A 57,671-nucleotide genomic window follows, 5' to 3' on the forward strand; every position below is an offset into this window, starting at 1 on the left:
CGCCGAACGACACCATTCTCGGACTCGTCGGGTTCGCCTGGGCCGGCTTCGGCGCCTCGTTCGGGCCGCTCATCCTCCTCAGCCTGCTGTGGCGCCGGCTGACGACGTGGGGCGCGCTGGCGGGGATGGTCGTGGGCGCGGTGATCGTCTTCACCTGGGGCAAGCTCGAGACCGGCGTGTACGAGCTGCTCCCCGGGTTCGTCGGATCGCTCATCGTCGCCGTGGTCGTGAGCCTGGCGACCTACCGGGCGAACGCGGACATCGAGCGCGAATTCACCGACACGGCCGCACTCACCCTGGCACGGCGAGACGCATGAGCATCGCCATCCGCCGGTGGTGGCACGCGCCGCTCGACGTCGAAGGGCTCGCGATCTCCGCCGTGTCGGCGGCGGCGGATGCCGCGGCCGCCGTCGTCCGCGCCCGAGGGTCCTCGACGGCCATCGACACGTCGTCCGAGCTCATCCGGTCGGCATTCGAGACCGTGGAGCACGCGCGGATCGACGGGCGCGGCTTCTCCCCCTGGGCGGAGCTGTCGGGCTTCATCCGATGTGCCGATGGCTCGGTGCGCCTGCACGGCAACTACCCTCACCATGCCGAGGCCATCCGTCGCGCCGTCGGCATCACGAGTCGGCGAGAGCTCGACGAGGTCGCCGCGCAGATGCCCGCGCAGGAGTTCGAGGACGCGGTGCTCGCCGCCGGCGGCGTCGCGGCGCGCGTGCGCACCGCCGAGGAGTGGCAGGAGCACGACCAGGGTCGGCTCATGCGCGACGCGCCGTGGACCGAGGTCGTGCCCACGGGCGAACGGGCTCTGCCCGGTTCCGATGACGCGCCGCTCGCCGGTGTGCGCGTGCTCGACCTGACCCGCGTGCTCGCGGGCCCCACCTGCACGCAGCTCCTCGCCTGCCTCGGCGCGGATGTCCTGCGCATCGACCCGCCCGGCCGGCCGGAGATCCTCGAGCAGCACCTGCTGACCGGGATGGGCAAGCGGTCGACCGAGCTCGACCTCGCGGACCACCGGAGCGAGATCGCCGCTCTCCTATCCGACGCCGACGTCGTCGTGCTCGGCTATCGGCCGGGCTCACTCGATCGCTTCGGGCTCGCCGCGACGACCCTCGCCGCCGAGCATCCCCGGCTCGTCATCGCGTCTCTCTCCGCGTGGGGCCATGAGGGCCCGTGGGGTCACCGTCCGGGGTTCGACTCGATCGTCCAGGCGGCGACCGGGATCGCCGTGCGCTGCGCCGGCCCCGATGGTCGGCCGGGCGCCCTCCCCGTGCAGGCCCTCGACTTCGCGACCGGCTACGTCCTCGCCGCGCGCATCCTCGAACTCCTCGCCGCCGGGCGCGGGGGGACCGTCAGCGCGAGCCTGGTCGGCGCCGCCCAGACGCTCCTCGCGCTGCCGTCGCCGCCCGAGGTCGACGACGAGGTGTCGATGGGCACCACCATGGTGACGGTCAGCTCGCCGCACGGCACGCTGTTCCTGCCGCCGCCCCCGCTCCTGCTCGCGCGCCGTTCTCTCGAGCGCGACGTCGGCGGGTACGGCGCCGCCGCACCCGCCTGGCACTGAGCTCTCCGCCCGTCGACTCAGCGCGTCACGCTGCGGAAGGCCCGCAGGCGCAGGCTGTTGCCCACGACGAACACGCTGGAGAACGCCATGGCCGCTCCCGCGAGCATGGGGTTGAGCATCCCGAGTGCGGCGACGGGGATCGCCGCCACGTTGTAGGCGAAGGCCCAGAACAGGTTCGTCTTGATCGTTCCGAGGGTGCGGCGAGAGAGGCGGATGGCGTCGACGACCCCCCGGAGGTCGCTCCCGACGAGCGTGATGTCGGCCGCCTCGATGGCGACGTCGGCGCCGGTGCCCATGGCGAGGCCGAGATCGGCCTGCGCGAGTGCGGGAGCGTCGTTCACGCCGTCGCCGACCATCGCGACGACCTTCCCCTCCGCCTGCAGCCGCGCGACGACGTCCACCTTGTCCTGCGGAAGCACCTCGGCGATGACCTCGTCGATGCCCACCTCCGCCGCCACCCGCCGTCCGACGGCGGCGTTGTCGCCGGTGAGCAGCAGCGGGGTGAGCCCCATCCGCTTGAGCGCGGCGACGCCCTCGGCGCTCGTGGGCTTGACGGTGTCGGCGACGACGAGCAGTCCCCGCGCGGCGCCATCCCACCCGACGACGACGACCGTTCGCCCCTCGTCCTCCGCGCGCGCCTTGGCCGCGGCGACGTCGCGGTGCAGGTGCATCGCCCAGTCCGCGAGAAGCGACTCCCGGCCGACCACCGCGGCATGGCCGTCCGCCATGCCCTGCACGCCGCGCCCTGCCACGTTCGCGAAGTCCTCGGCGACGGGCAGCTGGCCCACCTCGGCCGCCGCCCCCCGCGCGATGGCCTGCGCGACGGGGTGCTCGGAGGCCTGCTCGAGCGCGCCCGCGACGCGGAGGAGCTCGGCGCGATCGACACCGGGCTCGGGGATGACCTCGACGAGGCTCATGCGGCCGCTCGTTACCGTGCCGGTCTTGTCCAGCACGACGGTGTCCACGCGCCGCGTCGACTCGAGCACCTCGGGGCCCTTGATGAGGATGCCGAGCTGCGCGCCGCGGCCGGTGCCCACGAGGAGCGCCGTCGGCGTCGCGAGACCGAGGGCGCACGGGCAGGCGATGACGAGCACGGCGACCGCGGCGGTGAACGCCGCGCTCGCGGGGAAACCCGCACCGAGCCAGGCGCCGAGTGTGACGACCGCGATGGCGATGACGATCGGGACGAAGATGCCGGAGATCCGGTCCGCGAGGCGCTGCACCTCCGCCTTGCCGGACTGCGCGTCCTCGACGAGCTTCGCCATCTGCGCGAGCTGCGTGTCGGCGCCGATGCGGCTCGCGCGCACGACGAGCCGGCCGCCGGCATTCACGGTGGCGCCGGTCACGGCGTCGCCTTCGCGCACCTCGACGGGCACGGACTCGCCGGTGAGCATGGACGCGTCCACCGCGGAGGTGCCGGAGACGACCACGCCATCGATGGCGATCTTCTCCCCCGGGCGCACCACGAACTCGTCGCCGACCCGCAGGTCGCCGGTGGGGATGCGCGTCTCGACCCCCTCACGCAGCACCGCGACGTCCTTCGCGCCGAGCTCCAGGAGCGCGCGCAGCGCATCGCCGGCCTGGCGCTTCGAGCGCTTCTCGAAATAGCGGCCGGCGAGGATGAACGTGGTGACGCCCGCCCCCACCTCCAGGTAGATGCTGCCCGCGCCATCCGTCGGCGCGATCGTGAGCGCGAAGGCGTGCGTCATGCCCGGCTCGCCCGCGGTGCCGAGGAACAGCGCGTAGAGCGACCACAGCAGGGCGACGGACGTGCCCATCGAGATGAGCGTGTCCATTGTGGCGCTGCCGTGGCGCAGGTTGATCCAGGCCGCGCGGTGGAACGGCCACGCCGCCCAGATGATCACGGGGGCGGCGAGCGCGAGCGAGGCCCACTGCCAGGAGTCGAACTGCAGCGCGGGGATCATCGACATCGCGATCACCGGGACCGTGAGCACGATCGCGCCGATCAGCCGCTGTCGCAGCGAGGTCAGCTCGGGGTCGCCGTCGCCGCGAGCGGGCTCCTCGGCGGGCCGCGGCAGGATGGCCGTGTAGCCGGTCTTCTCGACCTCGGCGATGAGCAGGGCGGGGTCGTACCCCTCGGGAACCGTGACGCGCGCCTTCTCCGTGGCGTAGTTCACGCTCGCCGTGACGCCGTCGAGCTTGTTGAGCTTCCGCTCGATGCGGTTCGCGCACGAGGCGCAGGTCATCCCGCCGATCTCGAGCTCGACGGCGGGTGCGGATGGCGCGCTCATTCGTGCTCCCCTCGGGCCGTCGCGTCGAGCGCGAACGCGGCGGCGTGGACCTCGCCGTCGACCTGGAAGTCGAGGTACAGCAGGTAGCGGCCCGCGGTGGGCGCGGTGGCGGCGAAGCGGATGGCCGGACCGCCGGTCTCGCCGGCCGCCGGCTCCGCGCCCTCGGGGTGCACGTGGAGATACGCGAGGTCGCCCTCGCGCAGCGCCACGAGATGGCCGAAGGCGCCGAGGTAGGGCTCGAGCGTCGTGACGGGCGCGCCGTTCCGGCTCACCTCGAGGGTGAGGTCCGCGGCGGCGCCGGCGACCAGCTCTCCCTCGAGACGCACGATGCAGCCATCCGTCTCGGCCGTCGTGCGCACCTCGGTGACGGCCGGAGTGACATCGCCGGCGACCTGGACCGTGCGCGAGAGCGTGATGCCCTCGGCACCGCGCGCAGCGAAGTCGGCGTACACGCGGTACGTGCCGGCCGCCTCCCACGTCCACGGCAGGGACCACGTGCCGCTGGCGGTGTCCAACTCCGGGTGCACGTGCCGGAACTGCGCGCCGTCCGCGCGGACGACGATGAGGTGCAGCTCCTTTCCGTGCTCCGTCGCGTAGTCGGTGAGCGGATGGCCGCTCTCGTCGAGGATGCGGAAGCGCAGCTCCCCCGCCTCGCCGATCGCGCCCGGCGCCTCGACCGGTGCCAGGGCGTAGCCGCCGACGCTCAGCGCCAGCCCTGCCGGCGTGCTGTGCGCCTCGCCGTGCGCCCCGCTCGACACGTCGACGTGCGTCTCGCCGTGCTCGCTCATCTCAGCTCCCTCGTTCCATGCCGATACCGCCTTCTCGGGGACGGCGACTGCGCCGAGCCCGAAGGCCGCGGCGAACGCGGCCACGAGGCCTGCCCCGTAGAGGCTCAGGCGCGTCGCCGTGTTCATCAGACGCGGACCGCGCTGTAGCCAGCCTCGGTGACCGCGGCCAGCACCTTCGCGTCGTCGAGCTCGTCGGAGGCGGTGACGACGAGCCGCCCCGTCTCCGCACTCACCTGGATGTCCTCGACACCCGCGATCTCGCCGACCTCCTCGCGCACCGACATCTCGCAGTGCCCGCAGGTCATTCCGGTCACCCGGTACTCGTTCGTGCTCATGGCGTCTCCTCTCGTCGCGCCCGCATCGGGCGTCGCTGGCAGGGGCAACGCTATACCCCCCGGGGGTATTCCCTCAAGCGGTCACGAGGGCAGAGAGGCGACGGAACTCCGGCGGATGAGACGAGCGGAGAGGTGGACGAGGGACGCCGACACCGGTCGTCCCCGCATCAGCGCGAGCAGCTCCTGTGCACTCCGCTCGCCGAGCTCCTCGACCGGCTGGCTGAGGACGGTGAGCGGGGGGTCGAGGTACTGCACCCACGGCGCGTCGTCGAAACCCACCAGCGACAGGTCCCGAGGGCTCTGCAGCGACTGCTCGCGAAGCACCTGCAGGACGCCGAGCGCGGCGTCGGTCTCGGTGACGACCACCGCCGTCGGCGGCCGCTCGGCCGACAGCGCCTCGCGCGTGAAGCGCGCGACGCCGTCCACGGTCTGGTCGCCGGTCATCACCAGCCGAGGATCAGCCGGAAGACCCGCGTCGGCGAGAGCACGGAGGTAGCCGATGAGGCGCTCGCGCGTCGTGGAGAGGTCGGCCTGCGCGGCCGTCTGCAGACCGGCGACGGTGTCCGCCGGCACCTCGGAGCGGGGGCCCCACGCCAGCGCGATCCGCCGGTGCCCGGCGGACAGCAGCTCCTGGGTGGCTGCGAAAGCCGCCTCGCGGTTGTCGAGCACCACGGCGGGCCCGGGCAGGCGCGACAGCGTGCGGTCGAGCTGCACGACGGGGACGCCTCGCGAGATCGCGGCCTCGAGGTGATCGGCATCGGCATCGGCGCCGCCGGTGGGCGAGACGACGATGCCGTCGACCTGCTTCGCCAGCATCAGGCGGACGGCGGCCTGCTCGCGCTCGACGTCCTCATCGGTGTTCACCACGATGGTGTCGAACCCCTCCGCCGCGCACACCTCTGTGATGCCGCGCAGCACGCCCGCGAAGAACGGATTGGCGATGTCCGCGAGCACGACCCCGATGGTCCGCGTCTCGCCCGTGCTCATGCTGCGCGCGAGCTCGTTGGTCTCGTACCCGAGCTCACGGGCCGCCGCCAGCACGCGATCCCGCGTGCTCTCGCTGACCGAGCCGTACCCGCCCAGAGCGCGCGCGGCTGAGGAACGGCCGACGCCGGCGAGCCGCGCGACCTCGGTGATCGTCGGTCGAGGTCCCGGAGTCGTCACGGTGTCCAGCCTAATGACGCCGTCACGCGCGATACACGACCCGCCCATCCCGCACCGTGGCCGACACCGCGGCCTCGGCGAGGTCGTCCGTCGTCGCCTCGAGGAGGTTCCGATCGAAGACCGCGACATCCGCAGGAGCGCCCGGCTCGAACGTGCCCGCGCCGACAGGCGTCTGCATCGCCGCGCCGGCCCGCGAGGTCCAGGAGCGGATGACCTCCTCGCGCGACATGCCGTTCTCCTCATGCCAGCGGCCGTCCCCCGGCCTCGGCAGCAGACGCTCGCTCGCGGAGAGGAGCGACTGCGGCAGGTCGGGATCGAACAGCGGATGGTCCGTGCCGGCCGTCAGATGGACGCCGTGCCGGACCATCTCCGCGAACGGCCCGAGACGGCCGCCGCGAGCGCCCAGCAGCTCGGTGAGAAGCTGCCGGGTGAACCCCTCCTGACGCACGACGTGCGGATACGTCTCGACGACGAGCCCGAGGGCCGCGATGCGAGGGATGTCGACGTCGTGGATCAGGCTGACATCGGACAGTCCGGAGCCCTTCGGCAGCTCCCCGCGCTCCCGCGCGTACTCCTCGAAGATGTCGAGGCAGCGCCGCACCGCGCCGTCGCCGTCCGCATTGAGGGCGAGCCGGTACCCCGCATCGAGGATGCGCCGGGCCTCGGCGCGCACCAGCGGCCAGTCGACGGCGTCCGGCTGTGCCGCATCTGCGTCGAGGAGCGACGCGCCGCCCTCGTCGAATGCGCCATCTGTCATCAGCTTGAAGCCATGAAAGCGCAGCCCGTCGCGCCGAGACGAGATGCGCTCGGCGAAGCCGAGATCAGCGGGAGCCGCCACCGGCTGCAGAGCGAAGGCCATCCGCAGCCCGAGTTCGTCACGCGCCGAGAGACTCTGCAGGACCGGAAGCATCCCGAGGTGGTCGTCGAAGGCGATGTCCTTGACCGAGGTGACTCCATGCGCCGAGAACGCGGTCGCTCGCGAGACGAAGGCCGCGCGCACGACGTCGGCGTCTCGTGCGAGCACGCGGTAGAGGCGGGCCAAAGACTCGTTGGAAGCGGCATCGGCATCGCCCACCGCTGCTCGAGCACCGTCGGAGAGCGCCAGCCACGCCCGCCGCGCGCCGAGCAGCACGACGGCCGCTTCGGGGATGCGGGCGGCGAGATCCCGGATGAGACCGTCGCCGCGCTCCGCGGGTCCGGAGAGTCCCCGCACGAGAACGAGCGCCGAGGGCGCTTCGTCGAGCCTCCTCAGGACCCGGGCGACCACGTCGCGGTCCTCGAGGCCGCCGCCATCCAGGCCGCCGTGCTCGAGCAGTGCGGCGGTGAAGAACGTGTGGTTGTCGTGCAGACCGGGCACCACGAGCCCGTTCCCGGCGTCGATCACCTCGGCGCCGGGCCCGGCGAGGGCGCGCCAGGCGACCTCGCCGACGGCTCGATGCGCGATTCTGCCGTCGCGCAGGAGCAGCGCGCCGGGGACCGCGCCGTCGCCGGTCCAGATCGCGCGCCCCACGACGACGAGGTCGGGATGACCGACCACCGCGCCGGTCTCGCCAGCGCCGGACATCATCCGATGAACCCGAGGACCGCGAAGCCGATCAGCGCGACGACGGCGGCTGCCACCTGGTACGGCAGGTTCGTGATCCAGTGGCGGTAGAGCGGCACCCGCGTGGAGGTGGCGGTGAGCAGCCCGACATCCGACGAGATCGCGGCCGCCACGCCGAACGTCCCCGCTGACAGCAGCGCCGCGACGGTCATCGGGACGCTCGCGCCCACCTCGCCGGCGAGAGTCACGAGCACCGGCACGAGCAGGATGTACAGCGACCAGTTGAGGGTCACCAGCATCTCCGTGATCCCGAACACGAGGAAGATCGCGAACGGCAGCCACTGCGGTGCGATGACACCGCCCACGCTGTCGACGATGAACTCGGTGAACCCGAGCTCGGACACCGCGTTGACGAGCACGAATGCCAGCGCCATGAGAAGCACGAGCGAGAAGATGTCCTTCATCCCCTCGATGACAGCGTCGACGTACTCGCTCAACGTCGTCGCGCGCTGCGCCACCAGGAGCAGACCCGTCGCAAGCAGCGCGAGCGCGAACCCGAGCTGGATGTCGGCGAGCACGATGGCGCTCGCGATGACCACGACGATCGGAACGAGGAAGTTCACGAAGTGGGGCTGCGTGCGCGTCTCCGCCGGTTCGTCGAGCTCGTCCACGTCGACGGCGCCGAATTCACGTCGCATGGCGCCGACGGCCGGAACGATGCGGATCGCGAGGAGCACACCGATGATCACCGCGGCGAAGGAGTAGAAGAGGTAGGGCAGCACGTCGAGGTACACCGAGACCTCGCTGCGGTCGGCGCCGTAACCCGCGCCGATGAGCAGCCCGGCGATCAGCACCGACGTGCTGCCGAACGGATTCAGGGTCGTCCCCGGCTCGCCCGTCGAGCGGACGACGGAGGCGGTGAATGCCCGCGGGAGTCCGAAGCGGCGATTCACCGGCGTCATGCTCACGCCCACACCCGACGCCGAGAGGTAGCTGTCGTTGCTGAGCAGCAGCGACGAGACGGCCGTGATGGCGCCCGCCGCCCGCGGCCCCCGTGCCAGGCGCGAGACCGCTCGGGCGAACGATGCCGAGAGGCCCATCCGCTCGAACACCCCGAGCAGGCCCCCGATCATCGTCAGCAGCACGAGGAGCCAGATGTTGTCGGCATCGGTCATCTGCTCGTTGAGCGACCCGATCCACGCGGCGGGCAGGCCGAGGCGATGGATCATGAAGACCGCGAGGATGCCCGTCCACAGGAACCCCTCGATCACGCGGTGCGTCGTGAGGATGAAGCCGAACAGCGTGACCGCGGGGAGCAGGCTCCACAGGCCGTACTCGGCGTCTCCGGACGGCGCGAGCAGGGAGAGAAGGAAGACCACGCCGAGACCGACGTAGCCGGCGATCGCGCGCGTCCGGGGCGACACGCGAGCCTCGGACGGCTCGAGTGCGGGCTCCGTCGAGGGAGCGAGTTCCTGCGTCATTGCATGTACTCCTTGGGGTATCCGAATGCGCCCTCGATGGCGCACTGCTGAGCGGCGGCCTGAGCCGCGTGATGAAGCGCCGTCTCGATGACGGACGCGGGAAGCCGGTGCCCGCGCGACCACCCGGCCGCGTGCGCACTCAGCATGAACGAGGCGATGAACGCGTCACCGCAGCCCATGGTGTCCACGGTCTCCACGCGCACCGCCTGCGCACGCGTGAAGGCGTCGCCGTCGAAGACCGCCGAACCCTCGAGCCCGCGTGTCACAAGGACCATGGCGGCGCCCTTCCGGAAGGTGTCGCGCGCGAGTTCCTCGGCCGCCGTCCACGGCAGGTCCGCGGCCGAGAGGACCGCGAGATCGACCCAGGGCGCGACTGCGGCCCGGTACCCCTCCTCTCGGTACTCGGGCTCGTCGGCGAAGTCGAAGACGACGAGTCGAGCCGCCGCATGCAGCGCGGGAAGCTGCGGCTCGAGTGCGGCGTAGGCGCTCACGTGCACGAGGTCGAATCCCCCGGCATACGCCAGCACCTCCGCGGTCAGATCGATCGGCTGCTCCACCGTGACGCCGCCCGACCAGTCGCCGAAGACGCGGTCGCCGTCGACGACACGGACGTCGCACCATCCCGTCTCGCCGGCTCGCACGACGCTGTGATCCGTCGCGACGCCGAGCTCTCCGAGCGCCTCGCGGATGTGAGCGCCCGGGTCGTCGTCGCCGAAGACTCCGAGGTATGCCGCCTCGACGCCTGCCCGGCGGGCGAAGACCGCCACGTTCACGCTGTTGCCGCCCGGATAGTAGACGCCGCGATCGAGGAAGCGGTCGATCACATTGTCGCCGACACCGAGGACGCGCGCCGGCGTGACCGCACCCGTCATCAGTACTCCACGACGCGGTAGTAGCGACGCGTCGACAGCGGGTGCTCGCGGACGGTCTCGAGGTGCTTGGTGAAGCGCGCGGAGATCGCGTCCACGACGATCGGGGCAGTCAGCGCACGGAACTCGTCGTCGACGCCTGCCAGCGGGTACGCCGCGGTGTCGATCACCGTGGTGTTCTCGTTGTACCGCTCGGTGAACCGCTCGACGCGCTCCATGAGCGGGCGGCCGGCGTCCTCGCCCTTGAACAGCAGCAGGCTCGTGTCCTTCTCGATGAGCTCGAGCGATCCGTGGAAGAACTCCGCGCCGTGGACGCGCGTCGTGTGCAGCCACTGCATCTCCTCGAGGATGCACATCGAGTAGTTGTAGGTGAATCCCCACAGGTTCCCGGCGCCCACGAGGAAGTGATAGGTCGTGTCACGATGCTTCTGCGCGAACGCCGCAGCGGGGCCATCCGCCTGCTCCTGCACCGCGATCAGAGCGTCGGTCAGGTCCGTCAGCTGGTCTGCGAGCCGCTCGTATCCCTCGAACTCTCCGCGTTCGTGGAGGAGCGCGGTGATGAGGAGCAGCAGCTGGATGTCGATCGACTCCCCCGCCGTCTCGTCGTCCGCCGGGTTCACGAGAACGTGATCCGCAGCGCGGCCGATGGGGCTCTCGCCATCGCCGGTCAGCGCGATCGTCGTCACGCCGCGCTCGGCGCAGTACTCGAGCGCCTTCAGGGTCTCCGCGGTGGTCCCGGAGAGCGAGGAGAACACGGCGAGCGAGCGTGCGCCGAGACGCGGGTCGCCGCTCAGGACGAGCTCCGCGGCGATCGCGGAGCGAACAGGCAGCGTCGAGCGTGTGGTGACGAGGAGCTCGTACGGCCACATCGCCGCATACGAGCCGCCCGACCCGATGAGGAAGAGGTTCTCGTACCCTGCGGTCGAGACCGTGTGGACGATGTCGTCGATGCGCGTGCGCAGAGCGCCCGCTCCGGAGACCACGGAGCGGTAGAAGTCGGGATCGAAGCCGAGCATGAAGAGCGTCCTCTCGGAGCACCCTCGTGCTCCATCGCGTTTTGGTACCGGTCCCATTGGGACCGGTACCAAGCGTGGCACAGCGAACCTCGCCGTGCAACTCGACGTCGTATCCGCACGTCTGAGGTCGGTGTCACGGGGGCGGCCGGACCGCAACGGGTGGCGCACGTCGGTGAGCACACGATGAGATGACCGTCATGGAAGCGATCGTCTACTCCACCATCGGTGACTCGTCCGTCCTGCAGCTCGTCGAGCGCGACATCCCCTCGCCCGGGCCGGGTGAGGTGCGCGTGCGCGTCGCCGTCTCCGGCGTGAACCCGACCGACTGGAAGTCGCGCGCGGGCACGCGCCGGATGGCGTTCGACGAGGTGGTGCCGAATCAGGACGGCGCGGGCGTCATCGATGCGGTCGGGGATGGCGTGAGAGACCTGTCCGCCGGGGATCGCGTCTGGCTCTTCCTCGCCCAGCACGGGAGCCCATCGGGCACCGCACAGGAGTACACCGTCGTTCCGGCGTCTCGCGCGATCCCCCTCCCCGAGGGCATCGACTTCGCGGCCGCTGCGAGCCTCGGCGTGCCCGCGATGACCGCGCATCGGGCACTCACCGTCCACGAGTTCGGACCGTCGCGACTCGCGCCTGGTGCGCTGGACGGCCGCACGGTGCTCGTGGCCGGTGGCGCGGGCGCCGTGGGCCATGCCGCGATCCAGCTCGCCGTATGGGCGGGCGCCGCGGTGATCGCGACCGTGAGCAGCGATGAAAAGGCGGCCCTCGCGGAGGCTGCGGGCGCCCATCACGTCGTGCGCTACACGGACGACGACGCCGCCGAGCAGATCCGGCGGATCGCACCGAAAGGCGTCGAGCAGATCGTCGAGGTCGCGCCCGGCGCGAACGCGCGGCTGGACCTGCAGGTGATCGCCAACCACGCCAGCATCGCCTACTACGCGAACGAGGGCGGCGACGAGATCATCATCCCGGTGCAGCCCTCCTTCGCGAAGAACCTGCGGGTGCAGGGCGTGCTCGTCTACACCGTGGGGGAAGCGGCCTGGCGTGCGGCGGCGGAGGATGTCACCGCTGCGCTGCGCGACGGCGCGCTGCCGGTCGGAGAGGAAGCGGGGCTGCCGCTCACGTGGTTCCCGCTCGCGGAGACCGCTGCCGCGCACGATGCGGTCGAGGGCGGCGCGGTCGGGAAGGTGCTCATCGAGGTGACCCCGGCCATCCGCTGACGCGGAGCGCGCACTTCTCCCCTATCCGGCACCCTCGGGGCGGTCTAGCATCGGCCGCACATCTGGGGGTGTGTCGTTCGAAGGGGAATGATGAAGACGCGTGCTGCCGCGGTGCTCGCGGCCATCTTGCTGGGGCTCTCTACTCTCGCCGCCACTCCCGCCGCGGCCGCGTCGACGACCGGTGCGACCTACGTGGCCGTCGGCGATTCCATCGCGGCCGGGAACGGGCTGCTGCCGTACCTCGATGAGGGCTGCTTGCGATCCACGCGCTCGTATCCTGAGCTGCTGGCGAAGGACCTGGGTGTTGCGGTGGTGTCCGCGGCGTGCTCGGGCGCAACCACGGGAGACGTCATGGGGCAGGTGGAGAAGCTGGCGCGGTCCGGCGATCTCGGGCCCGCGACGGAGCTGGTGACCCTCACCGTGGGCATCAACGACACGGCCTGGCGCGACGCGCTCATCGTCTGCAGCAACGCGCCCCTCCCCGACGCGCCGCCCTGCGACGCGGCACTCGCCCTCGTCGAGCAGATGATCGCGGCGGGCCTCTCGGAGCGCATCGCGGCGGTGATCGCACTCATCCACGCGTCCGCGCCGAATGCGCAGATCGTCGTCACCGGCTATCCGCTCCCCTTCGGCGACACCGATCGCACGTGCCGGCTGGGGGTTCTCGGGCCGCAGCTGCCCGGCGCGCATGCGCCGCTCTCGTTCGACGCGATCGCGACGGCGGCGATCAACGACACGGCCGGAACGCTGAACGACGCGATCGCCACGGCCGTCGGATCGTCGGATGTCGCCGATGCGCAGTACGTGGACGTGAACGCCGAGGGCTTCGACGGGCACGGGCTCTGCGACAGCGGGAGCCGCTGGATGACCGGATTCCTTCCGGTGACGGCCCGCACGGCGGAGGGCAGCTTCCATCCGAATGCGGCGGGGCAGACCGGGTACGCGGAGATCATCGCCGCCGCGCTCGGCGGGTAGCGCTGTCCGGACGGCGTCAGCCCGCGGCGGACGCGAACTCGCCGGCCGCGATGGCGTCGGCGTACTTGCGGATGTCCGGCCCGGGCTCGTAGTCGATAAAGCGGTCCTTGAGCATCGAATTGAGCTGCGCGAACGCATCGTCGGACGAGATCCCGCCCGACGCGGCGACCGAGCGCACGGCCTCGCGCAGCACCGCATCGGAGTCGTCGAGGATCTTCGCTCGGGCTTCTTCGTTCCAGGTGACGTCGGAGATGTCCATGGCGACGAACGTAGGCGGGCCCGAGCGACCGCGGGGAGGGCTTGCCTCGGCGCGGCAGGGCGTGCATCATGCGGTGAGATAGCCTGCGGCTGTGACACGAGGCGGCATGGGGACGGCGAACGGCATCACCCTGCAGCAGATGCGGTACTTCGTCGAGGTCGCCGCGGAGGGATCCATCTCGGCCGCCGCAGACCTGCTCTACGTCTCGCAGCCGACCATGTCGGCAGCGATGAAAGACCTCGAGCGCCGCGTCGGTCGCGCCCTGTTCAACCGGTCGGTGCGCGGCGTGACGCTCACGGAGGACGGCGCGGAGTTCCTCGGCTACGCCCGCCAGGTCGTCGAGCAGGCGGAGCTCCTCGAGCAGCGCTACCTCGGACGCCCGCCGTCACGCCGCCTTCTCGCCGTGTCCACCCAGCACTACTCCTTCGTCGTCGACGCGTTCGTCCGGATGGTCAAGGCCTCGAGCGCGGCGGAGTACGCCTTCACACTCCGCGAGACGCGCACCGCAGACATCCTCGACGACGTCCGCACGCTGCGCAGCGAGCTCGGCGTCCTGTATCGGAACGACTTCAACCGGACCGTCATCGACAGGCTGCTCCGGGACTCCGGGCTCGTGTTCACCCCGATGTTCGTCGCAACTCCGCACATCTTCGTGGCGCGGACGAACCCGCTCGCCCAGCGCGCGCAGGTGACCCTCGACGACCTCGAGGACCTGCCTCGGCTCACCTTCGATCAGGGGACGAACAACTCGTTCTACTTCGCCGAGGAGATCCTCTCCACCCGATCGGCGCAGCAGGACATCCGCGTCAGCGATCGCGCGACCATCTTCAACCTCATGATCGGCCTCGGCGGCTACACCATCTCCACGGGAATCGTCTCCGACGATCTGGACCCCTCGATCGTCGCCGTGCCTCTCGAGGTGGACGAGCGCATCGAGATCGGCTGGATCGGGCACGCCTCGATCCCCCTCACGACGCAGGCGGAGCGCTTCGTCGCCGAGATGCGCGCTGTCGTCGCGGCGTTCGGAGTGGAGCTCCTCGCATAGGCGTCCCCTATGGCCTGCCGGTAGAAGTGCTGATGGGGCTATAGCGACGGGCCCTGCCTACACTGGCGACCGCGGCGCGGGATCCTGCCCGCCGCTCCCCTGTTGAGAATCGAGGCACCGCTTCATGTTGGCGACCGACTTCACGTACAGCATCCGCACCACCCGCTTCGATGAGGACTACACGCCGTCGGCCGGTTCCCGCATCACGACGAACTTCGCGAACCTCGCGCGGGGCGAGCGACGTCTGCAGAATCTCCGCACCGCGCTGACGATGATCCAGAACCGCTTCGACGAGCTCGCGGACGGCCAGAGCGCGAGCCGGCATCGCTACGCCGTGAAGCTCGACATCGTCTCGGCGGACCTGCACCTCGATGCGGACGAGAGCGCGGCCGGGGTCCCGCTGCTCGAGATGCTCGATGTGCAGATCCTCGACACGACGACGGGCGAGCGCATCGCGGGGATCACCGGGAACAACCTCTCGTCGTACGTCCGGGACTACGATTTCAGCGTGGTGCTGCCGGCGCACGCCGCGAGCGGGATTCCGGGTGCTCCGAGCGACTTCGGCGACCTGCACGCGAAGCTCTTCCGGCACTTCGTCGAATCGCCCGCGTACCGCGAGCGGTTCCCGCAGCCGCCGGTGATCTGCATCAGCGTGTCCACCAGCAAGACGTATCGCCGACTCGGCGAGCGGCATCCCGTGCTGGGGGTGGAGTACGAGCAGAGCGACTACTCGATGACCGACCGCTACTTCGCGAAAATGGGGTTGCAGGTCCGGTACTTCATGCCGCGCGGCTCCGTCGCTCCCCTCGCCTTCTACTTCGAGGGCGATCTGCTCCGCGACTACTCCGACCTGGCGCTCGCCGGAACGGTCAGCACCATGGAGACCTTCCAGAGGATCTACCGACCGGAGATCTACAACGCTCATTCCGCGGCCGGCGAGGTGTACCGGCCGAGCCTGGAGAACCAGGAGCATTCGGCGACCGGGGTCACCTACGACCGCGAGGAGCGCAGCCGGCTCGCGGTCACACAGGGCAGGTTCGTCGAGGAGCACTTCATGACGCCCTACCGCGCCCTGCTCGATCAGTGGGCGGCCGGCCGTGCCCTCTGATCGGATGCCACGCGGAGGATCATCGATGAACAACGCCCTGCCCACCTCGATCGTCGGCAGTCTGCCCAAGCCCGCCTGGCTCGCGGAGCCGGAGAAGCTGTGGTCGCCATGGAAGCTCGAGGGTGCCGAACTGGTGGAGGGCACACGGGACGCGCTGAACCTGGCCGCCGACGATCAGCTCCACGCGGGCATCGACATCATCAGCGACGGCGAGCAGACCCGTCAGCACTTCGTCACCACGTTCATCGAGCACCTCGGCGGGGTCGACTTCGACCAGCGTGAGACCGTGCGGATCCGCGATCGCTACGACGCGAGCGTGCCGACCGTGGTCGGCGCGGTGACGCGCGAGCGATCGGTCTTCGTGGACGACGCGGAGGCCCTCCGGGCTCGGACCGATCGGCCCATCAAATGGGCGCTTCCCGGCCCCATGACGATGATCGACACCCTGTACGACCGGCACTACGGAAGCCGGGAGAAGCTCGCCTGGGAGTTCGCGACCATCCTCAACCAGGAGGCGCGGGAGCTGCAGGCGGCGGGAGTCGACATCATCCAGTTCGACGAGCCCGCGTTCAACGTGTTCTTCGACGAGGTGAAGGACTGGGGCGTGGCGACGCTGGAGCGCGCGGCGGAGGGGCTCCGCAGCGAGACCGTCGTGCACATCTGCTACGGCTACGGCATCACGGCGAACACCGAGTGGAAGGCGACTCTGGGGTCGGAGTGGCGCCAGTACGAGGAGTCCTTCCCGCTGCTGCAGCGTTCAGGGATCGACATGGTGTCGCTGGAGTGCCAGCACTCGCGGGTGCCGCTCGAGCTGATCGAGCTCCTGCGCGGCAAGAAGGTCATGGTCGGGGCCATCGACGTCGCCAGCAGCGCGATCGAGACGCCCGAGGAGGTGGCGGAGACCCTCCGCAGCGTCCTTCCCTTCGTGGACGCGGACAAGCTGTACCCGAGCACGAACTGCGGGATGGCGCCCCTCGCTCGCGACGTCGCGCGCGGCAAGATGATCGCCCTCGCCGGAGGGGCTGAGATCGTGCGCGCAGAACTGGCGGGAGCGGCTCCGTCGCTCGCTGCATCTCCTCACGGGCTCTAGCGGAGGTGGCGACCACGCGGAGCGGCGGGATCACGCGGAGCGCGCGTGCGCATCGACGGTCCACGGACGTCGACCGCGGTGAGCACGCGCGCGATCTCGCGCGGCATCAGAAGGCGTAGCGGATCCGGCAGTACGGCAGCTTCTGCTCGATGAGCGCCGTGAGCGTGGCGACCGCCTGCGACTTGAGGCCGTACCGGTAGCGCACGTTGATCGCGCCGTTCTCCGAGCGCTTCGGCTCCTGCTGGTCCGGTGTCCACAGCAGCTCCTCGGCCTTCGGGTGCCAGCCGAGGTTCACGTCGTGGAGCGCCTCGTTGTGCGTGAGGAAGATGACCTCCGCCGCCAGCTGCGTCTTCGCAACGGGCGAGAGCGCGGCGTCGAGCTCGTCGAGCAGTTCTGCCCAGTCCTCGAGCCACGTCGGCGTGAGGATGACGGGCGAGAAGTTGACGTGCACCTCGTAGCCGGCCTCGACGAAGTCGTTGATCGCGGCGATGCGCTCGGACACGGGGGAAGTCCGGATGTCGGTGACCTTCGCCGTCTCGGCGGGCATCAGCGAGAAGCGGATGCGGGTGCGCCCGGCGGGATCCCAGTCGAGAAGGTCGCGGTTGACGAACTTGGTCGCGAACGACGCTTTGGCGGTCGGCGACATCCGGAAGAGGTCGCAGAGCTCTCGCACGTTCTCGCTGATCAGGGCGTCGACGGAGCAGTCGCTGTTCTCGCCGATGTCATACACCCACGCGTCGGGGTCGCACTGGTTCGGCGTCGTCTTCTCGCCCTGCTTGGCGATATGCCTGGCGATGTGGCGCGTGATCTGATCGATGTTCGCGAACACCGTCACGGGGTTGCTGTAGCCCTTCCGCCGCGGCACGTAGCAGTACGCGCACGCCATGGCACAGCCGTTGGCCGTGGACGGCGCGATGAAATCGGCTGAGCGGCCGTTGGGTCGCGTCACCAGGCTCTTCTTGACGCCGAGCACGAGCGCCTCGGTCTTGATGCGCACCCAGCGCCGCACGTTGGCTTCGTCGCCGTGCACCTCGGGGATCTGCCAGTGCGATGCGACGGGCACGATGTCGGCGTCCGGCCAGCGGGCGACGATCTCCTGCCCGCGGGGAAGCGCCAGAGCGGCGTCTTCGGCGTAGATGCGGGAGACCTGCAGCAGGGAGGAAGTCGCGAGAGCCATACACCTGATGCAACGACCGGGGCGGGCATCCGATTCCCGAACGGCGGCGCGAAGTTCGTCGACGCGCTCCTTTCTCACCTCCTCGATCACACGATGAACAGATCGACGTTGCCCGCGTCGTTCGAGCGGGCGGCCGTCACATCGATGATCGCGTCTGCCGAGCCGCGCGGCACGTCCGCAGGCTCGGCGAGATTGCCCGTGATGGCGGCTGCCAGTGCGACCACCTCGAGCACGGTCGGCGTCGCACCCTCCTGCCCGAGGCCGGCCATCGTGAAGTGATTGCCCGTCAGCGCGACGTGACGTGCGGCGACGGCCGGGTGGAGAGGACCCTTCATGCCTGTTCCGTCGAACACGTTGTCGGACAGGAGGAGAGAACGGTACAACGCGACCTTGCCGTTGGCCTGGTCGTTCGAAAACTGCCTGAGGAGAGCCAGGATCTCCCCCGACATCCGCATCCGACCGAGGTGATTTCCCGAGAGCCGCAGGGTGCCCAGACCACCGGTGATCACGCCCCCCTCGCTGATCGCCTGAATGAACTCCGTACGGATCTCATCGATGATCTCCGTATCCTCGGCCGGGCGTCCGTAGAGCGACACGTCGCCGTAGAGGAGGTTGTTGTGGATGGTGACGTCGGCCGGGGGCCCATCGAGCTCGCGAAGCTCGGCAGCCGGCGCGATCTCCAGCACAGCCACACCGGAGAGGAAGTCGGGCGACGTATCGAACCGACTCGCGAGCCGACGGATGCGTTCAGGCAGCTCGCGAATCGCAACGGGGTCCGCTTCCAACGTGTCTGCGATCCCCACCACTTCCGACGCGACATCGGTATCAGCATCAGGCTCACCGGTCCACACGCGCATCGCGCCCGCGAGTCGTCGGCGGGCCGCGGGCGTCGCACCCTCGATCGCCCTCATGAACTCGCCGGAGCGCCCGCCGAACTCTGGTGAACCGACAGCGTCGAACACGCGGAAGAGGCTCTCGACAACGCCGCCCAATGCCGGCCAACCCCGCGCGTCGCTCGTGACCCGCGACTCGAGCCGATCGAACAGCGGCCGGATGGGGATGAGTCGGAACACCTCGATCACCGAGTCGACGACCTCCACCCGGCGGCCTCCGTGGATGGTCACGAGCGGCCCGGCGACGTGTCCGCCCGAGACGTGGACGTTGTCGATCCTGACGTCGGCAGTGTCGTGAACGAAGAGCACACCCGGTTCACGCTCGCCGGGGTGAGATCGCGGGGAATAGCGCAGATCGAGATCGGCGAGACGCAGCGACAGCAGCGCCGCGAACTGGAATCGGACATCGACGAAGATGCGCGAGGTGCGGCCGCATCCCCGGATCGACAGGTGGAACTCCCCCTCGACGACGGCGGACCCGACGCGGTGATCGCCGGGGAGCAGGCAGAGGCAGATGTCGCGCTGCCCCCGACCGTGGAGCTCTTTCAGAGCCTCCTCGATAGTCGGGAACTCGCCGGTATCGCCGATCGTCGTGCAGCAGCCGCCGCGGCCTTCCGACGCGGGGTCGACGCGGGCGAGGAACGTGATGGTCTGGTGCGGGGAGGGGGTGCCGTCAGCCTCGAGGAGTGTCGCGGTCAGCGCCTGCGAGGCGGCGGAGGACCGCTCGAGATCCCAGGTGACGGATGCGGCCCCTGCGGCATCGGTGACGACCGATGTGGCCGAGACCGCGCCCTGCTCGGCCGCGAACTGCACCGTCGCCCCCTCGACGGGGTGGGCCCCGTTCGCCACGCGGACGACGACGGGCCGCGGAAGCTGTGGGAATGCCGCGTCGCCGACGCGGGCCTCCTGCCCGTCTCCGCTGACGTAAAGCAGGGTCGTGAGGTCCTGAATCGTCGCGGTGAACCGTATGAGCTGGTTCTCGACCGGATCCCCGGCGTGATCCAGCAGCTCCGCCGTGCATACCTGTGGCTGCGGGGGCGCCGAGGAGGCCGCATCGCTCGGCGCGGCCAGAGTCCAGGAAAAGGCCGCGATGCCCTGCGCTGTCGTGGGGACGTCGGTGAACGCACCCGACTCCGTAGTGAAGCGGACGAGCGCGTCCTTCACCGGCGTCTCGCCGCTCGCGACGCGGACTTCGAGGTCCGTGGGCAGCTTCGGGAAGCCGATGTCGTGCCGACGCGCCTCCTGGCCGTCCCCGCCGACGTAGAACAGGTTCGTCATCGCGGTGAGAGGTGGGAACAGCTCTCTGCAGTCCGTTGCGGTCAGACTCCCGCTCTCGAGGGTCAGGTACCCGAGGACGGCGCGATGACGGAGGATGCCGTCAGGCCGAAGCGATGCCGGCTTCTTGCCCACCTGCGGCCACTCGATGTTCCCCGACCCGTTCTCGTCCATTACCGCGGTCCGGGCCGGAAACGACCAGTGGTCGTCGCGCACGTAGTCGCCCGCGGCGAACGAGATCTCGATGCCATTCTCGAGGTGGAGCCAGTTGTTGGGCGACGCACCCTGCCAGATGCCGTGCACTCCATCCCAGCGGCGCAGTTTGGGATGGCGCCGCGCATCGATCCCCTGCTTGTCGCCGAGCTCTTTGGCGGGAATGGCGAGCGTCACCGTCTGCTCATCGGCATCGATGGCCGTGACGAAGTAGAGGCGCCGACGCGCGCTCGCGTCGAACTCGACCGCGTCGTCGGTGATCTCCACCCATTGTCGCGGAGCGAAGCCGAGAACTCCGTCGGGACCGAGATCGGTGACGTTCACCGTCGTCCCGTCGATGCCCGTGATCCCGGTGACGACCGAGCCGTTCTCGCGCGACATCACGGCGATGGCGCTCACGGGGCGGAAGGCGAGAGTCTCCCCCGGCGCCAGGGCGGGTACCGGAGTCGCAAGAATGACCCTCGACTCCTTGACGGCGGTCACCTGGGTGAAAGTCGAATCGAAGGGATCAGCTGCTCCGGCGCCGCTGCGGACCAGTTCGATGAAGGCGCCGGCCTCTGGTGCCTCCGACGCTCCGACGTCGATCTGATCCGTTGCGCCGGCGACGACGGTGACGGCGGTCAGCTTGACGTCGTCGACCTTCCGCGACTTGCCGGAACGCAGCACCTCCACCCGATAGAACTGATTCTCGAGCCCCGAGTACCCCGCGCGCGCCGGCACGAGGCACGGAGTCTTCTGCGCGGCCTCGGGAGTGGCCTGGGCGGCGAGCGTGCCGGTCGTGCTCGGCATGGCAGGCGCCCCGGCGACACACGTCCAGTTCGGGATGCTGTCCAGCACGCGCACCTGCCACACGGTCTGCTCGCGCGCGGCCGTCTCGGGCCCACCCAGCGCGACCTCCTTCAGCGAAGGATCGTCCAGAGGGGTGACGAGCCGACGCCACACATCCAGCACGACGGGATGGACACCGGTGAGCGGACCGTTCACATCGCCCGCGGCGGTGGGCAGGAACGGCTGGCACTCGAACGGGATGGAGGTGTCGCCCTCGTTCGCGGGAAAGTTCTCCACGAGGATGCCGTCCACGTAGTAGCGCCCCACCCCGACGCGGACCATCCCTTCTGTGTCGACGGTGATCTCGAATCCCGCACCGTCGAGCGGACCGCCCGAAGGCCCGATGACATCGGCGGCGGTCTGCTCGTGCTGCCCCGCCAGGATCCGGTGCTCCTCCTCGAGGTCCGCATCCGTCAGGAGCCGCCCCTGCTCATTGAGCACCCCGCTGTACTGCTTGCGCCGGTCGTGCGTGCGGCGGCTGAAATCGCCCCTCATGATGACCCCTTCATTGTGTGCCGGCCGATCAGGTCTGGAAGAACAGACCGATTTCGAGCCCGAACCGCGTGTAGTCCCCGAGCCGCCGTTCGAGATACGCCTCGCGCAGCGGCTGATTCAGGTGGTGAAGCGCGCCCATCTCTGACTCGTCGTCCGCGCCCCGCCACACCGCGTCGACCGTCCTGCGGTCGAGCTGGATGTAGCCGGGAGCCCCGTAGCGCTCCGACGTGAACACGGGCCGGAACGCTGCGGCATCCGCATCGGAGACGCCCCGGTAACGACGGGGCGTGCGCGAGCCGGGCGGCAGGTAGCTGAAGCGCACGCACCCCTGCTGGCGCCGGTCGGCGATCACCGGGGCGGGCCAGTCTTTGGCATCCGTCGAAGGCACGCCGGCGAGCACGATCGTGTTCGAGACCCGCTCGAGCACTCGCGCGCGGATGCGTCCGAGGACAGTGCACTCGTCGAGCGTGAGCGTGCCTCCCTCGGCGGGTGGGCCATCGGCGGATGCGAACGCGATGCCCTCCTCGCCGGCGTCGATCACGGAGTCGCGGCATGAGACATCCGCGTCGACGTGCGCCCGGATCCCGCCGACGATGCTGCGCTCGATGACGAGGCTGACGCCTGGATCGTCGACGTAGACGCTCACGGCGCCCGCTTCCAGCGGACCGCCGTTGCGGAGGAGGTCACGGCCGGGAACGAGCGTGCAGTGACGGAGGGTGAGCACTCCGCGGCCCGTCACTCGGAGGGCGGCCCCCACGACCACGAGTCCGTTGAGGATGACGGATCCCTCGGCACCTGCGATGTCGTCGAGGTCGATCTCGATCTCGCTCGAACCCCGTACGATCGGACGCCGCTGGTCCTGCCCGCGGATCTCCACCGAGATGCCGTGCGCGATGATGCGCGAAGGCGCGTCATGGGAATGGCTGTCGACGACCTCCACCACCCCGCTGCCGGGGAGCGCAGTGAGCGCATCGGCGATCTTGGAATGAACGGCCGTTCCGCCGAGCCGGCCACCGTCGGCCACGAGCTGCACCGCGCTGCCGGGCGAGGCGAACGAGTCGACCCGGTCGTACTCCCCACCGCCCAGGTGCGCGCTGAAGCCGCGTCGGAAGGTGACCAGCGGAGGCGTCGTGCGATCGTCGCTGAACGCGAGCCGACCGAGCACCGGGTCGATGCGCACGACAAGATCCTCCGGGTCGGCGGTCGGCATGTTGCCCCACTCGCCGCTCGGCGCATCCGAGAGGTTCGCGGACTCGACGATCACCCGGGGGGGCTTCTCGCTCGGGCCCGTGGGGACGATCCCCTCGACGGAGACGGAGAGTCCCGAGCCGTAGTACGCGTCGCGCCAGTCGTTGAGCATCAGCCTTCCGATGGGCATCGGGACGTTGATCGGCTGTGTCGCCTGCGTGATATCGGTCTCGGTCACCGGCTGAGTGAACAGCTGGACGGGGCCCCCGAGCGGGTCGAAGAGGAATCGGCGCTGGTCGCCGGGCTCCCAGCGAACGGCGGGCGAGTCCGAGACCTGCTGGGCTTGGAGGCGCCAGAGATGCACGCCGACATTCGGGATGTTGTACCGACCACGCCGGGTTCGGATCCGGCGGACCTCGGGCAGGTGCGAGAACGCGGCATCCGCTGCCCCTTCCACTCCGCGCTCGAACGGCCCGCCGGCGAACTGCACACGAGACGCGTTTCGAATGGATGCTGTCACCTGCGCCTGCGGCCGGATGTGGTTCATGTGCTGCAGGGCGGCCAGCAGCTCGAAGTACTCGACCGCTTTCGCCGGCCACCCGGTGACGTCGGGCGCGACCTGTTCCAGGACGGCCGCCGTGCCCTTGCGACGCCGATAGCCGATCGTGTTGGCGACCTCGGCGCGCGAGGTCAGGCCGGCGACCGAGCTGCCGGGCAGACCGCGCAGCCCGATCAGCTCCGCGAGATAGGGGAGCACCCACGGCGCGGCCGTCTCGACGAAGAGGTCGTCGTAGAGCTGGTCGATTCCGTCGGCGACGGCCGCGAGCTCGTCGGCGAGCACCTGCAGGTACTGGCCGAGTGCACCGGACTCGTCGGGCTTCCGACCGGGATCGCCATCGCGATCGCGATAGTGGGCGGGAAGCAGATCGAGCAGATGGTCGCGCGAGATCGTGGTCACCAGTCCACCTCCAGCAGGGCATCCTTATTTGCGAGCGTGAGGATCTCGGCACCGCGGGTGGTGGGGCTTCCACCGGGCGTCGGAGCCTCGGCCGACAGGAACTCCGAGAAGGTTCCTGAGCGATCGTCGCTCGGGTGAAGCCGCTCGATCCGCACTCCCTCGACGCCTTCGATGGCATGGATCGCCAGGGCCAGCTCGCTCAGCGACACCCCCTCGCCGAATGACCGTCGGTCGAAGGCGTACCGACGCACGAGACTGTCCACGACCGTGTCCCGCACGCGCTCCGGGTCGTGGTCGGGGTGCACACGGAGATGGGCGCCGACCGTGAACCGCCGCGGCCGGAAGTCCTTGACCTCGAGGGGGACCCGCGGGTCGGACACGCTCCGCAGCGCCCGCCGAACGTCGTTCAGGAGTGTCGAGCCGGTGTCGATCGGCTGCCCGTCCGCCGAGGCGATCGTGACGTGCACGCCGCGGCGGTGTGTATCCCACGTCCAGGTCGCCGTCGCCTTCGCGATGCCCGCGTAGTCCGCCGCGAAGTCGGCGTAGTCCTGAAGCGACACAACCCGGCCGAGCGTGAGCACGGAACGCGGGGCGTTGGCCCGCGCGTCGGCCGCGGTCTGAGGCTCCTGGCCTCCCGCGGCGGGGAGCGGGTTGACCGCGCCCTTCATGCCCAACGGACGCGCGACGGGGAGGGCGATCTGCTCGGCGCGGGCCTCACCCGCGCGCCCGATGCCGGTGCGGTAGTGGGCCACGACGTTGTCGTAGCCCGTGGGAAGCCGGGCTCCCGTGACGCCGTCGCCGAAGGTGATCGTCACGGCGCCCGCGTCGTCAATCGCCGTTGTATAGACCCGGTCGCGCGGTCCGCGGCCGAAGAGCGTCGGGACTTCGTGCCAGCGAATGTCGTTCACCCGCACATCGAGAGAGGATGCTGCGCCCCCCGGTTCCTCGGACGGCACGTAGGTGAGCGGCGCCTTGCGCAGCGTGAAGGTCTGGAACGCCCGGGCGCCGTCACCGCTGCCGAGGGTCTCCCGCGGGGCCGTCTCGCCGTGCGCGGCGGCGGCGACGTTGCCGAAGATCTCGATGCGCGCGTCGCGGCTGTAGACATTCCGGAGCGGTTCGACCAGCACGAGTTCATCGATGAGCCCGATGCGCTCGGCGGCTTCGACGGTTACGACCTCGCCGACGATTGGGTCGTCCGGGTGAGGCGGGAGAATGGTGAGGTTGGTCAGCGGAACGTCCACTGCGACTTGACGACCGGAGTCCTCCAATACGACGCAGTGCCGCCTCGTCGGATCCCCCTCGATGAGGGCGAGGGAGATGATGACCGGCTCCCCCTTCTCGAGCGGGTCGATCCACCCATCGTCGTCCTTGTCCGGAGCCGCCATTCGGACGCGCTTCCCCCTGACGAGCACGTCATGCGGCTCGCGCAGGCCCGGAACGGGGGATGCCAGTTGGATCACGTCACCCCACAATGGCCGTGTGATAGCCACCGGCGCGAACGTGAGACGGTCGCTGCAGAAGGAGACGACCGTGCCCCGCGTCTTCGTGCCCCCGAACTCTGAGACGGCGAGCTCGGTAGAGGCCGACGACGTCGTCGCGACCGCGAGCTCGCGCGGGACCGACGACGTCTCCCCCACCTCCAGCGACGTGACCTGCGCACTGATCCCGTACAGAGCGACGGATCCCTCGGCCACACCGATGACATCGCAGAGCATCGTGGCGGCGGCGTTGGTGAGCACCGCCAAACCCGATGGCTCGACGCCCGGGTAGCTCGCGGAGAGCGGAACGGATGTCTTCTTGCCTCCCGGGACGTCCTTGCCCGTCAACGGGTCAAACCTCCAGTCCCCGCTGACGCTGTCGATCTGTCCTACGCCCTCGCTTGTGAATCTTCCGCGGACCTCCGTCGGCAGCAGCTTCGGATCGATCGCATTGGCGCCGAAGAGCGTCGACCGGTGCCGTAGAGCGAAGATCTGCAGCTCCGCCCCGTCGCCGGCAGGGATGATGGGATTTGGGATCGCCTCGACGTGGGTCGTGCCCGTATCGCGCTCGACTTTCACGTCCTGCACCCTCGCCATCTGCCAGGTACCAGGGGACTTCCGCCAGTTCACCCCGGTCGTGAGGATCTCGTCGCCGGGGCGGAGGCCCGTCTCGACCCCGGCGAGGACGATGGCCTTCCCGCCGTTGGCGGTCGTGCGCGGCTCGAACATCCGCAGTTCGAGCCGGTTCCATGCTGGGTAGGCGACGATCGGCGCGGCCGTCTCGAAGCTCTGCGGCAGGTCGCCGGGATCCGGGATGGTCTGCACGCGGGTCCCCGCCGGGATCGCTGATCCCTCCGGACCTCCCGGCGTCGCCTCGGCCGTGACGGCGAGCCACGCGGACGCCGCGACGCCGGGCTTGAGCCGATACCCGAGGAGGGCCGCCTGCCCCGCGATCGATCCGCGCTCGGTAGCGGTGCCCAGGTAGTGCTCGTTGGCGATGCGCTCGGTGTAGAACGTGATGACGTCGGCGGCGACGGCCCAGGCGTCGAGCAGGGCGATCGAGAAGTCGTCCGTCTCGCGAGTCGTGAGACCCTTCAGCGCAGTCCGGTCGGCCCTGCTGAGCCCGGCGAGCATGCTGGCCCGGAACTGCGCATAGGCGCCCGCCCGGTATTCGATCGCGGGGAGTCCCGGCCGGTTGACGATCTCGACGGGAGTCCGATCAGCGAGCCCGCCGCAGCAGGCGCAGTCCCGATGCGCGCCGGTGCTCATCGCCCGCCCTCCATCCTGAGCTCGAGGGTGCCGCGCTCGACGAAGCTGGGGTCGTTGTCGAGGCGCGCGATCTCCATGCGACCCACCGTGAGCTCCCCGCGGCGCAGTGCGTCGCCTCGCGGATCTCCGCGCCGCTGGAACGCGATGGGCTCGACGAGGTGGACGCCCTCGACGCCGTGCGCGGCGGCCAGGAGAGCGCTCAGGGTCACGGGCTGGCCGAACGTGAACTCGTCGGGGTGGAAGAACGCCGGGCCGCCCTCCTGCCGTCGTCCGCGCCCGAGTCGCGTCAGCAGGGCCTGCCGGACGTCTGCGCGATAGTACTCGGGCAGGACGCATACCCTGAGCACGACCTCGAGCGCGATGAAGCGGGGACCGTCGATCTCGAGATCGTGCCCCGCCATGCGGAACTTCTCGAGGAATCGCCGCAGCTCGCGCTCGAAGCGGGCGTCGACCGCGCCCCCGCCGTGGCGGTCGACGGTGAGGAAGACCGTGTACCAGCCTCCGGTGTACCGCTCGGTGGCGACGGCGCGCTGCACCTCGGGGTGCCGTTCGGCCATGGTCGCGTAGTCCTCAGCCGTGACGGCGCGCTCCGCCACGAAGAACGCGGCCGGTGCATGCTGGCGCGTACGCTCGATCGGCTCGGCACGCGTGCCTCCGCGCGCTGGCACGAGATTCGTCGCACCGGTTATTCCGGGCGTTGGGGTGACGACATGCCCGATGGATCCACGGCCGATGTTGCCCGCGGGGCCGTTTCCTCGGCGCATCCTGACCTCGAACACGGTACCGGCGCGTGGCCGCGCACCGTACTCGCCGTCGCCGAACCGAATCGTCGCCCGGCCGTCGGCCTCGAGCTCGACGACGAAGTCGCGCAGGAAGGCATTCGTGCCGAGAAGATCCCTCGTGGGAAGCCACTCCCGCCCGGTCGCCCGCTCGACGAGCCGCACGGCGGGACGGACGTCGTCAGCCTTCCAGCGGAATGCCGCCGCAGCCGAGCCTCGGTCATCGAACGCGGCCCACTCGCGCACGTTTGCTCCCGGGGCAGCGTGCCCGATGGTTCCTGTCATGGTCAGGTCGGTGAACGGGAGTGTCAACGAATAGCGCGCGGGCCGCTGTCGCGACCGCGCATCGCCGCAGTCGTGGTCGGGCCCCGGGGTGAACGCGAGCCGCGGGTCGGGCCCCGGCACCGTGTAGGGCTCGACGGGCGGCCCGCCGATTCCGGGCACGATCTGCACCGTCCGACCGTGATCCGCAAGCACGATGTTGCCGCGAGCGAGGCTCACCTCTTGGGCGACGCCGTCCTCTGTGCGTTGCCCGAGGCACAGGGCGAAGGGCAGCGCGTCCTCAGCATCCCATTCGATCTCGGTGATCGCGCCGCCTGCCGTCGCACCCTCGACGTGTGCGGACTGCTCGTCCTCCGTCTGCGCCACGCGGATCAGGCGCACGGCATGCCGGTGCTCGGGGTCGGCGTCGCCTCGCTTCCCGGTGACTGGGCCGCACTCCTCCGTGAGCACGACGGCGTCGCCCGGCGCGAGAGGGCGGTGGCCTCGGAGCGTCGCCGACGTCGCACCCGCTGGGAGCGTGCACTCCGGCTCGCCCCACAGATAGAACGGCATCTCGGCGCGCTGCGGCTGCAGGGTGACGGCTTCCATCGTCTCGAACACGGTGGGCGACGCGGCCTCCGCGTCGCGGAGCTCCGGCGAGTCGGGAGCGAGCACGCGTGGCGAATCCGGGACGCGCGTGAAGAGCATCGTGTGCGCGGCCAGCACCGTGCCGCCCGCGCCGTCGGCCACCCCGACCTGCACCCACGTGCGCGCGTTGCTCCCGTCGTGCGGCCGATAGTCGACGAGGCGCGCGTGCCGTCGCGCCGACGTGCGGCGGCGAGCCGACTCCAGTGTCGCCTCCATCGCGACGGCGTCCTGCCGATAGGTCAGGTGATCCGCGCTGTAGGCGAGCGCCTCCACGATCGCGATGCCGAGGTCGGCCGGGTTGCGCTCGGTCCAGTCCGGCGCCAGCACGGCGAGGCGGTCGAGCAGGAGCTGCCGGAAGCCCTGGTAGTCGCGGGCCAGGTAGTCGATCTCGGGGGTGTCGACGGCCGCCTCTCGACCGTGACTGCACAGGCCGCGCAGGTCGCAGTCGAAGTCGGCGGGGCAGTCCACCTTGAACGAGAAGTCCACGCTCGCCAGACGCTGGTCGACACCGGCAAGCGGGCCGCCACCCTCCCCTACCAGCCGGAGCGTGTAGACGGAGAAGTCCCCGGGCCGGTCCACCTCGACCGTGACTGTCGAGCCTGCCACCGACGCATTCTTGACCTGGATGCCTCGCACCCGGGTGCCGCCCTCGATAACGACGTTGCGCGCACTGAGCGAGGTCAGTGGACCCTGCGCGTCGTTGAGCAGGTACACCCGGAGCTTCCGCTGCCGGTCGGCTTCGACGACGCCCGGCCCGTCCTCCACCTCGAGGTAATCGATGCCGTTGGAGGCGTTGGCGGCGCGCAGCGCCTCGGCGCGATCGCGGGTCGCGCATGCGTACGTCGTCATGACGACCCCCCGGTGGAACGGATCGTCTCGATGCGCCGCTCGGCGGTCAGCAGCTCGACGTACTGCACGACGACCTCCAGCACGCCGTCGTCGGCGCGGACGCTGACAGCTTCAAGCAGGATGACGTCGGCGAGCCAGCGCTGCAGGGCCGCCTCGACAGCGGTCTGCAGCGTCGCCGCGATCGCGGCCCCGCTGGGCTCGAAGACGAGTCCCTGAAGGCCCGAGCCGAAGTCGGGGCGATTGACGCGCTCGGCGGGATTCGTGAACAGCACCTGCTCAATCAGGTCGCGGACGTGCTCGCTGCGCGTGGGCGACAGCGTCCTGCCGTCGGCGCCGAAGGCGAAGGGGTGGCTGACGTCGACCATGGCTCACTGTGCCTTCACTCGCACCTGGGTGACGGTGATGTTCACGGGCGTTCCGTTCGGCGCGCAGGTCGCCTGGCTGTCCATCATGAGCACGGGCTGTCCGCCTGCCTTGACCCGCATCGACGCGGACGTCCAGGTCGCCGTGACGCACGGCATGGGGTTGGTGCCGGTCATGAAGGGGCAGCCGGAGATCGTGTGCGGCGTCGGCTGGGTCGTGATGGGTTGACCGCCCGCCTTCACCCGCGGGTTGGGCGAGGCGGCCTGCGCCTGTCCGCCGTGCGCGCACAGGACCGTGGCCCCGGAGTCCAGGAGGTAGCCCATCACGTCACCTCCAGGGCGCCGTTGTTGATCGAGACCTGGGTGCCGCTGAGCTTGAGGGACGCGCCGGATCCATTGTCGATCTCGATGGATGTCGACGAGACCACGATCTTCTGGCCGCCCGGCGTCTTGAGCGTGATGCCGCCGGCACCGGGGGTGTCGTCGAGCAGGATCGTCGTGCCGCCCTCGGTCTGCAGCAGGATCTTCCCCGTCTGGGGCGGGGCTGCGACATCAGTGGGCACGTCCGCGGCCGATCCCCACCAGCATCCCGACCAGACGGGGTAGTCGGGGTCGCCGTGCTCGAACTCGAGCCAGACGCCGGCGCCCGTCGGCGGCAGCGCGAAGACGCCCATGCCGCTGCCCGCGACGGGCGCGCACGGCATCGCCCATCCGCTTTCATCGTCCATGACGTCGGGGATTCTCGCCTTGATACGGCCCATCTGCATGGGGTCGGTCGTGTCGCTCACGGTGCCGCGGTACTTGCCGTAGAAGCGGCCCTGCCCGGTGCTCATACCGGCACCACGGGCACGGTGCTGACGAGCCCCTCCCTGCTCAGCCGGAACGCCTGCGTGTACTCGCCGCGCGAGAGCTTGTGGGTCACGGCATCCACGTGGTAGAGCCCGTCGAAGGCGAGGCCGACGCCGCGCACGCCGACGAGGCCTCGGGCCCGCAGCACGTGCCCGTAGGCCGCCGTGTCGACCTCCCCCGTGCCCGAGACGGCGTTGGGCGTGTTCATCGCCGCCGAGAGCAGGTTCGTCGCGGCCGTCGCCGTCGACTGGTTTGCTGTGTCGCGCGCGAGAGCCCTTCGCATGGCCGGGACCGGCCTCGCCGCGAGAGGCGGGATCTTCAGCGAAGGCAGCGTTGGCACGGGGATGGTCATCTTGGTGAACGGCTCTAGCACCTTGCCTGTCGTCTGAGCACCCGCCTCGCTGTCGATCGTGAACGAGATCGACTTCAGATTCGTTGCCGCACCCATGTCTTTCGTCAGCGCAGGCTGCGGAAAGCCCAGCCGCACCTCGGGACCCCAGTACGCCTTCGACGCCCCGATCGTCACCGGCTCGATGTAGAAGACGTGCCCGTTGCGCTCGGCCGCCCGCTTGACGAATGCGAGATCGGTCTCGTTCTGCTGCGGCACGCGCTCGGTCTCGATCGGCATGTCCATCGTCGGGGTGACGGCGGGGGCGATGCCGAGCTGCGCGTATCGGCCGAGGATCTGCGTGACGATGATCGAGTCCGCCTGGTTCGGGTACTTCGCGTTCTTCTCCTCCATGTCGAGCTCGACCGAGAGGTCCTGCGCCGTGACGGTGAGCGCGCCGTCGCCCGACTCCTGGTGGACGATGATCCCGTCGAGCAGCACTTGCGGCAGGACGCCCATCACGACCGCGACGATCAGGCGATTGCCCGGGGCGAGCGCGGGGTCGCCGAGCAGGGCGGCCGGGGGCCACTGCTCGAAGACGACCTGAGCGCCGTCGCCCTTCTCGCGGTCGGCCGTCACCTCGACGGACTGAAGGGCGTCGATCAGGCGCGGCGGCGCGGGACGCGGCAGGGTCTTCGCGCCGAGCAGGAGCAGCACGCGCGCTCCCAGACGGGCCGGCATCGTCATGGCCTCACTCCTTCGCCAGCGGAATCCGGATGATGCGGCTCGGCTGCTCGAGCTCCGCGGGACTCAGCACGGTGTTGGCGTCGCACAGCACCCAGAAGCGTTCGGGATCGCCTGCGTAGAGCGCGGTGATGACATCGAGCCGCTGCTGATCGGCGACGCGGTGCTCGGCGAGCACGGGCTGGTCGGTGTAGTCGGGGATGCCGCGACGACGTGTGTACGCGACCTCGCGCGGCACTCCGTCGGGACCGGGCATCGACAGTCGCACCACCTCGAGGCCCGCATAGCGTCCGTTCTGCGCGTTCACGGTCCCTCCTCTCTCTCACAATCCCGCCGCGGTGCGCACGGCTCTCGCGGCCGCCGCCGACGTGCCGAGTGCGCCGATCACTTCGAGCGCCACGTGGTTGGCGAGCGCGATCGTGCCCGCCGCGCTCGCGGCACCCGCTTCGTGGTAGCTCACGACCTTCATGCCGAGGTCGACCTTCGCGCGGATGGGGTTGAGCCGCGGGTCCAACGCCTGCTCGGTGATCGAGCACGACGTGAGCCGCACTGGTATCACGCGCGACGGCCCGAGGACGAGCAGCGTGAGAGGTGCCGCCGCCGGGAGGATCTCGATGACGCCCATCGCGGTGAGGGCGAGGTTCGCGATGACGGTCGGCGCGGGCGGATACAGCATCAGCTCGATCGTCGCGAGGATAGGCCGCACGCCGAGCGCGACAGCCGTCGGGTTCGCGGCCTCGAGCTGATCGGCGGCGTCGACCTCGAGCGAGAGCTGAAGCGTCTCGGCCGGCGGCCCGCTGAGCCGGAGCGGCCCCGAGCCGGCGTCGCCCCCGACCGTTCGGGGCTCGAGCGTGCGGGTGAGCTCGTCGGGGTTGTACTGGAAGACGACGACACCGGACGCTGGGCGCAATGGCTCCGCCGTGACGATCGCGCCGCGGAAGACGTTGGGTGAGAGCGGAGTCCCGGTCACCGGTCAGCCCCCGTCCTTGATCGCCTTGAGGAAGTCCGGGCTGAGGCCCCTTACGCGAGCTCTGAGGTCCGCCTTGGACGTGAACGGGCCCTTCTTGCGCTCTGCAACGATCTCTCGAGCCTTCTTGGCGCCGATTCCCTGAACAGTGGCGATGACGTCGGGTTGCATGACGTTGAAGCCCGCCAATGTCACCGACGAAAGCTCCGCTTGACCCGTTCCCTTCGCTGTGCCGACCCCCGCGAGCCACAGCCTTCGGAAGATGGCGTTCAGCTGAGTGAACTCCCGCCGCCCGGCATCCTTTATCGCGCTCCCCGTGGGCAGAGGCTGCTTCTCGCCTCGGACCTGGCCATTCGAGCTCGCATTCGGCATGGTCGTCTCGCTGTGCTCCTTCTTGACAGCGTTGATCGTCCGCGCGACTGCCGCTGTGTGAAGGTGGTCGAGAAGGGCCATGACGACGTCCCACGACGGAGGCGCCTTCGCGGCTTCGCGTGCCGCCTGCACCTCGGCGACGATGCCGGCGGTGTCCTTCCTGAATTCCTCGCTCGCCTTGTTGTCGAGTGGCGTCTTCATCCGAGCTGCCCTCTCGTAGATCACGATCGTGATGAGCGCCTGATCGAATCTCCGGTTGTCCTCTCGCTTCCCCGCCGACGCATCGGCGGCCTCCAGCAGCACCGCCCCGGTTGCGTACGGGATGATGTGCTCGGACTCGGTGTGGAGAATCGTGTTGGCACCTGTCCGGTTTCTCTTGCGCTGGGCGCCATGCGCCTCCACATCTCCGATGCCGGGCGTGCTCCCGAGCGGCGCTCCCCCCACGGACACATCCGGAAGGCCGAGTCCCTCGACCATCTGCCGGATCGCCGAGAACCCGTCGCGGATCGCCTTCTTCTGCGCGCGGGAGGCCTTGACCCGCGACGCGTCATCGGTCGCGGTCTTGTCAAGTTCGGCGAGCGTGGCCACCAGTGCATCGGCTTTCGCTTGAATCGCTGCGATCTTGGGGGCCAGCTCCTGTGCGCGCTGCGCACCGACGAACTTCTCGCTCTTCGGTGTCAGGTACAGCTTCTCGATGAACTTCAGCGTCGCGGCGATGCGCTGGCCCAGGGGGCCGAACGACGAGCTCGCCATCGTCGCGGCGACGTGCGCGCCGACCATCTGCGACTTGAGGGTGTGAGTCTCTCCCGCGATGTCGAATGTCTGCGTGGCATCGACGGACTCCGTGGCGACAGCATCCTTCGCCCCCGCCGTTCCCCTGCCGCCCTTGAAGAGGCCGACGACCTTCGCGATGAGCTTGTCGATAGCCTGGTCGACCGCGCCGCGCACCTTCTCGAGGATCTCGCGGACCTTGCCGCCGACGTTCCCGAGCCCGATGAGCCGCGCGAGCAGATCGATCGCGAGCGGCAGCAGCCGCCCGAGCACGCCTTCGACGGCCTTGATGGGGGTGTCGAGGATGCCGCGCGCGATGTCGCCGATCGTGTCGACGACCGTGCGGACCAGCTCCGCCAGCCGGCCCAGCTGCTCGCGCACGAATGTGAAGAGGTTCCACGCCGCCATCACGAGCTGGACGATCGCGCCGACGGGGTTGAGCAGGCTCGCGAGTTTCGTGATGGCGCTCAGGATGACGCGTTCCTGGATGAAGGTGCGGATGCCGTCGAACACCTTGTCACGCAGCGAGGCGAGATCGGCCGTGATGCGCGTCCACAGGCCGCTCCACCCCTCGGTCACGAGGGTGCCGATCCAGCTCGCTGCCTGCTCGATGCGCTCGACGTTCTTCTGGCCGATGAGCTTGACGGCCTTCGCCTTGAGGTTCTCCCACGTGAGGCCGAGGATCTGGCGAGCGAGATCCAGCACGCCCATGAGGTCGAAGGTCTGGGGGATCGCTATCCCCGCGGGTCCCAGGGCGCCCGTCAGCCAGGCGACGACACCGTGTTTCAGGTGCGCGCCGATGTGGTCGGCGAAGGCGACGATGCCGCCCTTCACGGCCTTCGCGAGGTTGCCGACGAACCCGAGCGGGTTGTTGACGATGATTCCGAGCGTCTCTTCGGCACGGCCCACGAAGGCGTAGAACTGCTCGGGATCCACGCCGATAAGTCGCAGCACCGCCTCGAGCACCTTGCGGAACAGCGCCCCCCAGTCGCCCGTTATGGCCGCGGCGGCAAGACCGACGGCGAACTCGACGCCGGCCTGGAAGACGTCGATGACCTTGTTGAGGCCGGCGCGCAGCCCCTCGACGAGAGCGGTGACTCCCTTGCTCAGGTTGTCAGCCACGACGTCGACCGCCTTCTGGGCGTACGCGACGGCGGAGTCGATGAGACCGTTGAGCTTCGCCGCGAGCCCGGGGAAGATCTTGCCGATCAGTCCCGTGATTGCGGCCTTGAGGAACTCGCCGAAGGCGGCGATGGCCGACTTGACGAAGTGCGCGACTCCGGCGATCACGGCGAGCGCCGCCTTCTTGACGGCGTCGAGCACCTTGTTCACGGCGGCGCGCACGGCGTCGAAGATCCTGCCGACCGCCGCGACGAGCGACGAGATCGCGCTCTTGACGAAGTCGACCGCCTTATCCCACCAGCTGTCGTTCTCTGCGTCGCGCTCGGCCTTCTTCTTCTCGGCGGTGGCCTTCTGCTCACCAGAGGCGACCTCGGTCTTGATGTCGGAATCGGCCTTGGCGAAGTCGGCGTCGATGGTCCTGCGACCGCCGTCGACCTCGCGCTGCACGGCCTGCGTGTCGGTCCGCCTCCGCTCGGACGCCTCGCCCTCGACGCGCGTGAGCTCGGCATCCTGTGCCGCGAGTGTGTCGTCGCGCGCCTTCCCGATCTTCGCGCGTGCCGCCCCGACGACCTCGGAGCGCCCCGCCTCGGCATCCTCGTGCAGCTGCTCCTCGCCGGCGTGCGCCTGGTCAAGCGCCTCCTGGCGGGCGGCATCGCGGTCCGCGGCCGCCTTATCGGTCTCGGCGATAGCACTTGCCAGAGACTGCTTCATGGCGGGGCCCTGCTGTTCGTCGAACGACACCTGCACGTCGGGAGGCAGCTGCATCGCCGCGAACTGCTCCGGGCCTTCCGGCGTGGGAGCAGCGGGGCGCGCGGCCACCTCGGCGGCGCCGAGCTCGGCGGCGGCCTCCAGGGCGACGGGTTGAACGCTCTCCGGTCCGGGGCCTTCGCGGACTGCTCGGGCCGCGGCATCCCGCGCGTCCGCGCCCTGAGCGCGCCCCTTCTCATCGAGCTCGCCGACGCGTGCGGGGTCGCTCTCCCCGGCGAGCGCGATCGGCGGGGCTGCGCCTGCTGATCGGGGGACGTCTGTGTCGGAGGTCGGGACGGCCGCGAGCGACTCGTCGATGCGCGCGGCGAGCGTCTCGGGCGGTGCGTTGGACGCGAGGGCGAGCGGCGCTCCGGCGTCGGACGCCGAGCGAAAGGCGCCCGGCACCTCGGGGGTCGTGATCTCCGGCGGTGCCGTTGCCGCGCTCGTCGCCGGTGCGAGCTCTTCTTGCACGGCGCTGGCGGAGGGCGCGGACGTCTGCGGCGGCGCGGCGGCCAGCTCCGGCGCACCGGGCAGCACCACCTGGACGGCGGGGATCTCCGATTGGACAGCACGCCCCTCCTCCGCTGCGAGATCGGCCATGCCGGCCGACAGCGACGCTGTCTGCGTTGCCTTCACCGACGGGGGCGCCTCCGCGTAGGCCCGGAGGCGGTCGGCGGGCGTCGCCGCGGCGGCGAGCGCCTCCTGCGCGACTGCGGCGGCGGCTTGTTGCGCGGCTGCGTGCGAAGGGTCGGCCGCCGGTGCGGCGCGAGCGGCGCCGGCGGGCGCCGCATCCTGAGCAGAGGCAGCCGCTTCGGCCGGAACGGCCGCCGGCGGAAGAGGCTCCGACGACGGCGGAGTGGAAGCCGGTGCGACGGATCCTGTCGAGGCGGATGTCGTCGAGGCCTCGAGTGCCGGCTCGGTCGGGGTCTGCTTCAAGACCGGCACAGCCGGATCCGCCCCAAGAGTCAGGGTCGGCGAGTCCGATGTCGGCAGCGCCGGCGGCGCCGATCGCCGCAGCAGCGCGACCGCCCCGAACGCGAGCCCCTCGGTGATCTCGACGGGTGCACCGGAGCGCGCGCTCGGTCCCGTCGCGGCGAGGTTCGCCTCGCGCTCCGCGCGCGATCCGGCCGGCTCGATGCCGTCGCGAGAGGGGGCGCGGTCGGCAGGAAGTCGGCGAGCCTGCAGGACGTGCGCCACCTCGTGGGCGACGACGGCCATCGGCGCGTCCGCGCGGGGCAGGAAGATCGAGCGGCCCGTCGCCGCCGAGACGGCGCCGAGCCGGTGCAGCGCCTCGGCGGAACGCGGGCCGGCGAAGACGTCGATGTCGCCGAGCGAGCGGCCGAATCGCTCCTCGAGCGCCCCCTGATGCGGCAGCGCGACGCGCTCGGCGGGCTCCGGCACGAGCGAGGTCTCGTCGCGGCGGGATCCGAGCCCCCGCGAGGCCGGCTGCGCGACGGTCGAGCCGCGGTCGCGGCGCGCGGCGAGGGCGCGCTGGGCGGCGCGCGCGACGGGGCCGGCCGTCGTGCGGTCGCCGGTCGTCCGGGTCGGGGCGCTCACCGGAGCACCCCTTCGTAGACGCTCGCCGCGAGGGCATCGCCGAGCGCGGCCGCATCGAGCGGACCGTCCCACGTCACCGCGAGCGCGAGGGCGGGGCGGTCGGATTCGATGAACGTCATCCGGCCCGCGCCGATCCGACGCTCGAGCCCCGCGTCGAACGCCGTGCGGACGGCCGCGACGTCGATCCGGCCGAAGCCCTCGAGCGTGAGCCGGTCGATCCGCACCTCGACCGCGGCCGGTGTCACGTCCATCCGCGCACCTGTGCTTCCGGAAGAGCGCGTTCGAGCTTGACGAACTCCGCGCGGGTCGCCCGCAGGATGTCGGCCATCGTGACATCTCCGCCGCGTGCCGCGGCATGGAAGGCGGCGTTGAGGGCGATCGTGCGGATGTTGCCGCCGGGGATCGCGAGCTGCGCGAGCAGCTGGGGGTCGAGGTCCTCTCGCGGGACCATCTCGGGGTACACCTTCCGCCAGATCTCGGCACGGCTCGGCTCGTCGGGCAGTGTGAAGGCGACGACGAAGCGCAGCCGTCGGAGGAACGCCGGATCGAGTGCGCTGCGCATGTTCGTCGTCAGGATCGCGAGCCCCTCGTACGCCTCCATGCGCTGCAGCAGGTAGCTCACCTCGAGGTTGGCGTACCGGTCGTGACTGTCGCGGACTTCGCTGCGGCGGCCGAAGAGGGCGTCGGCTTCGTCGAAGAGGAGCACGCACCCGGCGCCCTCCGTGCCGCGGAAGATCTCGGCGAGGTGCTTCTCGGTCTCGCCGATGTACTTGCTCACGACCTGGCTCAGATCGACGCGATAGAGGTCCAGGCCGAGTTCCGTGGCGATGACGCTCGCGGCCATGGTCTTGCCCGTCCCGCTGGGCCCGGCGAAGAGCGCGGAGATCCCCATGCCCTCGCCCGTGTCGCGGCCGAGTCCCCACTCGCGGTGCACGAGGCCGCGCCAGCGCGCCTGCTCTGCGATGTCGCGGAGAGTCTGCTTCTGCTCGTCCGGCAGCACCAGGTCGTCCCACGTGGCATTGCGGGAGATCCGCTCGGCGAGACGGCCCAGGCGCGGGCGTGCGCGGTCGCGCGCGAGAGTCCAGAACCGGTTCGCGGCTGCGGCCGCGTCGTCGTCGCCGCTCACCGCGGCGAATTCGGACGCCGCCGCGCGAATCGCGAGAGGGTCGAGGTCCAAGAGGTCGGCGGCGCGCTGCACCTCGTCGGGTAGGTCGTCAGCGGCACTGCCCAGCGCCGTCGCCCACGTCTGCAGACGCTCCTCGGAGTTCGAAGCCGGGACCACGACGCGAAGGTCGCTCCGGCGGAGCGTCACCGGCGTGCGCGTCACGATCACGACCGGACCGGTGATCTCGTCCGCCAGCCGAGCCGCCACGTCGGCGTCCGACTCGTCGACGAGCACGACCGGAAGCACCGCGGCGAGCACGGCCTCCCGCTCGACGCTGCGAGCGACGTCGCGCAGATCGGCGGGGATGATCGGCAGATCGGACGCGGGGAGCACGCCTGCGGCGAGCCCGACCGAGGCGGCCAGCTCGGCGGCCACGGCCTCGCCCAGCGCGAGGTGCTGCACGACGAGCTGCACGACGGGCTGCGCGGCCGGAGAGGCGTCCGCAAGGGGCTCGGCGGCCGCACGAGCCATCTCGATGCGGCTGTCGCTCAGCGCCACGTCGGCGGTCGGCGCCCGCATCCCGATCGCGTCGTCGAGGTAGTGGATGCCGGCGAGATAGTGCAGGACACGCTCGCCGACGTGGAGGGGTGCCTCGGTGAGTCGGCGACCGGCAGCAACCTCGACGAGGTCCCACCGCCGCAGCGGCGCTGCCGGCGTCAGTGCGCTCCAGTGGGCGTGAGGCAGCTTGGCCAGCGCCAGGGCGAAGGTGGGTGCCGGCACACTGCGGCGCTCGTCGCCCTCGGCGAGCGCGATCCGCACACCCTCGTCGAGCTCGACACCTGCGCACAGGAGGAGCACATCCCGCTCGAACGGTGAGAGTCCGAAGGCGGCCTCGAGCGTCGTCAGCGCGGGCGCGCTCGACATGCGCTCCTCGAGCTCATCGAGTTCACGATCGATCTCGTCGTCACGCGAACCGAACTCGTCGACGAGGAACCCGCGTACGCGCCGGAACGCCGCCGCCGTATAGCGGCGGTTGTCGTCGGCCCACGTCGTGCTCATGAGATCGTCACCTTCGGCCCTGCGATCGTCCCTCCGAGGGGACCCGAATCCACGACGCTCGGCGTGCTCTGAACACCCGCGATGACGACGCGGACGAGATAGTCTCCCGCCGGGACACCGGTGAAGGGGATGCTGAAGGTCTTCCGGCTCGACGAGGGGCTCGCGGCGCCGCGCGTGGCCTGTTCGAAGGCGAACGCCTCGCGACCGCCGCTCAAGAGCATCGTCACCGCCTGGTCGTCCGGCACGGCCTGTTGGACGGTGATCTCAGTGGTGCCCGAGTACGTCCGCGGATCTCCTCCGGCCGGCGTCGGGGTGCCGACGACCTTCGCCGAGGTCATGGCGGGTGCGACGACGATGGGGTACAGCGGCGACTGCCGCACGGTGCGCGGCGAAGGCGGCACGCCGAGCGAGCGGCGGTGCTCGACGGCGATGCCCAGCACCCCGGGAGGTGTCGCCACGGGGAGTGTCACGAACAGCCGATCCGACGTCGGCGGTGGAGCCGGCTTCGACGAAGATGATCCGTCCGGGGAGAGCTCGAGATGTCCCACGAGAACGACGGTCGTGTCCTCGCTCATGAGGTCGCGACCGCGCAGTTCGAGCTGTTCGCCCGCCACGATCGGCACGGGGGCACCAGGTGCGGTACCTGCCACGCTGACGGAGGACACCTCTGGCGACAGGACGGCGGACGAGTAGAGCCCTCTCGACGTGACGGGCAGCGGACGGATGGGGACAACCTTCGGCTCGAGCACCACGACATCGGCGGTCACCGCGAGCGACAGGCGGTACGGCTGGCCCATGAGCGACGACCACACGTGCGAGATTTCTTCGAGGGCAAGCCCCACGATGCTCAGTCGCACCCGATCGGGTGCCGCGGAGAGGTCCTGACCGTTCGCACCGACCGGGCCGACCTTCGCCCATCCCTTCTCGATCTCCTTCCGTGTCAGCAGAGGCTGCGCGTGCACGTTCGTCGCGGCGATGCCGAGCAGCTTCTCGGGCACCGCCGTGTCTTCGTCGCCCAGGAAGCAGAGCAGGTAGTGCAGGATCAGCGCAGCGCGCGGCCGAGTGACGACCGCTTCGCCGGAGCGGGTCGGGAGGTCGTCATTGCGTCGCGCAGCGCTCAGGTCGACGCGGTAGAGGAACACCTTGATGGCCGGCTTCTCGGGATCCGCGCCATCCGGCCTGCCCGCCGACGCGTCGCCGCCCATTCCGAACTCTGCCATCGCCTGCGTGAGCCGCCACGCGAGCGCTGCCGTGGTGGCTGCGACCGAGAGCGCGTTGCTCATCGCCGCCCTCCCACCGTGCGGCGGGTCAGGAACGCGTCGAGCGAGAGCCGCGGCTGTGAGGACGTCGGCTTCGGCGTCGCCATGGGGACCGCCGGAGGAACCGTCGCACGCACGTCGATCCGGCCGATGGAGATCCGGATGACGGGCTTCGGTGGATCGACGGACGGTGGCGGTGCCGGCGGCGCGGAGTGCGAGGCGGTCGGGCCGGCCGCCTGCACGCGCGGCGCGGGCCGGACTGCATCATTCGGCGGGAGGTCGGCCGGCGGCCGACGCACGTCCCTCTCCGGCCCGCGAATGGCCCGCACCGAAGCTGGCGGGCCGGCAGCGTGTACGGGCGCGGCGGCCGGTTGCGGCCCGGGACGAGGGGTCCAGCCTTCCGGAGCGACGGACGCCGTCGGAACAGCCGTACCCCGCGTGGCGGGCGATGGCTTCACCGAGGGGTCGGATCTCACCTGCTCGCTGCCGTGCGGCGCGAGCGCGGAGGTCGCGGACAGGGGTGGCCGTGGTTCGGAGCGCACATCATCCGGAGTCGATGGGCGCGGAAGACCGCCTCGGCCGATCGGCGACGGCGGAGGCCCCGCGGTCGGCGTGCCGGGCGTCGTGCGCGGGGATGGGGCGCGCGGACCGAGCGCCGCAGGCAGCTGCACGGAGGCGGCCGGCGCCACATCCGTTGGATCGCGCGGGGAGGCATCCGCTGCAGACGACGCCGCGGGTGCGGGCGGCTCGTCGAACACGGGCGCTTCCGCCGGTGTGCGCCCACCGCCGGTGAACAGCGCGTCGGTGACCACGCGGACCGGGCGCGCCGCGGCCGCACGGCCGGAGGCGCGGGCGATGAGCCGGTCCAGGAGATCAGCCATCGAGCGCCAGCTTCACGTAGGCCCTGCGCCGCAGGGGAGGCAGGGCGAGGACGTCGGGCTCGGTCCACCCGTATGCACGCGCGAGGATGTGGACCGTGTGGAGCAGTTCGCGACCCCACTCGGTCAGCTCCTGCCAGACGAACTCCAGCGGGTCGAAGAGGCCGGCCCACTGTCCCGCGCAGTCCAGGCATGTGAGATCCAGGGAGATCTCGGCCAGCGGATCGACCGCGGCGATCCGCTCGTTCAGCGCCTCTTGGACGGCGACGGGGAGGTCGGCGGGTGCGAAGACGACGCCGTTCCGTGACGCCTCGAGCACCGCGCGCTCGAGGAGGGCGTCGTGAGGCCGCTCCGAGGCGGCTGCCGACGCGACGTCCTCCCCCGTCGGGACGCGGAGGCGCACCGTGTAGCCGTCGACGCGAATCGGTTCGGGCTCCGATGCCGTGGGCGCTGACAACTCGCCGGTGTCGAGGGAGAACTCCATTGTCTGCCCGCAGTGCGGACAGACGTCCTGGGCGACGACGACCCGCCCCAGCACCGCCTCGCGGAGGCGGATGATGAGCCGATCGCGCTCGCCGAGTGGCAGACGGTCGACATCCTGGCCACCTGCAGCTTGCGCGAGCAGGGCCGCGCGCGCGGCGGGCGCGAGGCGCGCGCCGCGCGCGAGAACGGCGAGCAGTTCACCCTCGGTCGCGGTGAGCATGGGTGTCGGCTAGGGCTCGGTGAAGCTCGGCTCGGTGGGCTCTGGGACGTCATAGTCCCGTTCCCAGCCCTCGTTCTCGAGCTTGAGGGTCGCGATGAGCACGGCGTTCGCATTGGCATCCAGCTCGCCGACCGGTTGGAACTCCGAGACCCAGCAGCGGAAGACCTTGTACGCGATCGCGAGTTGTCCCGCCTCATTGTACACCTCGAGGATGATGTCCTTGCGGAAGTCCTTCAGCGACACCTCCGCGCCGAGGCCGGACCCGAAGTTCCAAACCTTGTTCGCCCACCTCTCGAACTCGGTGTCGTGTGTCACCCCGCGCTCGAGAGTGACGGCTTCGAACTCCGTCCGACCAGGAGAGCGACGACTGCTGCTCGGGTCGCCGCCGTGGCGGTGCGAGACGACTTCCGTCGTGCGCTTGAGCGCACTGACCTTGCTGACGCCCGCGACGTACTTGCCGTCCCACTTCACCCGGAACTTGAAGTTCTTATACGGGTCGAAGCGGTTCGCGTTCACGCTGAAGCTGACCATGGTCACTCCGCCGGTCGGATCTGCTGGATGCTGACGATGACGAACTCGGCGGGTTTGAGGGGTGCGAACCCGACGAAGATGTTGACGATCCCACGGTCGATGTCCTCCTGCGGATTGCTGTCGCGGTCGCACTTCACGTAGTAGGCCTGGGCGGGAGTCGTGCCTTGGAACGCTCCCTGCCTGAAGAGCCCGTTCATGAACGCACCCACGCTCAGCCGGATCTGCGACCACAGCGGCTCGTCGTTCGGCTCGAACACGACCCACTGCGTACCTCGGTACAGGCTCTCCTCGATGTAGAGCGCTGTTCGACGCACTGAGAGGTACTTCCACTGATCCGCGAGAGCGTCGGCACCGCGCAGCGTGCGCGCCCCCCAGACGACGGCTCCCGTCGCAGGGAAGCTGCGCAGGCAGTTGACGGCTCGCGGGTTGAGCACGCCGTTCTCGCGATCGGTGAGATGCACGCCTAGCCTGCCCGCACCGGCGACCGTGGCCTCCTGTCCCGCCGGAGACTTCCAGAGCCCGCGCTCTCCGTCGATGCGCGCGATGACCCCCGCCACCGCTCCCGCGGGAGGGAACGGACGCGGACGGTTCTCCTGCAGGGGGTCCGCGAAGTCGATGCGGGGGAAGTACAGCGCCGCGTTCTCGCTCGGCGCCGCATGCGCCGCGACCGCGGCCGCGTCGATCGAGTTCGCTTCCGTCCAGCCCGGATCCGGGTCGACGAGCAGTATCGCTCGGCGGTCATGCGCGTAGGCGGCTGCCGTGTCCCACGTGGTCTTGTCGGGGAACACATCGGGAGCGAGCGGCGGGATGACGAGCAGGTTGAACAGGTCCGTCTTCTCCAGCGCCCAGAGCCCGCGCTTGGCGTCCTCGAGTGCAGTCCGGTCTGCGATGCTGCTGACCGTCAGGGCGTCGCCGTCGCTGCCGCCCTGGAGCTGTTCGTCCGTGGCCTCGTCCACCCGCCCGGACGGCGGTGCCGTCACCCGAACGAGTCGCGACTGCGCCGCGAGGACGTCTGAGACGAATCGCGGGCTTCCCGCGATGTGTGACAAACGCACGAATCGCTCGCTCGCGACGACGGCGGGCCGGGTCGGGACGAGCGGTCCCGGGGCGAGCTCCTCGATCGTCAGGTGGAACACCGTCGAGTCTGCGTCGTCGTGCTTGACCGTGACGACGAGCCGATCACCCCACTTTCCCGGATTCGCGGCGCGCAGCGTGAGGGCACTCGCACCCGACGCGGGCAACGTGACCGACGACGCCCCGTCACCGGTAGGCGGGGGGTCGTAGGCGCGCACGATGACGGCATCCACGCCGCCATTCTGGTAGTACTGCGCGACGGCATGCCCGAGGGGCGCCTCAGCCCACAGCCCGCCGAATCGACGCGTGAACTCGCCGAGCCCGTGAATGAGCACCGGTTCGTCGACGGGCCCGCGCCGAGCCCTGCCGACGAAGGCGGTGATGGACGTGGGAACGCCCGCGATGCTGCGGACGCCGGAATCGATCTCCTGGATGTAGACGCCCGGGTAGCTGACGGAGACAGGCATGGGTCATCCTTCCGTTCCTGCAGATCACGGCGCCGGGTCGCGGCCGATGAGGATCTCGACGACGACGGCCTCGCTTCCGGCGTTCTTCAGCCACAGCTTGGCCGGCGACGCCGGAAGCAGTTCGACGGCGCTGGCGCCGATCAGGACGACAGGCGTCTTGAGATCGAAGACCTTGGTCGTCGAATCCGCCGGATCGGCGAAGGAGAATGTCACCTTGTCGCTGGTCGTGGACGGTTTCAAGACCAGAAGCCTCACCTTGCCCGTCGCCGGGTCGGGCAGGAGGTCGACCGATTTCACGCTCGCCTTGGCGATCTCCCCATTGAAGGCGACGAAGACCTCGGACCGCTCCTCGCCGCGCGCGCTGAGCTTCTGTCCTCCCACTACGGCCAACTCGAAGTACCAGCTCGCAGTCCACGCCATGACAGCCGACTCCCCTCGTCGCCTCGTGTCCCGAAGACGTCCACCGCATGGGGTGGGGCGCACAGGTCATGATGAGCGCGACGGGGTCGACTCCGTAACCCGAATACGCAGAACTACGCATCGGCGCCGGCCGCGGCGGCGAGTATCTTGGGCGCCATGGTGGGGGCCGCTGCGCGAGTCGCCGGCTGGATCGACGTTCTCGCGGACATCCTTTCCGAGCCGATCCGGGATTTTCCGCTAGGCGTGATCGGCCACGCCCTCGTCGAGACCTTCGCCGCGGATGCCGCATCTCGAACCTGGCGGACCCCAGAGGGTCGCGCCGAGTTCGCCGCTGTCGCGCGTCCGGGTGCGACGTTCGGCGGCCGCACGCTCGCCGAAGCGGGGTTGACGATCGCGGATGCCGCCAACTCCGAACTGCTGCAGCATCATCCGCTCCTGCGGTGGTACCGACTCACTCGGACGATCACTCCACAGACGATGGATCGGGTGCCGAAAGCGGTCTGCCTCACGTCACGCTCGGGCGAGGTCAGCGAACTCATGAGCGCGCACGGCCTGGCGCGTCAGCTTGCCATCCCGCTGTCCGCGTCCGAGAGAGATGGAGCTGCCGTGGTCCTGTGCCGCTGTCGGGGCGAGGACTTCAGCGACGAGGACCTCGAGGTCGCGACGCGCATCGCACCGCTCTTCCGCGCCCTTCGGACGCAAGTGGAGCTGCTTCGCGAGGTCCCGTCAGCCGGCCCTACGTCGGCGCTGAGCGATCGCGAGCTCGCCGTCTTGGCGCTCGTCGCCCGAGGCTGCACCGCGTTCGCTATCGCGTCGCAGCTGCAGTGCGCACCCCGCACCGTCGAGAAGCATCTCGAGCACGTCTACCGCAAGCTCGGCGTCTGCGACCGCGTGAGCGCGGTGCGCGTCGCGCACGCGACCGGCGTCCTGGGTCGACCCGCCGCGGCCCGCTGACCTTCGATTGAGCTTGCGGGGCGAGGGACGCCACGGCTCAGAACCCCCGGAACGGCACGCCTGCGCGCTGAACGCGACGCTGGAGTGGGCAGAGTCAGTTCCTTCCTAGGACGTGTAGCGTCCTACTCGTTTCGAGCACGCGCGCTGATATGTGACGGTGCCAGTCGACTGCCACCACGATCATGAACAGCGCTCGGAAGCAGCTGCGTTCGTCAGTCTCGCGCACCGAGGTGGAGCGTGCAGAGCTCCTGCTCATGGGAAGGAAGGCGGACCTGTGGTCGTCGAGTTCGAAGGGGATGGGCCTCGAGGACCTGGAGAGGTCGGCTGACCAGAGGGCCGAGCTGGCTTGTGTTGTCCCGACGATCTCCGCTCGTGCGATCTTCGCGGGGCGCCGATCGTCAGGAGGACGCCGTCGAAGTCTTCCGACCTCCGCCACGCCAGAGCATCCTGCAGGACGACATGGAGGTGCTCTGAGCCGTTCATGGGATAGGGGGAAAGGCCGGGACCCAGGTCGCCGGACTTCCGGAGTCGCGCGCCGGACGTTGCCCAGCGCGAGAGCCTGTCGCCGCGACAGTACGCACCTCGAGGTCAGCGAGTCGTGACGGCAGTGATTTATGACGCAGGCGACGTCGGCTGTGGCACAGCCGACGGGCTGACCAGCGCGAAGGACCGGGAGATGGTCGAGCCGAGCCGCGGCGGCGGAATTGCGATCTGGAGACCGGGCCGAGCCCCTCGAAGTGATGGGATGACAACTCTCGCGTCTTGACGATCTAAATGCCGGACCGCCATCACGCCCCAGGGATCCGAGTCAAGGCCGGCCGTCGACCTCAGACCCACTGGCGAGGGCTCAGTTCAGGTGCGATGATCGCGCCTATCACTGCAGACGCGAGACTTTCGCACCGCGGGCGACTCTGCAACGCAGGAACCGAATGAACGGGAATGGCGCGCCGATCTGGCTGCGTCGACTGGGAGGTCACGATGCCCGACGGGCCAATCTCCTCGGCAGATGCAGCGGCTGCTATGCCCCCGAGTTCCAAGTATCCACCGCGCGCCCGGCCGTTCCCAAATAGGCGACGCGTGAGCTTGCCGGTGCGAGTGGGACCACCCGCGCGCAGACGCGGGATAAACCTCCCCTTTGACATCCCCCTCGCGCGCGGCGCGACGGGCAACCACGCGGGCTTCGGAAGCCATTGCCGCGCTGCCATCGACTCGAATGTTCGATCGACGGAGCCGAAGCTTCCGGCCAGAAACGGCATGGATCGTTCTGCACCATGAGTGAGTCGATAGATGCAAATGCGATGCAAGACCAGCGCGGAGTATCCGCGCATGCTCGGGGCACGTCGACCGCGCCATTCCGCGCCAGACAGATGCAAGCGGACAGGATGGCTCAGACCGCCACCCGGTGGGCAATCGGTGCGCTCGCGGGCGCGAATCTTCCGATGCCGGTATCGAAATACAAGCTCGACAAGCTTTGGGCGGGTGGCGCCCTCTTCAGCCTCCTGAATCAGGAGGCATGGGTCGCGAGGGACGCCACCGCTTACGGACTAGGGCTTACCGTGGGCTTGCCCATCGGCAAGATCGGAAGCCACACGGTCGAGTTGCCCACTCGAAGCGTCTCCGTGGATGTGTCCTACGAACAATTCGAGGCGCCGAAACCCCTGCGTTTTGCGGACTTCAATGGCATGTCCTTTCGATTTACCACGGCCACCCTCGGGCTCATAGGAGGATATACGCGGTCGTACCTCACTCTGTGGGACGGACCGCCCTACTTCGGAGACCAAGTCGCGTACGTGGCTTTCGGGGATTGGGGGTTTGCGCTCCTGCCCGGCGGAAGCGTCGTGCACGGCCGTATGCAAGTTCTCGACAGCGGGTCAATATACGGGACGCCAGCCGTTCCACGGATGATGCCACCGCTCAACCGCGACGATCCCCTTCCCGAACCATTCCGGTACATGCAGATTGCGGCAAAGGAAGGACCATCGATCCGATTGCCAGGTGACACGCTTTTCGATTTTGACAAGTCCGCGGTTCGGAGGGAGGCTGAACCAGAGTTACTATACTTGCTCGACCTCCTGAACAATCGGCGCAAATACGCCGTCACTATCGAAGGCCATACTGACTTGACTGGCACAAGCGCGTACAACCGCGACCTTTCGCTGCGACGCGCGGCCTCTGTGAAGCGATGGCTACTCGAGCGGAAGGCAGAGGGCGCAAAGGACTATCGAGTCATCGGATACGGGGAGTCGCGTCCCATCGCTTCAAACCGCACGCGTGCGGGTCGCGCATTGAACCGCCGTGTGACGGTCACCGGCAGTTGGAATTTGGTCGGATAGTCAGTGCCTTCGGCGGCGATTCCTTCCGAGCAGGCGGAGCGCGGCACGATGAATCGACGACCCGTAGGTGTGGACGCATCGCTACCGCCGATCGTCACACTCGACACGCTTGCTCATCTGGTCCAAGGCTTGTGTTGCTCGATCTCTACCCGTTCGAGTCCGGCGGCACCGTGCGGAGATTCACGGTGATGGCTGGGGTCTGCGGTGATGATGGATCGTCGAACAGGTTGGACTGGAGGCGCGCCTCGAGACGATCCGCCTCCGCCTCCGCCTGCCTGGCTGAGGCTCCTTGGAGACGCAGGTCGATTTTGCGGCTTCGATGCACGTAGTCTTCACAGGCATCGCATTCGCCGACAGTGGCCTCAAGCACCTGTCCAGATGACGGCACAGAGATCAGGACGGGGACCGACTGAAAGTTCGCGATATCCGTCTCGAGGTCAGCGACCAGTTTCTGAAGCTCGACCTCAGGCACGGCCGTCAGATCTGCGAGCGGGAAGGCGACGTCCTGACCCTGAAATCCAATGATCCGGTTCTCGACTACCGCGGACAAACCCACCGCGTTCAAGCGATCGATGCGTTGCTCGAAGGACTCCTTCGCCCAGATCGCCTGGTTGTAATGCATCCAGTTCGCTTCGAGGTGACAGGCTAGCCTTTGGAAGTCCACAGTCGCCTCCGCAACGTCGACCGCCGCCGGCGCGGCTATCTCGGCGAAGTCCACTACCGGAAGGGTTCGCAGGGCGAGAGAGGCGTCACGCATCGCTATACGCAACCCCGCGTCATCGATGTCCTCAATGGGCGTCAAGTTCCTCCATCCCACTGGATCAGGGATCTCTGCGTCGGATGGAGCCTCGGGCTCAAAGCTGCCCAGACGGTTGTTAAGTTCGTCGTACGCGGGAGAGTACGCGCGCGGAGGCACTGCCGCCGGCACCACTGCCAACAATGCACGTATAGCCTCCGCCGGGTTCCGCCCGGAAGCAATATCGTCGGCGAACCGGTCGAAAGCTAGCCTGAACGTCTGCGGAAGCCGGAACCACGTCCAGATGTGTTCAATCTGCAACGCCGTGAGCTTCGACCTGACAACCCATTCGTTGCCGTACCCATAGTCCTCGATGGCGGCATCCATAGCAGCTACGGCGCCGCGCAATGCGCCGTATGCGTCAGCGATGACCTGCGCATGTGGTCCCAACTGCGCCCCGGTAAGATCAAGTCGCTCCGCGCGACGATGCGCTTCCACAGCTTCCTCCTCTTGAAAGATCCTGAGGGCGCGCGCCGCAGCGAAGCCAGCCAAGAAGACTCGGTCCAGGAGAGACTGGCGCAGTGTTCCTTCGTGACACAGCACGGCGTCCGCCGTGAATCGGATACGGGGATATCTAATGAGGACACATGGCTGCACCGAGCTAGGAGCGGTGCGCACCATGTAGTTCGCATAGATTTCGAAGTAGTGACAGTTGAGCGTGTGACAGCGGTTGGTGTTCTCTATGACCCGAATTTGCTTCTCTTCACGGCCGATATCTCGGGACGATTCGATCTTAAGTTTGCGGTTGATTTTCAGAACTGAGGACGCCTCGACTACGTCGTCACGAATGTCTTCCGCGGTCTTCTGCATTCGAGACTTCGCCTCACTCGTGTTCTCGACGCCGAGCGAGATCGGGAATTTCGGGATCGGAATAGTCCCTCCGGCCTTAACCTCCGTGTTGTTGTTTGAGGCGTACTCCTGAACGACTGTTAGCGAATCCCGTTGCGTGTGCTTTTCCGACGAGCGTACCTCCGACTCCAACGCGATCTCTGACTCCGAGTGCGTCGTTGTCTTATCCCAACTGTGGATTTCAACCGTCAATCGTTCGCCTGGTGCAAGACTAAGGCTGCCGATGAGCTCGCCTCGGGTATACCCGACCGGCGTCCATGCTTGCACGTAATTCGTGCACATTGCGACACGCGGATGAGGAGTGTTCAGGGCCTGGAACGCAGTCGGGAATGCCACGCCTGCGACCGCATCGGCCAGGCCGGCGGCGTCAACCAACCCTGAAGCCAACGGGCGTAGGGACATCGGAGCGCCCATCGAGGCGACAATGCTCTGCGCAGCGGTACGGGCAAGTGCGTCAACCATCTTCGGGCGGGCGAGCTCATATAGGTCGAGCAGATCGTCATCCGAGAGGGATTCGACCTGGCGGCTCGAGATCAATCTGTCAGCCCCAAATGCGCCAGATTTCCATTGGGAAGATGAGAGAGTACGCCTCACCCGACGAGCAATGACCGCTCTGTCGCTTCCATCCTCGATTTCGGGAAACTGTTTAAGCCAGCGACGTGCGAACTCTTTGGCGAACTCGGCTCGCTGCTTCGCTCGGTCTGCGTTGCGCTCCTTCGCTTTGTGACTTGGGGGAGCCTCCATCGAGCGGACAGATTGGGTAGGTGGTTCCATCGGCAGAGGTGCCTCCTCGGGGGGCGCCATGACTTCAACCGCCTCGGGAGTTGCTTCGAGAACTTCGGCAGTAACGGCTGGCTCCGCCGAAGGCGGCGTCGTCTCTCCCACTGCGGCAATTCCGCCCTCTGCCCCAGCGAGCCTGCGACGGGAAAGGGAAGAAGTAGCCGAGCGTCGGAGAATGAGATACCTATCAGCGCGGCCACTCTTCGACTCACTGAACAAGGTGACCTGAGTAAACCTGATGTAGTGGCTGCCGCGGTCCGGAGTCAGGGTCTTCTCACAGGATTCGAGGGGACTGGGCTCGTAGGTGGCGCCGTCAACGGCTGCAGCTAGGTCCTTCGGAGAAACGACATTCACCATGTCCGCACCGCCAACTGGGTCGTTTGTTTGAGGAACGATTCACGCGTGACCGGATTGCGCTGCGGGTCCGAGGTCGGTGAGGGCCTTGGGTCGCTTCTTCTTTGCGGGTTCGCCTGGAGTTCCTCGCTACGCAGATGGTCCCACCGAGACTCCGTCTGCGCTAGATCTTGAAGCATCGTTCGTTACCGGTTTCACCGGTCAAGTTGGCGCGACTACGCCCCGCGGTTGCAGGCGCCTCCACGTTCCCTGTGCCGTTGAGAGGCTCCCGAACGCGTTAGGGGCCGGGAGGCCCTTCGCGGATCGCTCCCGGCGCGGGAAGACGGATGGAAAGCGGTGGGCTACACAACGAGAAATCGTTCGACGATGTCTGCGAACAACATCCCGGCTCTGAAAGTTTCTGGCGCCACGGCCATCACGAACTCAGAGAGTACCGCCATCGTCGACGATGCGAGTGGCAGGGTTCGCGCGTACATGACACAGGGCCTTATCGACCCGGCGACGCGCCTGGACTTAGACTCGCCGCTGCCCCGACTCCGTGGGCCGCCCCCACAAACGCGATCGCGGTCACGCGCCCGGCCGCGCGGTCCACGAAGAAGGCTCTCACAAAGTAGATTCGTGTCCGAGGATCTCGTCGAGGATCTCGGTGGTGATGGGGTCGACTTCGACGGCCGAGACGACGTAGCTTGCGCGCGTGATCTGTTCGTTCGCGTGTCCGAGCAGGCGTGAAGCGAGTGTGATGCCGGCGGCGCGTTCTACCAGGGTGGCGACGGTGCGCCGGTACAGGTGGGTTGTGTACTCGTCGACGTCAACGTGGAGTCTGACCAAGTCGGTGTGGTTGTCGTCGACGAAGGTGCGCAGCAGGCGTTCATAGTTGCTCACGCTCATCGGCCGGCCGGTCTTCGTAGGAAACAGGTATGCCTCCTCTCCCGGCCCCGCCAATGCCAGCCGCCGTCTGACGGCGGCGGCAGCCATAGCAGGTAGCGCGATGCTTCGCCGTTGACGAGCACGTTTGGGAGCCTTCTTGCGGTGAAGGCCCTGCGACCTCGTGGAAACGATCGTCCCGTCCACCAACACCACCGGAGGGTCGGCCGTCATGTCCACATCGCATCTGCGCAACCCGAGGAGCTCACCGACGCGGGCAGAGGTGCCCAGCATGATGTCCATGCCGTCGATCAGTGCCCGGTAGTTCGGTCGCGGCCCGGCGTTGCGGGTAGATCGCCACTTCGTCATGAGGTCTCGGATGGCGTTGACCTGTGCGGCGGTGAGCGCGGACGTCTTTTTCTCCGGTGTGGGCAGTCGTTGCACGTCGCGGACCGGGTTGCGGGTCAGTGCTTCGTCACGCACGGCGTACCCGCACAGGAGGCTCATCACCGCGCGGGCCCTACGGGCCTTTGACACGGTCTGCTCTTCAAGGATGCGTTGCAGGATCCGGTCGCACCTGCCTACGGTGAGCTGATCGAATCGCACTCCCCCGCAGGCCGGGATCAGGATCATCCGCGCCGTCGTCTCGTAGGACTCGTACGTCGAGAATGTCAGGCTCCCCGCGTTCGCCCGCGCTTCCACCTGTGCAAGCCACAGCGGAACCGCGTCGGCGATCGTGCTGGATGGCGACAAGCCCGCCACGCCGCCGGTGCCCGTCTGCGCGGCCTGGCGTTTGATCTCCGCGATCGCGGCCTTCTCGGTGGCGGCGGTCGCCCACAGATCGCGCAGCGCGCCGGTGTCATCACGGGTGCGCGCCCTTGCCTGGAAGTTGCCACCGGGGAGGGGTTTCGTGGTGATCTTCCCGGTCTCGCCGGGAAGGATCTGCGGCCTAGCCATGTCGATGCGCCCGAGTCCACTCCGCGACGTCTACATCCGCGTAGCGGACGTGCCTGCCGAGCTTCGAGAACGGCGGCCCTACGTGATGCAGCCGCCAGTCCTCGAGCGTGCGCTCGGGCACCTGTAGCTTCTCCGCCACCTGGTGCTGGGTCAGGAAGTCCGGAACCACCGGTGAGATGTCGCTCATACCCAGAAGGTGCGCGCACCGCACCATGGACGACCCGTAATCGACTGGGCTCACCCGTACCTGCCGGTACCGTCGACGACGAACGCCATGCTCGGAGGGGTTTCTCGTGATCAATCTCGTGATTGACCCCGAAACCCCCCTCAGAACGAGGCTGGAGGAGGACTTATCTCCCGCGGAGTTCCGGGCGATTGTACTGCTGGGGTACCTGGACTCGAACCAAGAACAACTGAACCAGAATCAGCCGTGTTGCCAATTACACCATACCCCAAGAGGCTTTCGGGCTAACCCGTGCCGAGGGACTACATTACCCGAACCGGGCCCGGGGTCCAAACCCGCTCGGGACGCCTGGCGTGTCGCTTCGAGACTGCGCCGACGCTCGCGCACCGCTCCCCCGCTCCGAGATCGCGTGCAGCGCAGGCGGTCTCGGAGCGAAGGTGCGATGTCGCGGGTCAGCCGAGCTTCTCCACCAGCGCGGTGAGGCGGCGCAGCGACTCGGGCTTGCCGAGCAGCTCCATCGACTCGAACAGCGGCGGCGAGACGCGACGGCCGGTGATGGCCACACGCGGCGGGCCGTAGGCGACGCGAGGCTTGAGGCCCAGCTCGTCCACCAGCTTCGCGCTCAGCGCGCCCTGGATGGCCGCGGCCGCGAACGCGTCCTCCGGCACCTCCTCGAGGGCCGCGAGGCATGCCGTGAGCACCTCCGCCGCGTTGGCGGGAAGCCCGGAGAGCGCGTCCTCGGCGTACTCGATCTCGTTCGAGAACAGGAAGCCCAGGAGGCCCGGTGCGTCGCCGAGCAGCGGCAGACGCTCCTGGATGAGCGGCGCGGCCTGCGTGAGCAGCGCACGCTGGCCATCCGTCGGGATCTCGTCGACGAGGCCGGCCTCGGCGAGGTACGGCACGATCCGCTCGGCGAAGTCCTCGGGCGCGAGCATGCGGATGTGGTCGCCGTTGATCGACTCGGCCTTCTTCTGGTCGAAGCGGGCCGGGTTCGGGTTCACGGCCTCGATGTCGAAGGCGGCGACGAACTCCTCGAGTGAGAACACGTCGCGGTCGGGGCCGATCGACCATCCGAGAAGCGCGAGGTAGTTCAGCAGTCCCTCGGGGATCATGCCCTTCTCGCGCTGCAGGAAGAGGTCGGCGCGAGGGTCGCGCTTCGACAGCTTCTTCGTGCCGTCGCCGAGCACCAGCGGCATGTGGCCGAAGCGCGGGATGAAGGTGGTGACGTCGGCGTCGATGAGCGCACGGTAGAGCGAGAGCTGGCGCGCGGTCGACGGCATGAGGTCCTCGCCGCGGAGCACGTGGGTGATGCCCATGAGCGCGTCGTCGACGGGGTTCACGAACGTGTACAGCGGGATGCCGTTGGGTCGCACGATGACGAAGTCCGGGAAGGAGCCGGCCGGGAACGTCACCTCGCCGCGGATGAGGTCGACGTAGGTGAGGTCCTCGTCCGGCACCCGCAGGCGGAGCGCGGGCTGACGGCCCTCGGCGCGGAAGGCCGCCTTCTGCTCGTCGGTGAGGTCGCGGTCGAAGTTGTCGTAGCCGAGCTGCTTCGCGCGTCCGGCGGCCTCGTTGCGGGCGTCGATCTCCTCGGCGGTCGAGAAGCTCTCGTACACGAGCCCCGCGGCGAGCAGCTTGTCGAGCACCTCGCGGTAGATGTCGTGGCGCAGCGACTGCCGGTAGGGAGCGTGCGGGCCGCCGACCTCGACGCCCTCGTCCCAGTCGATCCGGAGCCAGCGCAGCGCGTCGAGGAGCTGCCGGTAGCTCTCCTCGCTGTCGCGGGCGGCGTCGGTGTCCTCGATGCGGAAGACGAGCTTGCCGCCGTGGTGGCGGGCGTAGGCCCAGTTGAACAGGGCGGTGCGGACGAGGCCGACGTGGGGCAGGCCGGTGGGCGACGGGCAGAAGCGCACGCGCACGTCAGCGCCGGTGGCGGTCGTGGTGCGGGGATCGGGAGCAGACATCCCGTCCATTCTAGGCGGCGCGTCAGCGACGACCGAGGGGCGACAGCAGCGTCGTGAGCGCGACGAGCGCGAGGCCGGTGAGCGCGAGGACGCCGTACCCCCACTGCCCGAGCACGAGCCCCGCCAGCACCGCGCCGACCGCGGCGGACGCCGTCATCAGCGTGTCGCTCATCCCCTGGCGCCGCGGCCGCGGCGCGAGCGGCGTGCTCTCGGTCAGCAGGGCGGCGCCGGAGACGGTCGACGCGCTCCACCCCAGGCCGAGGAGGAAGAGCGCCGCGACCACCGCCATCCGCTCGCCCGGCCACGTGCTGGCGATCAGCAGCGAGGTCGCGAGGACCGCCTGGCCGAGGAGCACGACACGCACCCGACCCCAGCGGTCGGCGAGCCATCCGAAGACCGGCGACAGGCCGTACATGCCCAGCACGTGCAGGGCGATGGTGATGCCGACGAGCAGGGTCACCGCCTCGGTCGCCCCGCCGTGCCCGGCGTGCCCCGCGTGCGCGAGGTGCTGGAGGTGGACCGGGGTCATCGCCATCACCGACGCCATGACGACGTGCGACGCCGCGACGGCGAGCATCGCGTAGCGGGCCGCGACGGGGCGATCGACGTCGGCGCCGGGCAGGGCGACGCGAGCGTCGTCGCGCGCGAGGCGCTGCGCGAGGAGCAGCGGGTCGGGCCGCAGGGCGATGAGGTACAGCGCGAGCGCCGCGGTCTGCGCGACGATCGAGAAGAGGTAGGCGCCGGTGAGGGGCGGCATGCCGACGACACGGCCGAGCGCCTCGCCGGGGGTCAGCAGCAGCGGACCGAGGACGCCGCCGACCGTCGTCGCCCAGACCACGACGCCGAGGTCGCGACCCCGATGCGCGCTCTCGGCGAGATCGGTCGCCGCGAACCGCGACTGCAGGTTGCCGGCGTTCCCTGCACCGATGAGGACGACCCCCACCAGCAGCAGCGGGAACACCCGCATCGCGGCGGCGGTGATGACGATCGCGATGCCGACGAGCGCGAAGAGGTTGCCGAGGGTGAGCGCGACGCGTCGCCCGCGCGCAGCCGCGAGACGGGCGAGGGGGATGGCGCAGAGCGCGGCCCCGAGGGTGACCGACGCGGTCGCGAATCCTGACAGCGACTCCTCGCCGGAGATGTCCGCAGCCAGCAGTGCGCCGAGCGACACCGTGGCGCCGAAAGCCACGCCGCCCAGCACCTGGCCCAGCGCGAGCACGCGCACGGTCCGATGCTGGACCTGCGCGCGCTCGAGCGCGGGGGCGGACACGTCAGGCGTCGCGCGCGGTGTTGCGGAGGATGCCGAGGCCGGGGATCTCGACCTCGATCGCGTCACCGGCCTCGAAGGGACCGACACCGGCGGGTGTCCCGGTGAGGATGACGTCGCCCGGCAGCAGCGTGAACGCCTCCGACACGTGCGCGATGATCGTCGGCACGTCGAAGATCATGTCGCTGAGCGGCGCCTCCTGCTTCACCTCGCCGTTGAGGCGCGTGACGAGCGAGCCGTTCGCGAGGTCGAACTCGGTCTCGATCGCCGGGCCGAGCGGGCAGAACGTGTCGAAGCCCTTCGCGCGCGACCACTGGCCATCCGTGCGCTGCAGGTCTCGAGCGGTGACGTCGTTGGCGATCGTATAGCCGAAGACGACGCTCAGCGCGTCTTCGACGGCGACGTTCTTCGCGATGCGGCCGATCACGATGGCCAGCTCGCCCTCGAACTGCGTGTCGGAGCTGAGCGCCGGGCGCACGATGGCGTCGCCGGGGCCGATCACCGACGTGTTCGGCTTGAGGAAGAGGAGCGGCTCGTCGGGCACGTCGTTGCCGAGCTCCGCCGCGTGGTCGCGGTAGTTGCGGCCGACCGCGACGACCTTCGAGCGCGGGATGACCGGGGCGAGCAGCGTGACCTCCGAGACGGGCACGCGCGCGCCCGTCGTCTCGAATCCCGCGAAGAGCGGATCGCCCGCGAGGACGACCAGCTCGGACCCGTCGAGGATGCCGTACGTGATGGCTTGGTTGTGGCTGAACCGGGCGATCTTCACGCGGCCAGCCTATCCGCCGACGGGTCCGAGCTCGCGATCAGGCGTCGAGCCGGCGCAGCCAGCCCTTCGTGTCCTCACGACGGCCGTACTGGATGTCGGTGAGCTCCTCGCGCAGCGAGAGCGCGAGCTCGCCCAGCGGCTGGGCGTCTTCGAAGCCCTCGCCCTTCAGCGTGCCGATGGGCGTCACCACAGCGGCCGTGCCGCACGCGAACACCTCGACGATGTCACCGGAGGCGACGCCCTCGCGCCACTCCGCCAGCGAGACACCGCGCCGCTCGACCCGGTGACCGCGGTCGGCCGCGAGCTCCAGCAGCGAGTTGCGCGTGATGCCGTCGAGGATGCTCTCGGAGGCGGGCGTCACGAGCGTGCCGTCCTTCTTGACGAAGACGATGTTCATGCCGCCGAGCTCCTCGACGTTGCCGTCGGAGTCGAGGAAGACGACCTGGTCGCAGCCCTTCTCGTACGCCTCCGACTGCGGCAGCAGGCTCGACGCGTAGTTGCCGCCCGTCTTCGCCGCTCCCGTGCCGCCCTTCGCGGCGCGGGCGTAGTTCTCGCTCAGCCAGATCGACACCGGCTTCACGCCGCCGGTGAAGTACGAGCCGGCCGGGCTCGCGATGAGGTAGTACGCGTACTTGTGCGCGGGTCGCACGCCGAGGAAGGCCTCCTTGGCGAACATGAACGGGCGCAGGTAGAGGGTCTGCCCCTCCTTCTCGGGCACCCACGCGCCATCGACGGCGATGAGCTCCTCGAGCGACTGCAGGAAGTGCTCGACCGGCAGCTCGGGCATCGCGAGACGACGCGCGCTGCGCTGCAGGCGCTTGCCGTTCTCCTCCGGGCGGAACGTGTAGATCCCGCCGTCGGCGTGGCGGTACGCCTTGAGCCCTTCGAAGACCTCCTGCGCGTAGTGCAGCACGGCCGCGGCCGGCGACAGGCTGATCGGGCCGTAGGGCTGCACACGCGGGCGGTGCCATCCGCCCTTCTCCGACCAGCAGATGTCGACCATGTGATCGGTGAAGATCGTGCCGAAGCCGGGATCCTCGAGCATCTCGGCCCGCTGAGCGGGCGAGACGGCGGCGAGGTTCTTGGTGACGGCGAAGTCGAGGGGCGGAAGCGGAGCGTCGGTCATGAGTGTTTCCTGTCTGCGCCGGAGGCGTCGGTCGGGTTCAGGCCTGCAGTCGGGCGGTGATCGCGTCGCCGATCTCGGCGGTGGTGCGACCCGACCCGGTGCGGGAGGCGATGTCGTCCTCGATCGCGCGCGATACGCG

At 69.3% G+C, this 57,671-nt stretch carries 45 protein-coding genes and 1 tRNA gene (2 of these 46 running past the window's edge); 10 read left to right on the forward strand and 36 right to left on the reverse strand.

The features are described from left to right. On the forward strand, nt 1–317 hold the final stretch of the coding sequence (gene putP / locus D7D94_RS04490) for a sodium/proline symporter PutP (RefSeq protein WP_156241496.1). 1,177 nt of this gene lie to the left of the window's left edge; only the last 317 of its 1,494 coding nucleotides appear in the window; the start codon falls outside the window, past its left edge; its stop codon occupies nt 315–317. Then, nucleotides 314–1,564: a CoA transferase gene (locus tag D7D94_RS04495; protein ID WP_156241497.1), complete on the forward strand. Its 1,251-nt coding sequence runs from the start codon at nt 314–316 to the stop codon at nt 1,562–1,564. Before putP ends, D7D94_RS04495 begins: the two co-directional genes overlap by 4 nt. A gap of 17 nt (nt 1,565–1,581) precedes the next feature. Here the strand turns inward: D7D94_RS04495 and D7D94_RS04500 are convergent, their stop codons facing one another. The 8 genes from D7D94_RS04500 to D7D94_RS04535 form a co-directional block, all read right to left on the reverse strand. Further along, nucleotides 1,582–3,816 carry a heavy metal translocating P-type ATPase gene (locus tag D7D94_RS04500; protein ID WP_173024233.1) on the reverse strand — a complete coding sequence of 745 codons (2,235 nt, stop codon included), beginning with the start codon at nt 3,814–3,816 and terminating at the stop codon, nt 1,582–1,584. Further along, the gene (locus D7D94_RS04505; protein ID WP_156241498.1) at nt 3,813–4,730 is read right to left on the reverse strand and encodes a heavy-metal-associated domain-containing protein; all 918 of its coding nucleotides are present in this window, start codon (nt 4,728–4,730) and stop codon (nt 3,813–3,815) included. Before D7D94_RS04505 ends, D7D94_RS04500 begins: the two co-directional genes overlap by 4 nt. Then, complete coding sequence (locus D7D94_RS04510; protein WP_156241499.1) at nt 4,730–4,939, reverse strand: heavy-metal-associated domain-containing protein; 210 nt, start codon at nt 4,937–4,939, stop codon at nt 4,730–4,732. Before D7D94_RS04510 ends, D7D94_RS04505 begins: the two co-directional genes overlap by 1 nt. Before the next feature lie 81 nt (nt 4,940–5,020). Further along, nucleotides 5,021–6,103 (reverse strand): LacI family DNA-binding transcriptional regulator, encoded by a 1,083-nt coding sequence (locus D7D94_RS04515; RefSeq protein WP_173024234.1) that lies wholly within the window; start codon nt 6,101–6,103, stop codon nt 5,021–5,023. A 22-nt stretch (nt 6,104–6,125) separates the two neighbouring features. Further along, nucleotides 6,126–7,670, reverse strand: a complete 1,545-nt coding sequence (locus tag D7D94_RS04520) for an amidohydrolase family protein (RefSeq protein ID WP_156241501.1) — start codon at nt 7,668–7,670, stop codon at nt 6,126–6,128. After that, nucleotides 7,667–9,127 (reverse strand): Na+/H+ antiporter NhaC family protein, encoded by a 1,461-nt coding sequence (locus tag D7D94_RS04525; protein ID WP_156241502.1) that lies wholly within the window; start codon nt 9,125–9,127, stop codon nt 7,667–7,669. The genes D7D94_RS04520 and D7D94_RS04525 overlap by 4 nt, the downstream gene beginning before the upstream one ends. Next, nucleotides 9,124–9,999: a PfkB family carbohydrate kinase gene (locus tag D7D94_RS04530; RefSeq protein ID WP_156241503.1), complete on the reverse strand. Its 876-nt coding sequence runs from the start codon at nt 9,997–9,999 to the stop codon at nt 9,124–9,126. The genes D7D94_RS04525 and D7D94_RS04530 overlap by 4 nt, the downstream gene beginning before the upstream one ends. Continuing rightward, entirely contained in the window at nt 9,999–11,012 is a 1,014-nt protein-coding gene (locus D7D94_RS04535; protein ID WP_156241504.1) for an SIS domain-containing protein, read from the reverse strand. Before D7D94_RS04535 ends, D7D94_RS04530 begins: the two co-directional genes overlap by 1 nt. A gap of 197 nt (nt 11,013–11,209) precedes the next feature. On the opposite strand from D7D94_RS04535, the gene D7D94_RS04540 reads away from it, so the two are divergent. Continuing rightward, on the forward strand, nt 11,210–12,235 hold the full coding sequence (locus D7D94_RS04540) for an NADPH:quinone reductase (protein WP_156243317.1): 1,026 nt from the start codon (nt 11,210–11,212) through the stop codon (nt 12,233–12,235). Nucleotides 12,236–12,325: 90 nt separating this feature from the next. Further along, nucleotides 12,326–13,210 (forward strand): SGNH/GDSL hydrolase family protein, encoded by an 885-nt coding sequence (locus D7D94_RS04545; protein WP_173024235.1) that lies wholly within the window; start codon nt 12,326–12,328, stop codon nt 13,208–13,210. A gap of 16 nt (nt 13,211–13,226) precedes the next feature. Here the strand turns inward: D7D94_RS04545 and D7D94_RS04550 are convergent, their stop codons facing one another. Continuing rightward, nucleotides 13,227–13,469, reverse strand: a complete 243-nt coding sequence (locus D7D94_RS04550) for a hypothetical protein (protein ID WP_156241506.1) — start codon at nt 13,467–13,469, stop codon at nt 13,227–13,229. A 106-nt stretch (nt 13,470–13,575) separates the two neighbouring features. Here D7D94_RS04550 and D7D94_RS04555 point away from each other — a divergent pair, with 106 nt between their 5' ends. The 3 genes from D7D94_RS04555 to D7D94_RS04565 all read left to right on the forward strand — a co-directional run bounded on the left by D7D94_RS04555 (nt 13,576) and on the right by D7D94_RS04565 (nt 16,712). Then, on the forward strand, nt 13,576–14,514 hold the full coding sequence (locus tag D7D94_RS04555; protein WP_216648704.1) for a LysR family transcriptional regulator: 939 nt from the start codon (nt 13,576–13,578) through the stop codon (nt 14,512–14,514). A gap of 127 nt (nt 14,515–14,641) precedes the next feature. Beyond that, on the forward strand, nt 14,642–15,622 hold the full coding sequence (locus D7D94_RS04560; protein ID WP_156243319.1) for a putative oxygenase MesX: 981 nt from the start codon (nt 14,642–14,644) through the stop codon (nt 15,620–15,622). A 25-nt stretch (nt 15,623–15,647) separates the two neighbouring features. After that, nucleotides 15,648–16,712, forward strand: a complete 1,065-nt coding sequence (locus tag D7D94_RS04565; RefSeq protein ID WP_156241507.1) for a methionine synthase — start codon at nt 15,648–15,650, stop codon at nt 16,710–16,712. Nucleotides 16,713–16,818: 106 nt separating this feature from the next. Here D7D94_RS04565 and D7D94_RS04570 read toward each other — a convergent pair whose 3' ends face one another. From D7D94_RS04570 to D7D94_RS04595, 6 genes are all read right to left on the reverse strand, one after another. Continuing rightward, nucleotides 16,819–17,889 (reverse strand): spore photoproduct lyase family protein, encoded by a 1,071-nt coding sequence (locus tag D7D94_RS04570; protein WP_156241508.1) that lies wholly within the window; start codon nt 17,887–17,889, stop codon nt 16,819–16,821. A gap of 86 nt (nt 17,890–17,975) precedes the next feature. Continuing rightward, a complete protein-coding gene (locus D7D94_RS04575) occupies nt 17,976–21,593 on the reverse strand; it encodes an Ig-like domain-containing protein (RefSeq protein WP_156241509.1) in 3,618 nt (1,205 codons plus the stop codon). A 28-nt stretch (nt 21,594–21,621) separates the two neighbouring features. After that, nucleotides 21,622–23,739, reverse strand: coding sequence for a hypothetical protein (locus tag D7D94_RS04580; protein WP_156241510.1), 2,118 nt, complete (start codon nt 23,737–23,739; stop codon nt 21,622–21,624). After that, on the reverse strand, nt 23,736–26,486 hold the full coding sequence (locus D7D94_RS04585; RefSeq protein WP_156241511.1) for a putative baseplate assembly protein: 2,751 nt from the start codon (nt 26,484–26,486) through the stop codon (nt 23,736–23,738). The genes D7D94_RS04580 and D7D94_RS04585 overlap by 4 nt, the downstream gene beginning before the upstream one ends. Beyond that, a complete protein-coding gene (locus D7D94_RS04590) occupies nt 26,483–29,023 on the reverse strand; it encodes a putative baseplate assembly protein (RefSeq protein ID WP_156241512.1) in 2,541 nt (846 codons plus the stop codon). Before D7D94_RS04590 ends, D7D94_RS04585 begins: the two co-directional genes overlap by 4 nt. Then, complete coding sequence (locus D7D94_RS04595) at nt 29,020–29,388, reverse strand: GPW/gp25 family protein (RefSeq protein WP_156241513.1); 369 nt, start codon at nt 29,386–29,388, stop codon at nt 29,020–29,022. Before D7D94_RS04595 ends, D7D94_RS04590 begins: the two co-directional genes overlap by 4 nt. A 28-nt stretch (nt 29,389–29,416) precedes the next feature. Here D7D94_RS04595 and D7D94_RS04600 point away from each other — a divergent pair, with 28 nt between their 5' ends. Then, entirely contained in the window at nt 29,417–29,614 is a 198-nt protein-coding gene (locus D7D94_RS04600) for a hypothetical protein (RefSeq protein ID WP_156241514.1), read from the forward strand. A 94-nt stretch (nt 29,615–29,708) separates the two neighbouring features. On the opposite strand, the gene D7D94_RS04605 is transcribed toward D7D94_RS04600, so the two are convergent. From D7D94_RS04605 to D7D94_RS04660, 12 genes are all read right to left on the reverse strand, one after another. Next, entirely contained in the window at nt 29,709–30,218 is a 510-nt protein-coding gene (locus tag D7D94_RS04605; RefSeq protein WP_156241515.1) for a phage baseplate assembly protein V, read from the reverse strand. Further along, nucleotides 30,215–31,309 (reverse strand): phage late control D family protein, encoded by a 1,095-nt coding sequence (locus D7D94_RS04610; RefSeq protein ID WP_216648689.1) that lies wholly within the window; start codon nt 31,307–31,309, stop codon nt 30,215–30,217. The genes D7D94_RS04605 and D7D94_RS04610 overlap by 4 nt, the downstream gene beginning before the upstream one ends. A 4-nt stretch (nt 31,310–31,313) precedes the next feature. Then, nucleotides 31,314–31,613: a hypothetical protein gene (locus D7D94_RS04615; protein ID WP_216648690.1), complete on the reverse strand. Its 300-nt coding sequence runs from the start codon at nt 31,611–31,613 to the stop codon at nt 31,314–31,316. Nucleotides 31,614–31,628: 15 nt separating this feature from the next. After that, entirely contained in the window at nt 31,629–32,276 is a 648-nt protein-coding gene (locus D7D94_RS04620) for a hypothetical protein (protein WP_156241516.1), read from the reverse strand. 3 nt (nt 32,277–32,279) lie between these two features. Next, nucleotides 32,280–36,842 (reverse strand): eCIS core domain-containing protein, encoded by a 4,563-nt coding sequence (locus D7D94_RS04625; protein WP_156241517.1) that lies wholly within the window; start codon nt 36,840–36,842, stop codon nt 32,280–32,282. Further along, nucleotides 36,839–37,093, reverse strand: a complete 255-nt coding sequence (locus tag D7D94_RS04630; protein ID WP_156241518.1) for a hypothetical protein — start codon at nt 37,091–37,093, stop codon at nt 36,839–36,841. Before D7D94_RS04630 ends, D7D94_RS04625 begins: the two co-directional genes overlap by 4 nt. After that, complete coding sequence (locus D7D94_RS04635; protein ID WP_156241519.1) at nt 37,084–39,006, reverse strand: ATP-binding protein; 1,923 nt, start codon at nt 39,004–39,006, stop codon at nt 37,084–37,086. The genes D7D94_RS04630 and D7D94_RS04635 overlap by 10 nt, the downstream gene beginning before the upstream one ends. Next, entirely contained in the window at nt 39,003–40,289 is a 1,287-nt protein-coding gene (locus D7D94_RS04640) for a Pvc16 family protein (protein ID WP_156241520.1), read from the reverse strand. The genes D7D94_RS04635 and D7D94_RS04640 overlap by 4 nt, the downstream gene beginning before the upstream one ends. Before the next feature lie 849 nt (nt 40,290–41,138). Next, the gene (locus D7D94_RS04645) at nt 41,139–41,846 is read right to left on the reverse strand and encodes a T4 family baseplate hub assembly chaperone (RefSeq protein ID WP_156241521.1); all 708 of its coding nucleotides are present in this window, start codon (nt 41,844–41,846) and stop codon (nt 41,139–41,141) included. A gap of 9 nt (nt 41,847–41,855) precedes the next feature. Beyond that, nucleotides 41,856–42,377, reverse strand: coding sequence for a phage tail protein (locus D7D94_RS04650; protein WP_156241522.1), 522 nt, complete (start codon nt 42,375–42,377; stop codon nt 41,856–41,858). 2 nt (nt 42,378–42,379) lie between these two features. After that, nucleotides 42,380–43,918, reverse strand: a complete 1,539-nt coding sequence (locus D7D94_RS04655) for a phage tail sheath family protein (RefSeq protein ID WP_156241523.1) — start codon at nt 43,916–43,918, stop codon at nt 42,380–42,382. A 24-nt stretch (nt 43,919–43,942) separates the two neighbouring features. Beyond that, nucleotides 43,943–44,338: a hypothetical protein gene (locus tag D7D94_RS04660; protein ID WP_156241524.1), complete on the reverse strand. Its 396-nt coding sequence runs from the start codon at nt 44,336–44,338 to the stop codon at nt 43,943–43,945. Nucleotides 44,339–44,581: 243 nt separating this feature from the next. Between D7D94_RS04660 and D7D94_RS04665 the strand changes: the two genes are divergently transcribed. Together D7D94_RS04665 and D7D94_RS04670 are read left to right on the forward strand one after the other, a co-directional pair. Beyond that, nucleotides 44,582–45,292 (forward strand): helix-turn-helix transcriptional regulator, encoded by a 711-nt coding sequence (locus D7D94_RS04665; RefSeq protein ID WP_173024236.1) that lies wholly within the window; start codon nt 44,582–44,584, stop codon nt 45,290–45,292. Between the two features lie 1,382 nt (nt 45,293–46,674). After that, a complete protein-coding gene (locus D7D94_RS04670) occupies nt 46,675–47,625 on the forward strand; it encodes an OmpA family protein (RefSeq protein WP_173024237.1) in 951 nt (316 codons plus the stop codon). 145 nt (nt 47,626–47,770) lie between these two features. On the opposite strand, the gene D7D94_RS04675 is transcribed toward D7D94_RS04670, so the two are convergent. The 9 genes from D7D94_RS04675 to D7D94_RS04715 all read right to left on the reverse strand — a co-directional run. Further along, a complete protein-coding gene (locus tag D7D94_RS04675) occupies nt 47,771–50,155 on the reverse strand; it encodes a hypothetical protein (protein WP_156241527.1) in 2,385 nt (794 codons plus the stop codon). 852 nt (nt 50,156–51,007) lie between these two features. Next, entirely contained in the window at nt 51,008–52,225 is a 1,218-nt protein-coding gene (locus D7D94_RS04680) for a tyrosine-type recombinase/integrase (RefSeq protein WP_156241528.1), read from the reverse strand. Next, nucleotides 52,218–52,412 carry a helix-turn-helix domain-containing protein gene (locus tag D7D94_RS04685; protein ID WP_156241529.1) on the reverse strand — a complete coding sequence of 65 codons (195 nt, stop codon included), beginning with the start codon at nt 52,410–52,412 and terminating at the stop codon, nt 52,218–52,220. Before D7D94_RS04685 ends, D7D94_RS04680 begins: the two co-directional genes overlap by 8 nt. A gap of 196 nt (nt 52,413–52,608) precedes the next feature. Beyond that, nucleotides 52,609–52,680: transfer RNA gene (locus tag D7D94_RS04690), tRNA-Gln, on the reverse strand. A gap of 181 nt (nt 52,681–52,861) precedes the next feature. Next, nucleotides 52,862–54,370: a glutamate--tRNA ligase gene (gene gltX / locus D7D94_RS04695; protein WP_156241530.1), complete on the reverse strand. Its 1,509-nt coding sequence runs from the start codon at nt 54,368–54,370 to the stop codon at nt 52,862–52,864. Nucleotides 54,371–54,392: 22 nt separating this feature from the next. After that, the gene (locus D7D94_RS04700) at nt 54,393–55,640 is read right to left on the reverse strand and encodes an MFS transporter (RefSeq protein ID WP_156241531.1); all 1,248 of its coding nucleotides are present in this window, start codon (nt 55,638–55,640) and stop codon (nt 54,393–54,395) included. A gap of 1 nt (nt 55,641) precedes the next feature. Beyond that, nucleotides 55,642–56,406, reverse strand: a complete 765-nt coding sequence (locus D7D94_RS04705; RefSeq protein ID WP_156241532.1) for a fumarylacetoacetate hydrolase family protein — start codon at nt 56,404–56,406, stop codon at nt 55,642–55,644. A gap of 37 nt (nt 56,407–56,443) precedes the next feature. Further along, nucleotides 56,444–57,532 carry a branched-chain amino acid aminotransferase gene (locus tag D7D94_RS04710; protein ID WP_156241533.1) on the reverse strand — a complete coding sequence of 363 codons (1,089 nt, stop codon included), beginning with the start codon at nt 57,530–57,532 and terminating at the stop codon, nt 56,444–56,446. A gap of 37 nt (nt 57,533–57,569) precedes the next feature. Beyond that, nucleotides 57,570–57,671 carry the 3' end of a 3-isopropylmalate dehydrogenase gene (locus D7D94_RS04715; RefSeq protein WP_156241534.1) on the reverse strand. Its footprint extends 951 nt past the window's final position, so the window shows 102 of its 1,053 coding nt (coding positions 952–1,053); the start codon falls outside the window, past its right edge; its stop codon occupies nt 57,570–57,572.

Source organism: Microbacterium oryzae, assembly GCF_009735645.1.
GTDB lineage: Bacteria > Actinomycetota > Actinomycetes > Actinomycetales > Microbacteriaceae > Microbacterium > Microbacterium oryzae.

Coding starts and splice junctions, on each gene's coding strand:
- D7D94_RS04630 (WP_156241518.1), bottom strand. CDS start 37,093: ATGGACGTGACACCGGCCGCGGTCGAGGTGCGGATCGACCGGCTCACG.
- D7D94_RS04495 (WP_156241497.1), top strand. CDS start 314: ATGAGCATCGCCATCCGCCGGTGGTGGCACGCGCCGCTCGACGTCGAA.
- D7D94_RS04570 (WP_156241508.1), bottom strand. CDS start 17,889: ATGGCTCTCGCGACTTCCTCCCTGCTGCAGGTCTCCCGCATCTACGCC.
- D7D94_RS04605 (WP_156241515.1), bottom strand. CDS start 30,218: ATGAGCACCGGGCAGGGCCGCTTCTACGGCAAGTACCGCGGCACCGTG.
- D7D94_RS04585 (WP_156241511.1), bottom strand. CDS start 26,486: ATGAGCACCGGCGCGCATCGGGACTGCGCCTGCTGCGGCGGGCTCGCT.
- D7D94_RS04505 (WP_156241498.1), bottom strand. CDS start 4,730: ATGAACACGGCGACGCGCCTGAGCCTCTACGGGGCAGGCCTCGTGGCC.
- D7D94_RS04530 (WP_156241503.1), bottom strand. CDS start 9,999: ATGACGGGTGCGGTCACGCCGGCGCGCGTCCTCGGTGTCGGCGACAAT.
- gltX (WP_156241530.1), bottom strand. CDS start 54,370: ATGTCTGCTCCCGATCCCCGCACCACGACCGCCACCGGCGCTGACGTG.
- D7D94_RS04645 (WP_156241521.1), bottom strand. CDS start 41,846: ATGCTCACCGCGACCGAGGGTGAACTGCTCGCCGTTCTCGCGCGCGGC.
- D7D94_RS04635 (WP_156241519.1), bottom strand. CDS start 39,006: ATGAGCACGACGTGGGCCGACGACAACCGCCGCTATACGGCGGCGGCG.
- D7D94_RS04680 (WP_156241528.1), bottom strand. CDS start 52,225: ATGGCTAGGCCGCAGATCCTTCCCGGCGAGACCGGGAAGATCACCACG.
- D7D94_RS04555 (WP_216648704.1), top strand. CDS start 13,576: ATGGGGACGGCGAACGGCATCACCCTGCAGCAGATGCGGTACTTCGTC.
- D7D94_RS04520 (WP_156241501.1), bottom strand. CDS start 7,670: ATGATGTCCGGCGCTGGCGAGACCGGCGCGGTGGTCGGTCATCCCGAC.
- D7D94_RS04575 (WP_156241509.1), bottom strand. CDS start 21,593: ATGAGGGGCGATTTCAGCCGCCGCACGCACGACCGGCGCAAGCAGTAC.
- D7D94_RS04655 (WP_156241523.1), bottom strand. CDS start 43,918: ATGCCTGTCTCCGTCAGCTACCCGGGCGTCTACATCCAGGAGATCGAT.
- D7D94_RS04540 (WP_156243317.1), top strand. CDS start 11,210: ATGGAAGCGATCGTCTACTCCACCATCGGTGACTCGTCCGTCCTGCAG.
- D7D94_RS04640 (WP_156241520.1), bottom strand. CDS start 40,289: ATGAGCAACGCGCTCTCGGTCGCAGCCACCACGGCAGCGCTCGCGTGG.
- D7D94_RS04595 (WP_156241513.1), bottom strand. CDS start 29,388: ATGGTCGACGTCAGCCACCCCTTCGCCTTCGGCGCCGACGGCAGGACG.
- D7D94_RS04650 (WP_156241522.1), bottom strand. CDS start 42,377: ATGGTCAGCTTCAGCGTGAACGCGAACCGCTTCGACCCGTATAAGAAC.
- D7D94_RS04710 (WP_156241533.1), bottom strand. CDS start 57,532: ATGACCGACGCTCCGCTTCCGCCCCTCGACTTCGCCGTCACCAAGAAC.
- D7D94_RS04565 (WP_156241507.1), top strand. CDS start 15,648: ATGAACAACGCCCTGCCCACCTCGATCGTCGGCAGTCTGCCCAAGCCC.
- D7D94_RS04535 (WP_156241504.1), bottom strand. CDS start 11,012: ATGCTCGGCTTCGATCCCGACTTCTACCGCTCCGTGGTCTCCGGAGCG.
- D7D94_RS04590 (WP_156241512.1), bottom strand. CDS start 29,023: ATGACGACGTACGCATGCGCGACCCGCGATCGCGCCGAGGCGCTGCGC.
- D7D94_RS04525 (WP_156241502.1), bottom strand. CDS start 9,127: ATGACGCAGGAACTCGCTCCCTCGACGGAGCCCGCACTCGAGCCGTCC.
- D7D94_RS04685 (WP_156241529.1), bottom strand. CDS start 52,412: ATGAGCGACATCTCACCGGTGGTTCCGGACTTCCTGACCCAGCACCAG.
- D7D94_RS04500 (WP_173024233.1), bottom strand. CDS start 3,816: ATGAGCGCGCCATCCGCACCCGCCGTCGAGCTCGAGATCGGCGGGATG.
- D7D94_RS04510 (WP_156241499.1), bottom strand. CDS start 4,939: ATGAGCACGAACGAGTACCGGGTGACCGGAATGACCTGCGGGCACTGC.
- D7D94_RS04610 (WP_216648689.1), bottom strand. CDS start 31,309: ATGACGATGCCGGCCCGTCTGGGAGCGCGCGTGCTGCTCCTGCTCGGC.
- D7D94_RS04670 (WP_173024237.1), top strand. CDS start 46,675: ATGGCTCAGACCGCCACCCGGTGGGCAATCGGTGCGCTCGCGGGCGCG.
- D7D94_RS04545 (WP_173024235.1), top strand. CDS start 12,326: ATGAAGACGCGTGCTGCCGCGGTGCTCGCGGCCATCTTGCTGGGGCTC.
- D7D94_RS04550 (WP_156241506.1), bottom strand. CDS start 13,469: ATGGACATCTCCGACGTCACCTGGAACGAAGAAGCCCGAGCGAAGATC.
- D7D94_RS04660 (WP_156241524.1), bottom strand. CDS start 44,338: ATGGCGTGGACTGCGAGCTGGTACTTCGAGTTGGCCGTAGTGGGAGGA.